This is a genomic window from Acinetobacter sp. YH12151 (genome assembly GCF_013418355.1).
Classification (GTDB): Bacteria; Pseudomonadota; Gammaproteobacteria; order Pseudomonadales; family Moraxellaceae; genus Acinetobacter; species Acinetobacter pseudolwoffii.
The window spans coordinates 1-57,671 of sequence record NZ_VPCG01000003.1; the positions used below are offsets into that span (position 1 = coordinate 1).

57 protein-coding genes and 2 pseudogenes are annotated in these 57,671 nt (G+C 43.2%); 31 read left to right on the plus strand and 28 right to left on the minus strand.

Translation table 11 applies throughout. The features are described 5' to 3' along the window. Both FTU82_RS01815 and FTU82_RS01820 read right to left on the minus strand, forming a co-directional pair. Nucleotides 1-86: pseudogene (locus FTU82_RS01815) on the minus strand (IS5/IS1182 family transposase); the annotation flags it as partial. A 38-nt stretch (nt 87-124) separates the two neighbouring features. Further along, complete coding sequence (locus FTU82_RS01820; protein WP_180085434.1) at nt 125-622, minus strand: DJ-1/PfpI family protein; 498 nt, start codon at nt 620-622, stop codon at nt 125-127. Between the two features lie 488 nt (nt 623-1,110). Between FTU82_RS01820 and pheA the strand changes: the two genes are divergently transcribed. From pheA to FTU82_RS16365, 5 genes are all read left to right on the plus strand, one after another. After that, a complete protein-coding gene (gene pheA, locus FTU82_RS01825) occupies nt 1,111-2,220 on the plus strand; it encodes a prephenate dehydratase (protein ID WP_005097461.1) in 1,110 nt (369 codons plus the stop codon). Nucleotides 2,221-2,286: 66 nt separating this feature from the next. Further along, nucleotides 2,287-3,378, plus strand: coding sequence for a histidinol-phosphate transaminase (gene hisC, locus FTU82_RS01830; RefSeq protein WP_180085436.1), 1,092 nt, complete (start codon nt 2,287-2,289; stop codon nt 3,376-3,378). A 3-nt stretch (nt 3,379-3,381) separates the two neighbouring features. After that, nucleotides 3,382-5,628 carry a bifunctional prephenate dehydrogenase/3-phosphoshikimate 1-carboxyvinyltransferase gene (locus FTU82_RS01835; protein WP_180085438.1) on the plus strand — a complete coding sequence of 749 codons (2,247 nt, stop codon included), beginning with the start codon at nt 3,382-3,384 and terminating at the stop codon, nt 5,626-5,628. Between the two features lie 99 nt (nt 5,629-5,727). Next, on the plus strand, nt 5,728-6,090 hold the full coding sequence (locus FTU82_RS01840; RefSeq protein WP_159516052.1) for a hypothetical protein: 363 nt from the start codon (nt 5,728-5,730) through the stop codon (nt 6,088-6,090). Nucleotides 6,091-6,387: 297 nt separating this feature from the next. Beyond that, nucleotides 6,388-6,507 (plus strand): hypothetical protein, encoded by a 120-nt coding sequence (locus tag FTU82_RS16365; RefSeq protein ID WP_373685565.1) that lies wholly within the window; start codon nt 6,388-6,390, stop codon nt 6,505-6,507. A gap of 143 nt (nt 6,508-6,650) precedes the next feature. Here FTU82_RS16365 and FTU82_RS01845 read toward each other — a convergent pair whose 3' ends face one another. Beyond that, a complete protein-coding gene (locus tag FTU82_RS01845; RefSeq protein ID WP_005097454.1) occupies nt 6,651-7,283 on the minus strand; it encodes an alpha/beta hydrolase in 633 nt (210 codons plus the stop codon). A 123-nt stretch (nt 7,284-7,406) separates the two neighbouring features. On the opposite strand from FTU82_RS01845, the gene yaaA reads away from it, so the two are divergent. From yaaA to FTU82_RS01870, 5 genes are all read left to right on the plus strand, one after another. Further along, nucleotides 7,407-8,189 carry a peroxide stress protein YaaA gene (yaaA, locus tag FTU82_RS01850; RefSeq protein WP_005097452.1) on the plus strand — a complete coding sequence of 261 codons (783 nt, stop codon included), beginning with the start codon at nt 7,407-7,409 and terminating at the stop codon, nt 8,187-8,189. 610 nt (nt 8,190-8,799) lie between these two features. Further along, nucleotides 8,800-8,961: a hypothetical protein gene (locus FTU82_RS01855; RefSeq protein WP_005097451.1), complete on the plus strand. Its 162-nt coding sequence runs from the start codon at nt 8,800-8,802 to the stop codon at nt 8,959-8,961. 436 nt (nt 8,962-9,397) lie between these two features. Then, nucleotides 9,398-10,720: an NCS2 family permease gene (locus FTU82_RS01860; RefSeq protein ID WP_005097450.1), complete on the plus strand. Its 1,323-nt coding sequence runs from the start codon at nt 9,398-9,400 to the stop codon at nt 10,718-10,720. Nucleotides 10,721-10,796: 76 nt separating this feature from the next. Then, a complete protein-coding gene (locus FTU82_RS01865; protein WP_074383304.1) occupies nt 10,797-11,798 on the plus strand; it encodes an adenosine deaminase in 1,002 nt (333 codons plus the stop codon). A 52-nt stretch (nt 11,799-11,850) separates the two neighbouring features. Continuing rightward, nucleotides 11,851-12,195 carry a hypothetical protein gene (locus FTU82_RS01870; protein ID WP_074383303.1) on the plus strand — a complete coding sequence of 115 codons (345 nt, stop codon included), beginning with the start codon at nt 11,851-11,853 and terminating at the stop codon, nt 12,193-12,195. Nucleotides 12,196-12,252: 57 nt separating this feature from the next. Here FTU82_RS01870 and FTU82_RS01875 read toward each other — a convergent pair whose 3' ends face one another. Then, entirely contained in the window at nt 12,253-12,804 is a 552-nt protein-coding gene (locus FTU82_RS01875; protein ID WP_180085442.1) for a cytochrome b, read from the minus strand. 256 nt (nt 12,805-13,060) lie between these two features. Here FTU82_RS01875 and FTU82_RS01880 point away from each other — a divergent pair, with 256 nt between their 5' ends. The 3 genes from FTU82_RS01880 to rnhB all read left to right on the plus strand — a co-directional run bounded on the left by FTU82_RS01880 (nt 13,061) and on the right by rnhB (nt 15,122). Then, the gene (locus tag FTU82_RS01880) at nt 13,061-14,023 is read left to right on the plus strand and encodes an IS30 family transposase (RefSeq protein ID WP_005095842.1); all 963 of its coding nucleotides are present in this window, start codon (nt 13,061-13,063) and stop codon (nt 14,021-14,023) included. Between the two features lie 76 nt (nt 14,024-14,099). Then, nucleotides 14,100-14,471, plus strand: a complete 372-nt coding sequence (locus tag FTU82_RS01885; protein ID WP_100329010.1) for a hypothetical protein — start codon at nt 14,100-14,102, stop codon at nt 14,469-14,471. Between the two features lie 57 nt (nt 14,472-14,528). After that, a complete protein-coding gene (rnhB, locus tag FTU82_RS01890; protein ID WP_005170243.1) occupies nt 14,529-15,122 on the plus strand; it encodes a ribonuclease HII in 594 nt (197 codons plus the stop codon). A gap of 101 nt (nt 15,123-15,223) precedes the next feature. On the opposite strand, the gene csrA is transcribed toward rnhB, so the two are convergent. The 3 genes from csrA to alaS form a co-directional block, all read right to left on the minus strand. Continuing rightward, the gene (gene csrA / locus FTU82_RS01895) at nt 15,224-15,478 is read right to left on the minus strand and encodes a carbon storage regulator CsrA (RefSeq protein WP_005097444.1); all 255 of its coding nucleotides are present in this window, start codon (nt 15,476-15,478) and stop codon (nt 15,224-15,226) included. 249 nt (nt 15,479-15,727) lie between these two features. After that, nucleotides 15,728-17,008, minus strand: a complete 1,281-nt coding sequence (locus FTU82_RS01900) for an aspartate kinase (RefSeq protein WP_005097443.1) — start codon at nt 17,006-17,008, stop codon at nt 15,728-15,730. A gap of 64 nt (nt 17,009-17,072) precedes the next feature. Next, on the minus strand, nt 17,073-19,766 hold the full coding sequence (gene alaS, locus FTU82_RS01905; protein WP_180085444.1) for an alanine--tRNA ligase: 2,694 nt from the start codon (nt 19,764-19,766) through the stop codon (nt 17,073-17,075). 388 nt (nt 19,767-20,154) lie between these two features. Between alaS and gap the strand changes: the two genes are divergently transcribed. Continuing rightward, nucleotides 20,155-21,177, plus strand: coding sequence for a type I glyceraldehyde-3-phosphate dehydrogenase (gene gap / locus FTU82_RS01910; RefSeq protein ID WP_180085446.1), 1,023 nt, complete (start codon nt 20,155-20,157; stop codon nt 21,175-21,177). A 191-nt stretch (nt 21,178-21,368) separates the two neighbouring features. Beyond that, nucleotides 21,369-21,665, plus strand: coding sequence for a hypothetical protein (locus FTU82_RS01915; protein WP_180072276.1), 297 nt, complete (start codon nt 21,369-21,371; stop codon nt 21,663-21,665). Between the two features lie 43 nt (nt 21,666-21,708). On the opposite strand, the gene FTU82_RS01920 is transcribed toward FTU82_RS01915, so the two are convergent. Together FTU82_RS01920 and FTU82_RS01925 are read right to left on the minus strand one after the other, a co-directional pair. After that, nucleotides 21,709-22,008 carry an AzlD family protein gene (locus tag FTU82_RS01920; RefSeq protein ID WP_180085448.1) on the minus strand — a complete coding sequence of 100 codons (300 nt, stop codon included), beginning with the start codon at nt 22,006-22,008 and terminating at the stop codon, nt 21,709-21,711. Beyond that, a complete protein-coding gene (locus FTU82_RS01925; RefSeq protein WP_180085450.1) occupies nt 22,005-22,754 on the minus strand; it encodes an AzlC family ABC transporter permease in 750 nt (249 codons plus the stop codon). The genes FTU82_RS01920 and FTU82_RS01925 overlap by 4 nt, the downstream gene beginning before the upstream one ends. 146 nt (nt 22,755-22,900) lie before the next feature. Here FTU82_RS01925 and FTU82_RS01930 point away from each other — a divergent pair, with 146 nt between their 5' ends. From FTU82_RS01930 to FTU82_RS01950, 5 genes are all read left to right on the plus strand, one after another. Further along, complete coding sequence (locus FTU82_RS01930) at nt 22,901-23,356, plus strand: Lrp/AsnC family transcriptional regulator (RefSeq protein ID WP_004645552.1); 456 nt, start codon at nt 22,901-22,903, stop codon at nt 23,354-23,356. A 208-nt stretch (nt 23,357-23,564) separates the two neighbouring features. Beyond that, nucleotides 23,565-24,731, plus strand: coding sequence for an ATP phosphoribosyltransferase regulatory subunit (locus FTU82_RS01935; RefSeq protein WP_180001311.1), 1,167 nt, complete (start codon nt 23,565-23,567; stop codon nt 24,729-24,731). A gap of 70 nt (nt 24,732-24,801) precedes the next feature. Continuing rightward, entirely contained in the window at nt 24,802-26,121 is a 1,320-nt protein-coding gene (locus FTU82_RS01940) for an adenylosuccinate synthase (protein WP_004278963.1), read from the plus strand. Between the two features lie 160 nt (nt 26,122-26,281). Beyond that, the gene (locus FTU82_RS01945; RefSeq protein WP_100355850.1) at nt 26,282-26,590 is read left to right on the plus strand and encodes a hypothetical protein; all 309 of its coding nucleotides are present in this window, start codon (nt 26,282-26,284) and stop codon (nt 26,588-26,590) included. A 112-nt stretch (nt 26,591-26,702) separates the two neighbouring features. Next, on the plus strand, nt 26,703-27,476 hold the full coding sequence (locus tag FTU82_RS01950; protein ID WP_180001310.1) for a M48 family metallopeptidase: 774 nt from the start codon (nt 26,703-26,705) through the stop codon (nt 27,474-27,476). A 154-nt stretch (nt 27,477-27,630) separates the two neighbouring features. On the opposite strand, the gene slyD is transcribed toward FTU82_RS01950, so the two are convergent. The 3 genes from slyD to FTU82_RS01965 form a co-directional block, all read right to left on the minus strand. Next, a complete protein-coding gene (gene slyD, locus FTU82_RS01955; protein ID WP_005097432.1) occupies nt 27,631-28,113 on the minus strand; it encodes a peptidylprolyl isomerase in 483 nt (160 codons plus the stop codon). A 136-nt stretch (nt 28,114-28,249) separates the two neighbouring features. Further along, nucleotides 28,250-29,536 (minus strand): NAD(P)/FAD-dependent oxidoreductase, encoded by a 1,287-nt coding sequence (locus FTU82_RS01960; RefSeq protein WP_180001309.1) that lies wholly within the window; start codon nt 29,534-29,536, stop codon nt 28,250-28,252. A gap of 243 nt (nt 29,537-29,779) precedes the next feature. Continuing rightward, nucleotides 29,780-31,093, minus strand: coding sequence for a D-alanyl-D-alanine carboxypeptidase PBP6B (locus FTU82_RS01965; RefSeq protein ID WP_005170266.1), 1,314 nt, complete (start codon nt 31,091-31,093; stop codon nt 29,780-29,782). A 175-nt stretch (nt 31,094-31,268) separates the two neighbouring features. On the opposite strand from FTU82_RS01965, the gene FTU82_RS01970 reads away from it, so the two are divergent. Further along, nucleotides 31,269-32,972: a M61 family metallopeptidase gene (locus tag FTU82_RS01970; protein WP_180100983.1), complete on the plus strand. Its 1,704-nt coding sequence runs from the start codon at nt 31,269-31,271 to the stop codon at nt 32,970-32,972. Between the two features lie 65 nt (nt 32,973-33,037). On the opposite strand, the gene paaI is transcribed toward FTU82_RS01970, so the two are convergent. From paaI to FTU82_RS01985, 3 genes are all read right to left on the minus strand, one after another. Then, the gene (gene paaI / locus FTU82_RS01975; RefSeq protein ID WP_074383292.1) at nt 33,038-33,430 is read right to left on the minus strand and encodes a hydroxyphenylacetyl-CoA thioesterase PaaI; all 393 of its coding nucleotides are present in this window, start codon (nt 33,428-33,430) and stop codon (nt 33,038-33,040) included. 129 nt (nt 33,431-33,559) lie between these two features. Then, nucleotides 33,560-33,958, minus strand: a complete 399-nt coding sequence (gene uraH / locus FTU82_RS01980) for a hydroxyisourate hydrolase (protein ID WP_180001307.1) — start codon at nt 33,956-33,958, stop codon at nt 33,560-33,562. Between the two features lie 69 nt (nt 33,959-34,027). Continuing rightward, nucleotides 34,028-34,525 carry a heme-binding protein gene (locus tag FTU82_RS01985; protein ID WP_100355845.1) on the minus strand — a complete coding sequence of 166 codons (498 nt, stop codon included), beginning with the start codon at nt 34,523-34,525 and terminating at the stop codon, nt 34,028-34,030. 120 nt (nt 34,526-34,645) lie between these two features. Between FTU82_RS01985 and FTU82_RS01990 the strand changes: the two genes are divergently transcribed. Both FTU82_RS01990 and FTU82_RS01995 read left to right on the plus strand, forming a co-directional pair. Next, a complete protein-coding gene (locus FTU82_RS01990; RefSeq protein ID WP_005097421.1) occupies nt 34,646-35,317 on the plus strand; it encodes a heavy metal response regulator transcription factor in 672 nt (223 codons plus the stop codon). Then, entirely contained in the window at nt 35,314-36,699 is a 1,386-nt protein-coding gene (locus FTU82_RS01995) for a heavy metal sensor histidine kinase (RefSeq protein ID WP_180001306.1), read from the plus strand. The genes FTU82_RS01990 and FTU82_RS01995 overlap by 4 nt, the downstream gene beginning before the upstream one ends. Here FTU82_RS01995 and FTU82_RS02000 read toward each other — a convergent pair. Beyond that, the gene (locus tag FTU82_RS02000; RefSeq protein ID WP_005170277.1) at nt 36,696-37,484 is read right to left on the minus strand and encodes an rRNA large subunit pseudouridine synthase E; all 789 of its coding nucleotides are present in this window, start codon (nt 37,482-37,484) and stop codon (nt 36,696-36,698) included. The two genes, FTU82_RS01995 and FTU82_RS02000, sit on opposite strands and share 4 nt — an antisense overlap. 195 nt (nt 37,485-37,679) lie before the next feature. On the opposite strand from FTU82_RS02000, the pseudogene FTU82_RS16095 reads away from it, so the two are divergent. The 3 genes and pseudogenes from FTU82_RS16095 to FTU82_RS02005 all read left to right on the plus strand — a co-directional run. After that, nucleotides 37,680-37,843: pseudogene (locus tag FTU82_RS16095) on the plus strand (NADP-dependent isocitrate dehydrogenase); the annotation flags it as partial. A gap of 603 nt (nt 37,844-38,446) precedes the next feature. Continuing rightward, nucleotides 38,447-38,575, plus strand: a complete 129-nt coding sequence (locus FTU82_RS16100) for a hypothetical protein (RefSeq protein WP_005170281.1) — start codon at nt 38,447-38,449, stop codon at nt 38,573-38,575. A 145-nt stretch (nt 38,576-38,720) separates the two neighbouring features. Then, entirely contained in the window at nt 38,721-39,281 is a 561-nt protein-coding gene (locus FTU82_RS02005; protein ID WP_180085455.1) for a M23 family metallopeptidase, read from the plus strand. On the opposite strand, the gene FTU82_RS02010 is transcribed toward FTU82_RS02005, so the two are convergent. Further along, entirely contained in the window at nt 39,260-40,471 is a 1,212-nt protein-coding gene (locus tag FTU82_RS02010) for a YbfB/YjiJ family MFS transporter (RefSeq protein WP_180085457.1), read from the minus strand. The two genes, FTU82_RS02005 and FTU82_RS02010, sit on opposite strands and share 22 nt — an antisense overlap. 213 nt (nt 40,472-40,684) lie before the next feature. Beyond that, nucleotides 40,685-42,115 carry a pyridoxal phosphate-dependent aminotransferase gene (locus FTU82_RS02015; protein ID WP_180085459.1) on the minus strand — a complete coding sequence of 477 codons (1,431 nt, stop codon included), beginning with the start codon at nt 42,113-42,115 and terminating at the stop codon, nt 40,685-40,687. A 228-nt stretch (nt 42,116-42,343) separates the two neighbouring features. Between FTU82_RS02015 and msrB the strand changes: the two genes are divergently transcribed. Next, nucleotides 42,344-42,763 (plus strand): peptide-methionine (R)-S-oxide reductase MsrB, encoded by a 420-nt coding sequence (msrB, locus tag FTU82_RS02020; RefSeq protein ID WP_004645533.1) that lies wholly within the window; start codon nt 42,344-42,346, stop codon nt 42,761-42,763. Further along, nucleotides 42,760-43,236: a glutathione peroxidase gene (locus FTU82_RS02025; RefSeq protein WP_100328997.1), complete on the plus strand. Its 477-nt coding sequence runs from the start codon at nt 42,760-42,762 to the stop codon at nt 43,234-43,236. Before msrB ends, FTU82_RS02025 begins: the two co-directional genes overlap by 4 nt. Nucleotides 43,237-43,338: 102 nt before the next feature. Here the strand turns inward: FTU82_RS02025 and dapC are convergent, their stop codons facing one another. From dapC to FTU82_RS02050, 5 genes are all read right to left on the minus strand, one after another. Next, the gene (dapC, locus tag FTU82_RS02030) at nt 43,339-44,508 is read right to left on the minus strand and encodes a succinyldiaminopimelate transaminase (protein ID WP_180085461.1); all 1,170 of its coding nucleotides are present in this window, start codon (nt 44,506-44,508) and stop codon (nt 43,339-43,341) included. A gap of 23 nt (nt 44,509-44,531) precedes the next feature. Continuing rightward, nucleotides 44,532-47,198 (minus strand): [protein-PII] uridylyltransferase, encoded by a 2,667-nt coding sequence (gene glnD / locus FTU82_RS02035; RefSeq protein WP_005097404.1) that lies wholly within the window; start codon nt 47,196-47,198, stop codon nt 44,532-44,534. Between the two features lie 26 nt (nt 47,199-47,224). Further along, nucleotides 47,225-48,439 carry a formate-dependent phosphoribosylglycinamide formyltransferase gene (gene purT / locus FTU82_RS02040; protein ID WP_180001300.1) on the minus strand — a complete coding sequence of 405 codons (1,215 nt, stop codon included), beginning with the start codon at nt 48,437-48,439 and terminating at the stop codon, nt 47,225-47,227. A 356-nt stretch (nt 48,440-48,795) separates the two neighbouring features. After that, nucleotides 48,796-49,143, minus strand: coding sequence for an L-valine transporter subunit YgaH (gene ygaH, locus FTU82_RS02045; RefSeq protein ID WP_005097402.1), 348 nt, complete (start codon nt 49,141-49,143; stop codon nt 48,796-48,798). Continuing rightward, nucleotides 49,140-49,892 (minus strand): AzlC family ABC transporter permease, encoded by a 753-nt coding sequence (locus FTU82_RS02050; RefSeq protein ID WP_159138591.1) that lies wholly within the window; start codon nt 49,890-49,892, stop codon nt 49,140-49,142. The genes ygaH and FTU82_RS02050 overlap by 4 nt, the downstream gene beginning before the upstream one ends. A gap of 103 nt (nt 49,893-49,995) precedes the next feature. Here FTU82_RS02050 and FTU82_RS02055 point away from each other — a divergent pair, with 103 nt between their 5' ends. Continuing rightward, a complete protein-coding gene (locus FTU82_RS02055; RefSeq protein WP_180001299.1) occupies nt 49,996-50,493 on the plus strand; it encodes a hypothetical protein in 498 nt (165 codons plus the stop codon). 204 nt (nt 50,494-50,697) lie between these two features. Here the strand turns inward: FTU82_RS02055 and FTU82_RS02060 are convergent, their stop codons facing one another. Next, nucleotides 50,698-51,315 carry a superoxide dismutase gene (locus FTU82_RS02060; RefSeq protein WP_005097397.1) on the minus strand — a complete coding sequence of 206 codons (618 nt, stop codon included), beginning with the start codon at nt 51,313-51,315 and terminating at the stop codon, nt 50,698-50,700. A 206-nt stretch (nt 51,316-51,521) separates the two neighbouring features. After that, complete coding sequence (ychF, locus tag FTU82_RS02065) at nt 51,522-52,613, minus strand: redox-regulated ATPase YchF (RefSeq protein WP_005097395.1); 1,092 nt, start codon at nt 52,611-52,613, stop codon at nt 51,522-51,524. A 293-nt stretch (nt 52,614-52,906) separates the two neighbouring features. Here ychF and FTU82_RS02070 point away from each other — a divergent pair, with 293 nt between their 5' ends. After that, nucleotides 52,907-53,671 (plus strand): glutathione S-transferase family protein, encoded by a 765-nt coding sequence (locus tag FTU82_RS02070; protein ID WP_074383279.1) that lies wholly within the window; start codon nt 52,907-52,909, stop codon nt 53,669-53,671. Nucleotides 53,672-53,732: 61 nt separating this feature from the next. On the opposite strand, the gene FTU82_RS02075 is transcribed toward FTU82_RS02070, so the two are convergent. Beyond that, the gene (locus FTU82_RS02075) at nt 53,733-54,881 is read right to left on the minus strand and encodes a hypothetical protein (RefSeq protein WP_180085463.1); all 1,149 of its coding nucleotides are present in this window, start codon (nt 54,879-54,881) and stop codon (nt 53,733-53,735) included. A gap of 380 nt (nt 54,882-55,261) precedes the next feature. Here FTU82_RS02075 and FTU82_RS02080 point away from each other — a divergent pair, with 380 nt between their 5' ends. Further along, nucleotides 55,262-55,732, plus strand: a complete 471-nt coding sequence (locus FTU82_RS02080) for an Lrp/AsnC family transcriptional regulator (RefSeq protein ID WP_100329904.1) — start codon at nt 55,262-55,264, stop codon at nt 55,730-55,732. A gap of 68 nt (nt 55,733-55,800) precedes the next feature. On the opposite strand, the gene FTU82_RS02085 is transcribed toward FTU82_RS02080, so the two are convergent. Next, on the minus strand, nt 55,801-56,550 hold the full coding sequence (locus tag FTU82_RS02085) for a YebC/PmpR family DNA-binding transcriptional regulator (protein WP_005097391.1): 750 nt from the start codon (nt 56,548-56,550) through the stop codon (nt 55,801-55,803). 245 nt (nt 56,551-56,795) lie between these two features. Then, nucleotides 56,796-57,350 carry a 1-acyl-sn-glycerol-3-phosphate acyltransferase gene (locus tag FTU82_RS02090; RefSeq protein WP_005097390.1) on the minus strand — a complete coding sequence of 185 codons (555 nt, stop codon included), beginning with the start codon at nt 57,348-57,350 and terminating at the stop codon, nt 56,796-56,798. Between the last annotated feature and the right edge of the window lie 321 nt (nt 57,351-57,671).

Genomic DNA, 57,671 nt, shown 5'->3' on the forward strand with positions numbered 1-57,671 from the left:
ACCATTTTTAAGAATAATGGACGAGGAACGCCAACAAGTCGTTTAAATTCCCCATCATTAAATCTAGTTAAATTTTCATATTTCATGGGACTAGTATAAACAATTTTTTACTTTCGCAAGAGGTCTATTCATGAATAAAAATGGGCAGATCATTGGGCAGGCGCGATGAGATCAACTGGTTATTATCATTCACCAGTTCTACATCATAATAGGTTCCACCCGCATGCTGTACGCGACTCGCATGCGCCCGGATACTGGTAATAATCCGATTTTTCAGCACATCTGCTTCACACAGTAATAAGGATGCATCACATAAACTGAAAATAGCTTTTTTGGCCTGATTGAAGGCATGGATGAACTGTAGCACCCGAACATCGGTAGAGAGAGAAACCGCAGATTCGCCCCCTGGAATCAGCAAGGCATCAAAGTCATCAATACTGATTTGTTCGATGCCACGGTCGATGGTCACGGAAGAACAGCCATGCAGCCCATAGACCACTTTGCCTGCGTTAAGTTCGATATTGCAGACGCTATGATGGGCAGCCAGCAAGGCAGCCACTGGCTCTAGGTATTCTTGGTCTTCAAAATTATTTGTTATAAGTACTGCTATTCTTTTTGGCATGATTGATCCCCCCAACTCATGATTTAAATTAGACTAGCTGTTAAAGGTTGAAAAAACGTCTCTACTTTGTAACAGAGTAGTAATTTCATGTAAAAAATTTAGGAAAATCAATATTAAATAAGAGAGATGAGCGTGAGGAGCGTGCATTTTATTGTGAAAGATATCTCAGATTTTAATAGGTCAAAAAAGACAAGTACAAAGCTATTATTTTAATTTTCTTATGCTTAAAACCGCTATATAGATTAAGAAATAGTGATATTTCATATTCATTAAAATCAGTTAAGATGGACAGGCTAAGTTTACAATTTGATAATGTAAATCAAGCCAAAATGCTGAACTAAATGTTACCAGATATGACTAAAAGCGATGAGTGGTTAAAACCAACTGTCTGTTTTTAAGACTTAATCTAGCAATGTCATATTGCGTAACATTTTAAAGCTCACTATTGTTATACTGAACAGATAAGGTTTATGAAGGGCGACATAACAATGATCAACGACGATCAAAACACCACGACTTCTCTTGATTTGGCAAAAATTCGTGAGGATATCGATTCTGTTGATCAGCAAATCCAGCAATTGATTAACCGCCGGGCACGTTTGGCTGAAGCAGTTGCAAAAGCAAAGTTTGCTTCAGAAGAAAGTCCGCTGTTTTACCGCCCAGAACGTGAAGCACAGGTGTTGCGCAATGTCATGGAGCGTAATGAAGGGCCATTGTCCGACACCACCATGGCACGTCTGTTCCGTGAAATCATGTCCGCTTGTCTTGCGCTTGAAGCTCCGCAAAGTATTGCGTTTCTAGGGCCAGTCGGAACCTATACCCATTCTGCGGTACTCAAGCACTTTGGTCATGATGCGGTGGTTCGACCTTTACCGACAATTGATGAAGTCTTCCGTGAAGTCGAGGCGGGCAGTGCCCATTATGGTTTGGTGCCGGTGGAAAATTCCTCTGAAGGTGTAGTCAATCATACCCTGGACTGTTTTAAAACCTCGAACCTGAATGTGATTGGCGAAGTTGAATTACCGATTCATCATCAATTTCTGATTTCTGAAAATACCCGTAAAGACAGTATTAAACAGATTTATGCACATCAGCAGACCTTGGCGCAATGTCGTAAATGGTTAGACGCGCATTATCCGGGTGTAGAACGTGTGGCTTTAAGTTCTAATGCTGAGGCTGCGCGCCGTATTCAAAATGAATGGCATTCTGCTGCGATTGCTTCTGAAATTGCATCGAGTATTTATAATCTTGAAATTATGCATGGCAATATTGAGGACAATCCGGAAAATACCACACGTTTCTTGGTGATTGGCCGTGAAAAAGTGCCTCAAAGTGGCAATGATAAAACCTCATTACTGATTTCTGCACATGACCGTGCTGGTGCATTGCTGGAAATTCTGGCGCCATTTGCCAAGCACAATATCAGCTTGACCAGTATTGAAACGCGTCCAGCACTTCCGGAAAAATGGGCTTATGTGTTCTTCATTGATCTTGAAGGTCATATTGAGCAGGAACATGTCAAAGCCGCAATTGCAGAAATTCGTCCTTTGGTGAAAGAAGTTCGCGTGCTTGGTTCATATCCTGCCGCTGTACTTTAAGTCAGCTATGCGTGGTCAGGGCGAGGGTGCTGACCACTGTTTTATACCTAAAATTGGAAGTCTAAAATGTCGTTTGTTCCAGCCAATTCAGGCATCTCAAAATTAAAGCCATATCAGCCAGGTAAACCGATCAGTGAACTTGAGCGTGAGTTGGGTCTTACCGATATCGTCAAACTGGCATCCAATGAAAACCCGCTGGGTTGTTCAGATAAAGTCAAAGAAGCAGTCGCTGCGGAAATTGCTGAAATTGGCCGTTATCCAGATGGAGGTGGCTTTATCCTGAAAGATCAGATTAAAATCCAGTTTGGTTTTAATCATGATCAGATTACGCTGGGCAATGGTTCAAATGACTTGCTGGAAATGTTTGCCCGTGCCTTCGTTTCTTCAAGCGATTCTGTGGTATATAGCCAGCACGCATTTGCGGTTTATGCACTGGTCACTCAAGCCATTAATGCACAAGCGATTGAAGTACCTGCCAAAGGTTTTTCACATGACCTTGAAGCGATGGCAGCAGCAATTCAGGACAATACCAAACTCGTCTTCATTGCCAATCCGAACAACCCGACCGGAACCTGGTTCGAAGAAGCTGAATTTGAAGCTTTCATGCAAAAAGTCCCTGCAAATGTAATTGTGGTGCTAGACGAAGCGTATGTGGAATATTTCCCGGAAAATTTCAATAGCCTGAAATTCCTGCAACAATATCCAAATCTGATTGTCAGCCGTACTTTATCGAAGTGCTATGGTCTGGCTGCACTGCGTGTCGGTTTTGCCTTGGCATCGGTTGAAGTGACCGATTATTTAAACCGTATTCGTCAGCCATTTAACGTCAATCATTTGGCCATGGTCGCTGCGGTGGCTGCACTGAAAGATGAAGACTTTATCGCGCGTTCTCGCGAAGTAAATAAAGCCGGTATGGCTCAACTTGAAGCAGGTTTTAAGGCTTTGGGTCTGAACTATGTGCCTTCTCGTGCTAACTTTATTCTGGTTGATGTACAGGCAGACCCAGCAGCAACCTTCAACGGTTTGCTGAAACAAGGGGTGATTGTACGTCCGGTCGGTATTTCCAGCCACATTCGTGTATCGATTGGTACTGAAGCAGAAAACGCGAAATTCTTAAGCGCGCTTGCTACAGTATTGGGTTTAGAGGCAAAAGCTTAATTCATGTCGCAGCCATTGTTTGAAAAAGTTGCATTTATCGGGCTTGGACTGATTGGTTCAAGCCTGGCGCGTGTCATTCAAGCCGAGCACTTGGCCAATGACATTGTGGCATCGACACGTTCGTCCAAGACTTTGGAAGATGCCAAGGCACTTGGTCTGATTTCTGCAGGCTATGCCGATCCTGTAGATGCAGTCAAAGGTGCAGATCTGATTGTTCTGGCTTTGCCGGTACGTGCCACACAAAAAGTACTTGAGCTGATTCAGCCGTATTTGACGGAAAATGTCATTATTACTGATGTGGGAAGTACCAAAGGTAATGTGGTCGATGCGGCTAAAGCGGTCTTTGGTGACCAGCTTCCAGCAGGTTTTGTGCCGGGTCATCCGATTGCAGGTGCAGAGCATACCGGTGTACATGCAGGAAAAGTCGATCTATTTGCCAATCACAAGGTAATTTTGACGCCACTGCCAAGCAGTAGCGATTGGGCCGTGGAGAAGCTGATTCAACTGTGGCAAGCGGCCAAAGCCGAAGTGATTTGCATGGATGTGGACAAGCACGATGAAGTGCTGGCACATACCAGTCATCTTCCGCATTTAATGGCATTTAATCTGGTCGAACAACTGGCCAAACGTGAAGACAACTTAGACATATTTCGTTATGCTGCCGGTGGCTTCCGTGATTTCTCGCGGATTGCCGCCAGTGATCCACAAATGTGGCATGACATCTTTTTTGCCAACAAAAAAGCAGTTCTGAATGCCGTAGATGGCTTTGAACAGCAGCTCGCGATGATTCGCAAATTGATCGAAGATGAAGATTCCCAAGCATTGATGGGCTTATTGGGTCATGCGCAGGCAGCTCGCCAGCATTTCAACCATATGCTCGCCAAGAAACCTTTCATGGAGAAAAATAAAGTGACACAACAATTTACCATTCAGCCGGGTGCCAAGACATTTCAAGGTAAATTTACCGTGCCAGGTGACAAATCTGTGTCACATCGCTCGATCATGTTTGGTGCCATCGCTGAAGGTACAACACATGTGACTGGTTTCCTTGAAGGTGAAGATGCACTGGCAACTTTGCAGGCTTTTCGTGATATGGGCGTCAGCATCGAAGGCCCTAAAAATGGTGAAGTCACCATTCATGGCGTCGGTATGCATGGTCTTAAAGCGCCACAGTCTGCCATTTATATGGGCAACTCAGGTACTTCAATGCGTTTGCTGTCCGGTATGCTGGCAGCGCAGAAATTTGATTCAGTGATGACCGGTGATGCATCCCTATCTAAACGCCCAATGGAACGTATTGCCAAGCCTTTACGTGAAATGGGTGCACTGATTCAGACCACGGGTGAACGTGGAACTCCGCCTGTCTCGATTACAGGCAACCAGCAACTACAAGGCATTCAGTACGATTTGCCAATGGCATCAGCGCAGGTAAAATCAGGTATTTTGCTGGCGGGCCTATGGGCAAATGGCGAAACCGCAGTGACTGAACCTGAACCAACCCGTGACCATACTGAGCGTATGTTGCGTGCATTTGGTTATGAGGTGAAAACCGAAGGCAATCGTATTTCATTACAAGGTGGTGGAAAGCTGGTCGGAACCAATATTCAGGTGCCATCTGATATTTCTTCTGCGGCCTTCTTTATGGTCGGCGCTGCGATTACTGAAAATTCGGATGTGACCTTAGAGGCTGTGGGTATCAACCCGACCCGTACTGGCGTGATCGAAATCCTGAAACAGATGGGTGCGGACATTACCGTTGAAAATGAACGCATTGCTGGCGGTGAACCGATTGCAGATATCCGTATTCGTGGTACGCGTACGCTTAAAGGCATTCATATGCCTGAAGATCAGGTGCCATTGGCGATTGATGAATTCCCGGCGCTGTTTATTGCTGCTGCCTGTGCCGAAGGTCAGACGATTTTGACCGGTGCTGCCGAGCTTCGCGTAAAAGAATCGGACCGTATTCAGGTGATGGCAGATGGCCTGCAAACCATGGGCATTGACTGTACCCCAACTGAAGATGGCATTATTATCGAAGGGAAGGGCAAATCAGGTGACTGGTCGCCAATCTTCACCGGTGGTGAAATTGAATCACATCATGATCATCGCATTGCAATGAGTTTTTCGATTGCCGGTTTACGTAATTCGGAGCAGATCAAGATTATCGGTACGGAAACGGTAGCCACCAGTTTCCCGACCTTTACAGAACTGACCTCAATTGCAGGTTTGCCTATTCAAGTTTCAGAATAATTTTTAAAATTATGTGAAACAGCCAAGCTTTTGCTTGGCTGTTTTGTTTATATTGCTTATGCTAAACCCATACAAGAAAAAAGCCATTAGGATGTAGCGATGCGAAAATTAAAATTCATGGCCAATACACAAAGCCAGCAACCCCGGGATGGTCAGGAAACCCAGGAATATGTAGCGCATTTTCTTGCCGAAACATTAGGTAAACATGGCTTTCAGACCTTAAGTCAAAGTGGTGCTCAGGTTGCCGTGAGCGTGGATGAACATGCTTTGCCCTTATCTGTGAGTTGTGAAACCAGAGATGAGCAGGGGCATCTGGTCTGTGAAATTGCCTCATATCCTGAAGAAGAACAAGATTGGCTCGATCGTATTACCGAACGAAGTCTGCTCAATCAGCTTGCACAAGCAGTAGAAAGCTCGCTAAAAGAGCAGGAAAGCTTTAGCGAGTTTGAATGGAAGAACTAATTCATAACTCCACTATAATTTGATCTCAACGCCAAAGTGAGTGTCTGATACTCAGCTAGTTTCGTGCATCAGATGCATGAGAAGCTTATGCCGCGATTATCCCAAGTTTGACGCGTTTTATGACATGGGGTCTGCCAGAATCTGAACAAGCATTTGCAACAATATGGCAAAAATGGCTAGAGAATATGGCAGCTCATGAAGAATATGTGTTTTTGACAGCCATGCGGAAAGTCTAAATTTATGGGGCTTTGTGGTTTAGATCGTTTAAAGGATGAAGTGCCATAGCTTGGAATTTGGATCAAGGAAAGCCCACATGGTCATAAATATGGTTGTGAAACGGTTGATGCTCTGGTTGGTTATGCCCTTGATGACTTAAATCGTCAGCGATTAATTTATCCTGTAGCCGAAGAAAATTGAGCGAGCCGAAAAGTCGTTGAACGTTTGGGTGGAAAGATTGTTGATATAGTACAACAAGCTAAATGTCGGGCAGTGATTTATCACTTAGCTGAAAAACTGCTGTGAAAAGCATAAAAAACCCATCATCTGATGGGTTGTATTATCTAGCCAAGCGCTAAGTAGCGAGTCATTGCAATCCGCAATTGCTTTAAATAGCCGGTAAAGAAATGATTGGCACCAGGCAATACGGTCACTAAATGACGCTGTGGTTTTGCCCATTCAATCATATCCGACAGCAGGGTTACTTCATCACCCTCACCATGAATGAACAGAATATCACCTTTAATTGCTGGCGTAACATAATGGCGAATACCGGCAACGGTTGCAGTTGGCAGGCCACATAAAATAGTTTGTTTGGGTTGCAGTTCTACAGGTAAGGCTGCATAGCTCTTTGCCATGACATGCGCACCAAAACTAAAACCGCCCGCATAAAAAGACAGCCCAATATGCTGACTGCGAGCAAACCGAATGATTTCTAATACATCATCCGTCTCACCGAAGCCCTCGTCGTGTATACCTTCACTTTGACCAGAACCGCGAAAACTCGGACGATACACAACACAGCCACGTTCCATATACATTTGTGCCAATAGAACGGGAACCTTGTGCTGGGGCGTACCACCTTGCAAGGGATGGGGGTGACAAACTACCGCGAATCCTTTCACTTCACCCTGAGGATAATCCACAAAAACTTCAATCTGACCCGCAGGTCCTTGAAGGAAAATTTGCTCGGACATATAAATACCGATGATTAACAGGAGAATCGCGCATTTTAACGATTATGGTGAATAAAAACATGAATTGGAATTAAAATAAGCAGACTGATATAGTTTGATTAATCATTTTTTGACCAGGTTGCCATGCTCGCTTTAATTTCTCCAGCCAAAACGCTCGATTACGATACCCCATTACCGACTGACCAATTTACTCAAGCCAGATTATTAGAACATTCGCAGGATTTGATCAAAGCTTGTCGCACACTTTCTGCAACAGAAATTTCCAGTTTGATGAGTGTCAGTGAAAAAATTGCCAATTTAAATACAGCACGTTTCCAGGACTGGCAACCAGATTTTAATTTAGCCAATGCACGTCAGGCTATTTTTGCCTTTAAAGGAGATGTCTATACCGGTCTGGATGCTTATAGCTTAAAGCAGGAAGATCTGCACTTTGCACAACAGCATTTGCGTATGTTGTCTGGCTTATATGGGCTTTTGCGTCCCTTGGATCTGATGATGCCCTATCGTCTGGAAATGGGAACCAAATTGGCCAATTCTCGCGGGCATAACTTATACGACTTCTGGGCACATCACATCACTGATCTGATCAATCAAGATTTAGCCGCAGCCCAGTCTGAGATCTTGGTGAATATTGCTTCTGATGAATATTATAAATCGGTGAACGAGCGCAAAATTCAGGCAGAGATTATCAAGCCAGTATTTCTGGATCAGAAAAATGGCAAATATAAAGTGATTAGTTTCTATGCTAAAAAAGCACGTGGTTTGATGGCACGTTTTATTGTTGAAAATAGAATTGAACGTGCCGAAGAACTCAAAGCATTCAATACCGATGGCTATTATTTTGATGCCGATAGTTCACTTAAAGGTGAATTGGTATTTAAACGTGATGAACAAATCAGTGCATAAATAACGTTATTCCGCTACCGCATAGAATAATTGGTTTCTAGGCGGTATTGGGAGCTATGAGTATTGAAATGTTATTTATCCAGCTTTAATCGTTTTTTAAATATTGAGTGTCACGGGGAGTTGATTGGCTGCACTTCGGTACAAATGTGGTTTTTAGCGTCTTTCGCAAATTTTAAGTTAGATAAAAAATTAGAATTATCGCTGAACTCATTGAAATAATGCGTAAAATCTCATTTATCGAGTTGTTTTTTACAGAAAATTGAAACTGATATTTCTGGGAAAAGCTGAATAAAATAGCTCAAGTTAATATATTTTAAATCAGGGGATTTTCATTAATTTATATATTTTTCTTTCCAATAGAAATTTTTATTTAAACAAATAAGTATTTAATATTCAAATATTTAATTTATTAACTTTGGGGAGTATTTAGCGCAAGAGATTTTTGAGAAAGAATGAAAAATTAATTAAGTAATAATAAATAAAGCGATAGAAAAATATCGCTAAACGGTTCAAGAAGTGCATTCTATCGGGTTAAATGTAAAGTAAGTCACAAGTTTATTAGGTTTTTTGTTAGCATAATTGCACAGTGTTACAAAGCAGAATAATAAAAATGAAAATACATGCTATTCCTGTTTTTGTGTTAATGGTCAGCGTATTAGGATTCTGCGTGCATAAACAGGCAGAAATCAGAAAATACGAAAAAATCCGTCATGTCTTGAATGAAGCGCGTGACTCCAGCAAATTGTTAGACTCTAATCGGCATCGACATTAACACATGCATCAATTTTCTTTTTTTCAATTTAGCGTAATTAATAAAATTAACTCAATAATAAATATAATAAAATATTAAAAATATTCGAATTAAATAGATTGATTTTAAATAAAGTATAAAATCAAAGAAGCAATCAGAAATCAATGTGTTATAATTTGCCACCTATAAAGATGAAGCAAACTTCATCTTTCTAAGCATTTGATTTATATCATTAAATAGAGCTGCATAAAAGTTATGCAGCTTTTTTGTTTAGATTTTTTGGGGTTTTTATAGCATAGCCCTGGGGCTGTAAGCTGTTCAAACATTTGAACCCGTCAAATGGCTATACTGGCATATTCGTTGCTAACACATCCTCAAAATAAATGAATTTTTTGTGAAATTTCATTTATTTGACGGCGTGCTTGAAGCATAAAGTTTACTCAATAGGGGCTAGGTCATGACGACTCCTAATCCATCTTCAGAAAATATGCTTGAACGTCTGTTTAAACTGAGTGAAAACAAAACCAGTTTCCGTACAGAAGTTCTGGCTGGTGTAACTACATTCTTAACCATGTGTTACATCATTATTGTCAATCCAATGATCTTGTCCGAAACTGGGATGGATCATGGGGCTGTCTTTGTAGCAACCTGTCTTGCAGCTGCGATTGGCTGTTTAGTCATGGGCCTGATTGCGAATTATCCAATTGCGCTGGCGCCAGGCATGGGCTTAAATGCCTTCTTTACCTATTCTGTATGTCTGGGAATGGGGGTGCCTTGGCAAACCGCCTTGGGTGCAGTTTTTGTTTCAGGTCTGGTCTTTATTGCCATTAGCCTGTTTAAAATACGTGAAGCCATTGTCAATGCAATTCCAATGTCGCTCAAGCTCGCGATTGGTGGTGGTATTGGCTTGTTCCTGGCATTGGTGGCACTGAAAAATGCCGGAATTATTGTGGATAATCCAGCCACACTGGTGGGCTTGGGTGATCTGAAACAACCTTCTGTATTATTAGCACTTTTTGGCTTTTTGTTGGTTGTGGTAATGCACCAGTTTAAAGTCCGTGGTGCGATTATCATCAGTATTCTGGTGGTGACTGCCATTGCAACGGCACTAGGTTATAACGAATTCCAAGGTGTAGTGGGTCATATTCCATCGCTGGCTCCAACATTCATGCAAATGGATTTTGAAGGCCTCTTTACTGCCAGTTTAATTGGGGTGATTTTTGTTTTCTTCCTGGTCGATCTGTTTGACTCTACCGGGACGTTGGTCGGTGTTTCGCATCGTGCAGGTCTGTTAAAAGACGGGAAATTACCACGTTTGAAGAAAGCCTTATTTGCTGACTCATCAGCGATTGTTGCTGGTGCGGCACTGGGTACTTCTTCAACTACGCCTTATATTGAATCTTCTGCGGGTGTGGCAGCAGGTGGTCGTACCGGTCTAACCGCCGTGGTGGTTGGATTACTATTTATTGCCTGTTTATTCCTGGCACCGCTTGCACAATCAGTTCCGAGTTTTGCCACTGCGCCAGCATTGTTATTTGTTGGTGTGTTGATGATTCAGGGTATCGTCCATATTGACTGGGAAGATATTACTGAGGCAGTACCGGCATTTTTAACCATCGTATTTATGCCATTTACCTATTCGATTGCGGATGGTATTGCGATGGGCTTTATCAGCTATGCACTGATCAAGTTGTTGACTGGTAAGGCTGCGACTGTACCGTATATGGTCTGGATTATTGCTGTTCTATGGACGCTTAAATTCGCACTGTTTGGTGGCTAATTTTTCTACATTCAGAAAGGGTGTAAACTGAGTTTGCGCCCTTTTTTATTATTTAAAGGTTTCACGAGGAGAAGTGATGAACCGTCTTGAGTTGATTCGCGCTTTGCCAAAAGCCGAGCTTCATGTTCATATTGAAGGCACTTTTGAGCCTGAGCTAATGTTTGCAATCGCTCAGCGTAATCAGATTGCCATCCCGTATAAATCTGTCGAGGAAGTTAAGCAGGCTTATAATTTCCATAATCTTCAGTCCTTCCTGGATATTTATTATGCCGGGGCCAATGTACTGATCCATGAACAGGACTTTTATGACCTGGCTTGGGCCTATTTTGAAAAATGTGCCGAAGACAATGTGGTGCATACAGAAATGTTCTTCGATCCGCAAACGCATACCGACCGTGGAATTGCTTTTGCGACCGTCATCAATGGCCTGCAAAAAGCCTGCGATGATGCCAAGGCCAAGCTTGGAATCAGCTCACATTTGATCATGTGTTTCCTGCGTCATTTAAGTGAAGAGGCGGCCTTTGAAACGCTGGAGCAGGCATTGCCCTATAAAGACCAGATTATTGCGATTGGTCTGGATTCAAGTGAAGTCGGGCATCCACCTTCTAAATTTGAACGTGTCTTTGCCAAAGCGCGTGAAGTAGGGTTTTTGGTCGTAGCACATGCGGGCGAAGAAGGCCCGGCAGAATATGTCTGGGAAGCTCTGGATTTACTGAAAGTTAATCGTATTGATCATGGGGTGCGTTCAGAAGAAGATTCTGAGTTAATGCAACGGTTGATTCGCGAAAAAATGCCCTTAACGGTGTGCCCGCTGTCAAATCTGAAGCTTTGTGTGGTCGAGGATATGCAGCAGCATAATATCCGTCGTCTCTTGCAGCAGGGTGTCCATGTTACAGTCAACTCAGATGATCCATCCTATTTTGGTGGCTATATGAATGACAACTTTATTGCCATTGCTGAAGCGCTAGACTTGAGTAACGAGGAATTAAAGCAGTTGGCAACGCACTCCTTTGAAGCGTCGTTTATTCCAGAGGCTGAAAAAGAGAAATGGATCAACCAGATCCGTGCCTTGATTTAAGTTTTTACAAAAGGCAGAGTTCGCTCTGCCTTTATCATTTTTATAGGCCAATATGAAATTGAAAAGTTTAATTCTGCTCCTCAGCATATTGTTGATTTCTGCCTGTTCTAGTGCGGATATGACATTGACACAACGTACTTTAAAACCTTTGATTGAATATCAATGCAGTAAAGAGCTGCAAAATTCCAAAGTTTGGAAAGTTTCGACCTACTTAATGCAGGACACCAGTAAAGTTGAACTTGAGAAAAATGTGTGTTCATGTGTAGGTGAGCATGCGTTAAAAGATGTGCCTGCCAAAACTTTGTTAAAAGCCACAGTTGATGAAGCAGCCAAAAAAGAACTGACGCAAAAAGCGATTGCAAACAGTCTCAGAAGTTGTCTCAAGGAATTTATTTAATGAAACAGCCTGCAAGCACAGACTGGGAACATTATTTAGCCCATATTAATGGTCTAACTATTTATCCTGTTGGGTCATACTTTTTAATACATGATCTTTATCGATAAAATGATGTTTAAAGGCTGCGGCAATATGGCCAACCAGTAGAATGCCGACTGCCCAGGAAAGCCAGATATGCAAGGGCTTAACAATAGCGGTCACAGCCGAGTTTTCGGCAATGAGGGGTGGCAGGTTAAATAAATACAGCACCGGTGCTGGATAACCCAAACTCCAACTATACAAACAACCTGTAAGGGGTAGGGCAATCAGCATGAAATACAGCGCCAGATGACCAGCATGTGCCAACGTTTTCATCCGCGGTGACATACTCTCAGGCAGTGACGGCGCCGGATGGGTATAGCGCCAGAAAATTCGAACAACGAGCAGGAAAATAATGGTGGTTGCAATATTTTTATGCAGTGAAATCACATCACCCTTAAAGCTGCCATCAACCTCATAACTTAAAAAATTACCACTATAAAAACCGATGAGCCAGGCCGCACTAAAAATAACCGCCATGATCCAATGCAGCCATTGCGCTGTTCGTGTGTAATACAGTGATTTATTCATCTAGATATTCCGTTGCTCTTCAATAAGGCCGAACCTTAGCAAAGGGTGAATCAATTCAGCAATTCCAAATCTGCAACGCTATGGTGGCTTTCATGCAACATCTATTAAATTGGTTGGCTGTAGATTAAACATGCTTAGTGATTTTTAGATTTCGCAGATTCAAATCTCAAGTGCGACACATTTGTAGTTAGTTGAAAAAGTTAGGTGTATTCGTAGAATCATTGGACTTTTTCAACTCGCAATTGGAAAGCACACAATGAAGAAATACACCCAACTTTCTCAAGATGAAAGATACGAAATTTATGCTACTTTGAAAAGTAAAAGTTCAATCGCTAGCCTTGCTCGGGAGTTAGGGCGTTCACGATCAACCATCTACCGTGAATTAAAAAGAAATACTGGGCAACGTGGATATAGAGCTCAACAGGCAGCGAAATTTGCAAGTCAAAGACGGTACCGTCCTTCATCACCCATGACAGCATTTGCCTTCGCTTATATTGATTACTTGATTGGCTTGGACTGGTCACCAGAACAAATTTTAGGCGCTTTAACACAACGCGGTTGGCTGGATGTACCTTCACATGAGTGGATTTACCAGTACATTTATGAAGATAAATCAAAAGGCGGTAAACTCCACCTACATTTAAGGCATCAGAAGAAATATCGAAAACGAGGTTACAAAAACACGGATCGTAGGGGGCAAATCATTGATAAAACAAGTATTCATTGCCGAGACCAGGTCATTGATCAACGACAACGTTTAGGAGATTTCGAAGGTGACACTGTAATTGGTAAACATCATAAAGGTGCTTTATTAACTCTCGTTGATCGAAAGAGCCTGTACGTACATATTGTTCATTTAGGGCCAACGAGAGCATCCTCTCAAACGATTACTTGTGCATTAGATCGTTTACGGATGAGCCATGCTTATAGTGTTACTTTTGATAATGGTAAGGAATTTGCCGAACACAAAAGAATCACTGATGCTGGCATAGATACGTATTTTGCTGATCCTTACAAGTCTATTCAACGAGCAAGGAATGAAAATACGAATGGTTTAATCCGGCAATATCTGCCAAAATCATCATCGTTTGATGACGTGTCAAACGAACAAATAGAGCAGATAGAATTTGCACTCAACCATCGTCCTAGAAAAACACTAGGTTGGTATACGCCTAGTGAAGTTATGGCTGGTTTTTATACTGTTGCACTTGCCGCTTGAATCCGCCTTTCTTATTCAGGTGAATTTCGGCACAATAGCGACAGTCTTCATCTATGAATGAATAAGGAATATATCTGTGAAAAAATTATTGGCTGTACTTGCACCACTGACTCTGGTTTTATCAGCGTGTACAGCGACAGGCACTTCTGAGGCGCCAAGTACCACTCAACAACTGGGCGGCACTGCGCTTAAAATCGCGATCAATGCAAAATGCACCACTGAACTGAATAATATTCTAGCGTGGCAAACGGCAACACGTTTAATGACCACAACACAAAAGCAAAATATCCAGTCTGAAATTTGTGGCTGTGTCAGCGAAAAAGCACCGCAAAATGTGACAGCGGTTGATTTGGCGACTGCTGCGATTGATCCGGTGGCACGTACCACAATCGTGGGCAATGTGGTTGCAAAAACCATTAACGCTTGTGTGGCTGAAGCTGTAAACTAAGCCAAGATTAAATTGAAATAGGCTGACAGGTTCAGCCTATTTTTTATGGGAAATGACATGAAAATTGCTGGTGTAGATGAAGCAGGGCGTGGACCGCTGGTCGGTTCAGTGGTGGCGGCCGCGGTAATTTTAGATCCAAATAACCCGATTGAAGGTTTAAATGACTCTAAAAAACTGACTGAAAAGAAACGTGAAAAACTTTTTATCGAAATTCAGGAAAAAGCGCTGGCTTGGGCAATTGCTGAGGCGTCAGCAGCAGAAATTGATGAGCATAATATTCTGCAGGCATCCTTACTGGCAATGCGCCGTGCTGTAGAAGCTTTAGCGATTCAACCTGAGCATGTGCTGGTCGATGGCAATAAAGTCCCTCAGGGGCTAACGATGAGCTGTGACGCGATCATTGGTGGCGATGCTTTGCATGCAGAAATTTCTGCTGCTAGTATTCTGGCCAAAGTTACCCGTGATCATCAAATGATTGAGATGGATCTAAAGCATCCACAATTTGGTTTTGCCAAGCACAAGGGCTATCCAACCAAAGCACATTTTGAAGCGATTGCCTTGCATGGGGTGATTGATGAGCACCGTCGTAGTTTTGGGCCGGTAAAAAAGGTAGTTGCAGCATTGCTGGAACAGCAGGGCGCAGAACTTTAATTCTTATTTAATTTAAAGGTTCTGAATATTGAAATGTGTATTCATTAAAGTATAGATCAATTAAAAGCGGCTTCAAAGCCGCTTTATGATTTACACAAAAATTAACGGTTAAAGTTATTTTGTGTTTGGTTTTCATCTTCATACGAAGGTTGGAAATCCTGATCGATATGCTGAAGATGTTCATGCATTGCACGTTCATGCTGGATACGCTGGTAAATCTCTTCACGGTGCACAGAGACTTCTTTCGGAGCATTGACCCCAATACGAACCTGATTACCTTTTACACCAAGCACAGTCACGCTGACTTGGTCTCCAATCATTAAAGTTTCCCCGACACGTCGAGTCAAAATCAGCATGTTTCTCTCCTTGCAAAATGCAAAACCTGCAATCTATTGAATATAAAACAAAAACACAACCAAAAATTAAAAAATAAAATCTGGATAGAAATTCTGTCATCTGGGTGAAAGATTTTAATCTATCTCAGTTTTTTAAAAATCCTCAGGCTTAATATAACAGAGCCACTATAAAAAAAACTATAGTGGCTCTGAATTTTTGTAGAGATTTATAGAATACTGTCAAACAATGACAATATTTTGTCATTCCTCTTAAGCGCGTACGCTTGATTCACCTTGTTCGCGGTCTAGACCGAAGGCGGTATGCAGTGAACGAACTGCAAGTTCCAGATAGTTTTCTTCAATAATCACTGAAATTTTGATTTCAGAAGTAGAGATCATCAGGATGTTAATACCTTCAGCTGCCAGTGCGGTAAACATTTTGCTTGCAACACCTGCATGTGAACGCATGCCTACACCGACGATAGAAACTTTGACGATATCTGAACGGGTAGCGACTTCACGTGCACCAATTTCCTGAGCGGTTGCTTCGAGAATGGCTTTGGCCTTGTTCAATTCGCTGCGGTTGACTGTAAAAGTAAAATCAGTCGTACCATCTTCTTCAACGTTCTGGATAATCATATCCACTTCAACATTGGCATCACCAATCGGGCACAAAATTTTAGAGGCGATGCCCGGTTCATCAGGTACACCTAAAATCGTTAATTTTGCTTCGTCACGGTTAAATGCGATACCGGAGATAATTGGCTGTTCCATATTGTCTTCCAATTCAGTCGTAATAAGTGTACCCACGTTTTGCTTAAATTCTTCGTCGAATGCGCCATCATTGTCATTGTCGAAGCTGGATAATACGCGTAAAGGTACTTGATATTTACCGGCAAATTCAACTGCACGAATTTGCAGGACTTTTGAACCCAGTGACGCCATTTCAAGCATTTCTTCAAAGGAAATACGGTCAACTTTCTTGGCTTTGGGTGCAACACGTGGATCAGTGGTATATACGCCATCAACGTCTGTATAAATCTGGCATTCATCGGCTTTTAGTGCAGCAGCAATCGCGACACCTGAAGTATCAGAACCGCCGCGGCCTAAAGTGGTGGTATTGCCATGCTCGTCAAAACCCTGGAAACCTGCAACTACAAGTACACGGCCAGCATCCAGATTCGAGTTCAGGACTTCAGTATCAATTGATTCGATACGTGCCTTATTGAATGAGCTGTCGGTTTTCATGCCAACCTGGCGACCTGTTAGTGATTTTGCTTCAACGCCAATAGAGTTGAGCGCCATCGCTAACATAGAAATCGTAACCTGCTCACCCGTAGAGACCATCTGGTCTAGTTCACGTGGGTCAGGGGTTTCGGTAATGGCTTTCGCGAGAGCAAGCAGACGATTGGTTTCGCCACTCATCGCTGATACAACCACAACCACCTTGTGGCCATGGTCATGCCAGCGTTTCACACGACGAGCAACATTTAAAATGCGCTCGGGAGTACCCATAGAGGTACCGCCATATTTTTGAACGATTAGTGCCATAGTTGTTCCATATAAGCCATGACCCTGATAGTCCTATCAGGGTCAGTTACACAAAATTGAAGTTTTATTTTGCTGCCAGCCAGGCAGTTAAATCTGCCATCACCGGAGCAAACTTCTCGTTAAGTGGCGCGCCACCTTGTGCCAAGTCAGGTTTACCACCACCTTTACCACCCAGCTCGGTTGCCAGATGTTTGATGATGTCACCCGCTTTTATAGATGCAGTAAAGTCTTTTGCTACAGATGCGATCAAGCTCACCTTGTCACCCTCTACACCTGCAAGCACAATGACTGCATTTTCTAATTTTGATTTCACACCGTCATGCAGGTTGCGTAGTGCTTTCGCATCCATATTTTCAACGGTTGTAATCAAGGTTGCACGACCTGCAATGGTTTGAACTTGGCTTAGAAGTTCACCGGCTTGCAGGCTAGCAAGTTTCTGATTCAGTTGTTCGATCTGTTTTTGCAAGCCAGAGGCAGTATCAACTAACGCTTCAACTTTTTCTAAAGTCTGGTCTTTTTGCGCTTTGAGCAAACCGTTAATCGTATTGATGTCACGATCGGCTTTTTGTGCAACTTCAACTGCTTTGGTGCCTGTCACTGCTTCAATACGACGTATACCTGCTGCAACACCACCTTCAGAAGTGATCTTGAACAGACCGATGTCACCGGTACGTTTTACGTGAATACCACCGCAAAGCTCGATGGAGAAATTTTTCTCTTCAATCACTGACCCCATTGACAATACACGGACTTCGTCACCGTATTTTTCGCCGAACAGCATCATCGCACCTTTGGCTTTGGCAGATTCAATATCCAGCAGTTCAGTAGAAACAGCCGTATTGGCAATTACTTCAGCATTGACCAGACGTTCAATTTCTTGCAGCTGTTCAAAGCTAACCGGTTGATCATTGGCAAAGTCAAAACGTAACACATCAGATGCGACCAATGAACCCTTTTGTTGTACATGTGAGCCCAGAATTTGACGCAGCGCAGCATGTAACAAGTGAGTCGCAGAGTGGTTGCGCGCAGTTGCTGCACGGATGTCTGCTTTCACAGTCGCTTCAACAGATTGGGTTGCTTTTAAGCTACCCATGGTCACGATGCCTTGGTGTACAAATGCACCACCAGATTTTTTCGTGTCCTGAACTTCGAAAATCCCGGTATCGTTTTTGAAAATCCCTGTATCACCGATTTGACCACCGCTTTCTGCATAGAAAGGAGTCTGGTTGAGTACGATTAAAGCTTCGTCGCCTTCAACGACTTCATCTACTTGCTCGCCATCTTTATAGATTGCGATGATTTGGCCTTCGCCTGCAGTTGCATCATAACCATCAAATTGAGTTTCGCCTTCAACTTTGACAACACTGTTGTAGTCGATTGCGAATTTGCCTGCATCACGCGCACGTTGACGCTGTGCTGCCATTTCAACTTCAAAGCCAGCTTCATCAATCGTTAATTCACGTTCACGTGCGATATCCGCAGTTAAGTCCGTCGGGAAACCGTAAGTGTCGTAAAGTTTGAAAACCACTTCACCCGGAATCACAGAACCTTTTAATTGTGCCAATTCGCCTTCAAGCAATTTCAAACCTTGCTCAAGTGTTTTGGCAAATTGTTCTTCTTCTTTGAGCAGTTGAGCTTCGATACGTGCTTGTTGTGCTGCAAGTTCTGGATATGCTTCGCCCATCACTTCAATAAGCGGCTGCAACATTTTATGGAAGAATGAACCGGTCGCACCCAGTTTGTTACCGTGACGCACTGCACGGCGGATGATACGACGCAGTACATAACCACGACCTTCATTTGATGGATTTACGCCATCAGCAATCAGGAATGAACATGAACGTGCATGGTCAGCAACCACTTTAAGTGAAGCAGGGTATTGTACAGGTGTGCCTTTTTCAGCCGCTTCAGCTTCAAGTGCAGTAGTATCCAGACCAATGATCTCAGCCGCAGATTTGAGTAAGTGCTGGAACAAATCGATTTCGTAGTTTGAGTTGACATGCTGTAAAACTGCAGAAATACGCTCAAGACCCATACCAGTATCTACAGAAGGCGCTGGAAGCGGATGAAGTACGCCATCACTCGTGCGGTTAAACTGCATGAAAACGTTGTTCCAGATTTCAATGAAACGGTCGCCATCTTCTTCAGGTGTGCCCGGCAGGCCACCCCAGATGTGATCGCCATGGTCAAAGAAAATTTCAGAACATGGGCCGCAAGGACCTGTGTCGCCCATCGCCCAGAAGTTATCTGATGCGTATTGACCACCTTTGTTGTCACCAATACGGATAATGCGAGATGCATCTAGGCCGATTTCTTTGTTCCAGATGTCGAATGCTTCGTCATCGGTATGATAAACAGTGGCATAAAGCTTATCTTTAGGTAGCGCTAACCAGTCATCGCCCGTCAAAAAATCCCAGGCAAATTTGATCGCATCACGTTTGAAGTAATCACCAAATGAAAAGTTACCTAACATTTCAAAGAAGGTATGGTGACGCGCGGTATAACCGACATTATCCAAGTCGTTGTGTTTACCACCTGCACGTACGCATTTTTGTGATGATACGGCACGGACATAATCGCGTTTTTCTAGACCTAAGAAGCAATCTTTAAACTGGTTCATACCCGCATTGGTGAACAGTAAAGTTGGATCATTGGCGGGTACTAGTGAACTCGACGCGACACGTGTATGCCCTTGCGATTCAAAGTAACGCAAAAATGCTTCACGAATTTCAGCTGATGTCATAAAACGAGTACTCACAACCAAGTCACTCCATAATTTCCGATTTGGCTAAAACACCACAGTCTGACAAGCACATGAGAGCTCTGCTGCAATGCGGGGCTTAAAAATTTAAAACGCCAAATTATAACGGAAAAAGCGGTATGCACCAATCATTTTAAAACCAATTGCCAAGGAATTATTGACTCGGGTTTAGTGCTGAATTCATAAAATGAATTTTCTATTCAGAACAATTCGGTTATATCCATCTATTTACACAGCATCAGAATTTTAAAAGATCTGAATACTGGGCGATGTATCAGAAATAAAATAATCGAAAATCAATATTTTCACTGAAGTTTTTCATGTACTGCGCAAGAAATCCTTTAACATAGAGGAGTTTTAAAATAGGCATATAAAAGGTTGAGTCATGCAACGAGTGGCAATCAATGGATTTGGGCGTATTGGACGTAATGTATTGCGTGCCTGGTTTGAAAATCCGAAAGATTTTAAATTTGAAATCGTTGCCATTAACGATATTGCTGATGTTGAAACCTTAATTCATCTGTTTAAATATGACTCAACCCATGGCCGTTTTCCGGGACAGGTAGACGTCAGCTATGATGCCGAACATATTTATCTGCATCTCAGCTATCAGGATGCCAGCTTAAAAGTTCAGGTTTTATGTGAAGCCAACCCGGCGCAGCTTCCCTGGCAAAAACTTGAAATAGATGTGGTGCTGGAATGTACCGGGCTGTTCCGTTCCCGTGAAGCTGCGACCCAGCATATTGAGGCAGGGGCGAAACGGGTGATTATTGGAGCAGCACCCTTTGATACTGTCGATGCTGCGATTGTGTATGGTGTCAATCATCACGAAGTTAAAGCCACCGACCAGATCATTTCCAGTGTGTCCTGTACCACTCAGGCCCTAGTACCGCTGGTCAAAATCCTCGATGATGCTTTTGGCATCAGCAGTGCGTTAATGACCGAAATCCATGCGGTGACCGCAGATCAATCTGTGCTGGATCAGGCGCATCGCGATTTGCGTCGTGCACGGGCAGCAGGACACAATATTATTCCCACCACATCCAGTGCGCTGGGTGCATTAAAGCGGGTTATGCCAAAAATGGAAGATCGGATTGACGGTTATTCAATTCGGGTGCCGACCATTAATGTCGCAGCAATTGACCTGACCTTTGTTTCCCAGTCACCGATTACCGATCACAAACTGAATGAAGTGTTAATTAAGGCTGCGCGACAGGATTTTGCCGAAATCATGTCAGTGACGGATGAACCTTTGGTGTCGAGTGATTTTAATCATTCCCCTTATTCCTTGATCGTTGATCTGACCCAAACCCTAGTGGTGGGGCAACAGGCCAAGGTCTTTGCCTGGTATGACAATGAATGGGGTTATGCCAACCGCTTGCTGGATTTATGTGAATCTTTTCATTAAGTTTGACTTTGCTAAGCCTAAAAAGTGCCGATATACGGTGCTTTTTTTGCTTTAAACATTCTTGATATGCGTTGTTTTAATAGAATTTGCGCGTAATTGATCGAAAAGCAGCGTGAGTGCTTGAATTATTTGCATCATCTGCATGATTTTTCGTTAAGATAAAGCCAATAAAATGAAATAAGAGCAAGCATATGATGGTGGTTTGGGGATTTATTATACTGCTCACATTGGCAGTGATTTTTCTAATCTGGCTGCAGTTCAATCAGAATGATGGTTCAGGTGTCGTGGAGGGCGTGCCGGTAGAAGAGAAAGTCGCGCATCTGGAAGAAAATTTAAAAAAGACCCTGGAAATCATGCAGGACTTGGCTAAAAAAATGCATGTACAGCAGGAAGTGCTGGATCAGACTACAACCAAACTGCAGCAGGTCGAGTTGCAAAATGCAGAGCTGGTCAGCCTGCTCACCAAGGTCGTAGACCCACAGAAATAAACAGAATCCCTTTAGAAATCATATAAAGAATTCTGTTTGAGGGCTAGACGAGAAGAGTTCTTAAGACGGCTGCAGACACCATGCTGATGGCAACTGTGGGGAGCAAGCCAAAACGCGTAGCGGCGAACAGCGTTAAAGCCAAAGCGATCAGATCTGCAGGGTTGTCGCGTACAAAATACGGTGCGATGACTGAAATCAGCACGCAGCCGGGGACTACTTCCAGAATTTTACGCTGGCGCTGTGTCAGCGGTTTGTTTTTTAATAAGACATAGCCCAAGATCCGGGTTAAATAGGTGGTCGCAGCAATCAGCAGGATGGCCAGCAATGTACTCATCTCAATCATGCTTCCTCCTCACCAATCAAGAAAAAAGCAGACACAATGCCGGCTAGGGCACCCATCGGCACGTACCAGCCCGCAGGTAAATATAAATAAGCCAAAGCCGCACAGACTAAACTGACCAGCCATGGCCGGGCAGCCTCAAAACCTTTCCACATGCTTCGCATCAACACCAGAAATACAGCAGGAAAGGCCATATCAAAGCCCCAGCGGTTGATATCGCCTAAAACAGGTCCAAGCATCGCGCCCAGTGTGGTAAAACCGACCCACATCAGATAAAGACAGAAACATAAACCGGCATAGTAGGGCATGCTAAAAGCAGCCCGATAACCCTGCTGGGCCTGCTTTCTTTGCGCATCCGCCAGACTTAAGGCCCAGCTTTCATCAACCATAAAAAACAGGGCCGGCAATACTTTGCGATTCGGGAGATGTTTTAAATACGAAACTAGGCTTGCACCCATCAGCAAATGCCGGCTATTCACCAAAAAGGTAATAAACAGCAGCATGAACAAATTGGGTGGACTGGTCCAGACTTCCAAAATGGCAAATTCAGAACCGCCGGCAAAATTGAGTCCAGTCAGCAAAGGCACTTCCAGCACACTGAAATTTTTCTGAATCGCAGTCGCACCTAGCACCAAAGCAAAGGGAATAATTCCTAAAAGCATAGGAATAGAATCTTTCATGCCGCGCTGAAATTCGCTGAAATCTGTATGTGCGAGCGCGGGCGTGCTGCTTTGTCTGAGCAAAAGCATGTCAGTGACCTGAGGACTTAATATTGAGCCGTATTTTATAGCGATAATCAGGCTATTTGCTGTTGTAGTGCATGCAATTTAAATTTGATTTGGAATTAAATTGCGCTAAATTGGCTTCAAGGAGTTTTAAATACTAAAGTAACAAGATGGATCAAATTGATAAACGCATTTTGCATGAACTGCAAAAGAACGGAAAATTGCAAAATAATGAACTGGCACAATTAATTGGCTTGTCGCCGTCACCCTGTTTAAGACGGGTGAAACAGCTGGAAGATGATGGTGTGATTGAGCAGTATGTCGCGCTGCTGAATCCGCAAAAGGTCAATCTGGCAATGAGTGTATTTGCACGGGTTTGGCTTAAATCTCAAGAAGCTGCCGTGGTCGATCAATTTGTTGAAGCCATCAAGGAGATGCCGGAAGTGGTGGAATGCCAGTTAATGGCGGGGGATTGTGATTTCTTTTTAAGAATTGTAGTGGCCGATCTGGATGCCTATCGTAAATTTCAGATTCATCATTTGACTCAAATTCCCTGCATCCAAAGTGTAAAAACCGAAATTCCATTGCAAACGGTAAAAAGCACCACCGCATTGCCATTGGTCTAAAATGATTTTTTGTTTATAGCGCGTGCTGGTCATACACGATAAAACGCTGATAGTTGACGCAATTGTGGCTCATTGCATAAGAGAGTAAAAATTATAAAATTTTGCGATGCACAGCCAAAACTATCGTGTTAGACTAGGAGAAATCGGGTGTGCTCCCGATTTTTTTATGCGGATTCGTTCCGCGCTGACAAGAATTTAGGTTTACAACATGCCCATTTCAGAGACATGGTTATTACCTGATGGTGTAGCTGATGTATTACCAGAACAAGCGCAAGTCATTGAAAGTTTGCGCCGTAAATCACTGGATTTCCTTGCATCTCGAGGTTATCAGTTGGTGTACACGCCATTCATTGAATACATCGAATCTCTCTCTTCTCTCTCAGAATCGAATCAAGATTTAGACTTAGCCACTTTTAAAGTCATCGATCAGCTTTCTGGTCGTTTGCTTGGTGTGCGTGCCGATATGACACCACAAGTGGCGCGTATTGATGCACATGTACATCCAGTGGAAGGTGTGGCGCGTTACTGCTATGCAGGTACCGTTCTGCATACCAAACCACGCGGTTTTAATACCTCGCGTGCGCCTTTGCAGTTAGGCGCCGAACTGTTTGGTTCAGACAGCATCGATGCCGATGTAGAAATGGTCGATTTAATGATCAGTCTGATTCAGGAAACAGGTCTGGCAGACGGAATCCATCTGGACTTAGGTCATGTCGGCTTATTCCGCAGTCTGGTGGCTCAAGCAGGTTTGAACAAAGTTGCTGAACGTAAACTGTCTGATTTATACCAACGTAAGGCCTTGCCAGAGTTGGAAGAATTTACGGCAGAACTGAAATTTGGTCAGGACTTTTATGCACTGGGCCGCTATGCCAGCGATCTGGACGCATTACAGGCAAATTTAAGTGCTGAAGTGTTGGCGAATCCAGCCTTCAAGCAAGCTTTTGATGCCTTACAAATTACCAAAGATCAAGTTCAAGCCCGTTGGCCAAACTTGAGTATTGGTATTGATGTGGTTGAATTACGTTCATACCATTATCATACTGGCCTGATGTATGCGGTCTATGCACCGAACCGTGCAGCTGCACTGGCACAAGGCGGCCGTTATGATGGCATTGGTGAACATTTTGGTCGTGCGCGTCCGGCAACCGGTTTCTCTTGTGACTTATATGCTTTAAGCGCAGGTCAGTTTGACGCAGTACAGGTTGTGGTTGCACCTAAAGGCACTGATGCAGAACTTCTGAATGCGATTCAGAACATTCGTGCACAAGGCTTAAGTGTAATTCAGTTACTGGGTAATGATGATTTAAACTCGATTCCATATGCGACGCACCAGCTGGTGAATGCGAATGGTGAGTGGACAGTCAAAACGATTTAACTGCTTGGCTCAGTGTTCATGTCGCTGAGCGGGGCTTTCAACTTTAACAGCATGATGTAATGAGGCTATTATGGGCAAGAATGTTGTGGTACTTGGTACCCAATGGGGCGACGAAGGTAAAGGTAAAATCGTCGACCTGCTCACAGATCAAGCGGCAGCGGTAGTTCGTTATCAAGGCGGACATAACGCAGGTCACACTCTTGTGGTTGGTGGTAAGAAAACTGTCTTACACCTCATTCCATCAGGTATTTTACGTGAAAACGTATTGTGCTTAATTGGTAACGGTGTTGTTCTTTCTCCTGAAGCGCTCATCAAAGAGATGGATATTCTTGAAAAAGAAGGCGTTCCTGTTAAAGAACGTTTACGCATTTCTCCAAACTGTCCATTGATTCTTCCGAACCACATCGCACTTGATCAGGCGCGTGAGAAAAAACGTGGTAATGCGAAGATTGGTACGACAGGTCGTGGTATCGGTCCTGCATACGAAGACAAAGTAGCGCGTCGCGCAGTACGTGTTGCTGACCTGGTACGTGGTGGTGAACATCTTACTGCTCAGTTAACTGAACTTCTGGACTACCATAACTTCCAGCTGACTGAATACTACGGTGTTGAAGCAGTTAAACTGGAAGATGTGCTGGCGCTTTGCGACGAATGGCGTAAAGTTGTTGCTCCACTGGTTGTGGATGTGACCACTGAATTGCATAACTACCGTAAAAACGGTGACAACATCATGTTCGAAGGCGCGCAAGGTTCACTTCTTGACGTTGACCACGGTACATATCCGTATGTAACTTCTTCGAATACAACTGCTGGTGGCGTAAGCTCTGGTTCAGGCCTGGGTCCTTTGCATCTTGACTATGTACTGGGTATTACTAAAGCGTACACAACGCGTGTAGGTGCAGGTCCATTCCCAACTGAGTTGGTGTATGACGCTGCAAATGACACGGGTGATGCAATTGGTAAACACCTGGGTACCATTGGTAATGAGTTTGGTGCGTCTACTGGCCGTCAACGTCGTTGTGGCTGGTTCGATGCTGAAATTCTACGCCGTTCAGTTGACGTAAACTCACTTTCTGGTATTTGCCTGACTAAACTTGACGTTCTTGACGGTTTGGAAGAAGTGAAAATTTGTGTGGGTTATGAAGCTGCAGATTCTGGTTGTGTCGGTTCTTCTGATGCGCTTGCATTCGAAACTTTAAAACCGATTTACGAAACTATGCCAGGCTGGTCTGAGTCAACTTTCGGTGCGAAATCACTGGATCAGTTGCCAGAAGCTGCATTGAACTATGTAAAACGTCTTGAGCAATTGATTGAATGTCCAATCGACATCATTTCAACAGGTCCAGACCGTGAAGAAACCATTGTTCTTCGTCACCCGTTTGATGCTTAATCTTCATTTGATTAAAGCTTGAATGATAAAAACCCATCTCCGGATGGGTTTTTTTATATCCTGAATTTATGCAGCTATTTCAAGACTAAAGTTGCATCGGTAATACTACGTGATGTGCTTTAACATAGCGGTATATAAAGAAAGAAAAATGAGCAGCAGGATGCAAAAAAATATATCGGCGACTATGTTTTATTCATTGTTATTCGCGATGGGCGGGGCGCCAACAATTGCCATGATGATTATTCGCGCGCAAACCCAAAATCCTGAGGTGATTTATGCGGCGCTGATTGGTCTGAGTGTCATTATCGCCTGTATATTAGTGCCTATTATTTTATTGCAAAACGCCTATTTATTTTTTAAACGTAAAGATGAAATTCTGGAACAAAAAATAAAACCCTTAAGTCAGGTTTATCTGGGCTTGAACATTATCTGTCTGATTTATTGGCTGGCGATACAGTACTTGGCTTAAAAATTACAGAATTTATAAGAAGATGGAGTAATTAAGCGTTTAGCTCCTGTATGCTTTCACTTATAATTTTTACAATGTAAATTAAGCTTGGGCTAAGGTAGAGTTGATTATAATGAAGAATAAATTTTTATTGGGTATGGCGGCTGCCGCAGTCGTGACATTGTCGGGTTGTACCACTATTGCGGATATTGCCGGGGCTGATTCTGCGACCTTAAATGCATCTGCGACACAAAGCTATAATGCTATGGTGACTGATGCCAGAAATAAAGGTCAACTGGACACCAGTTCAGCGACCTATAAACGTATTAATACCGTATTTAACCGTTTAAAGCCGATTGCGAACCAAATGAACCAGACTGGTACAGCATTCCAGTGGCAATTGGCTGTGCTCAAGTCCGATCAGGTTAATGCCTTTGTTGCACCGGGTGGTAAAGTGGTATTTTATACCGGTATTGTGAATAAGCTGAATCTGACCGATGCTGAAATTGCAGCAATTATGGGTCATGAAATGGTACATGCCTTAGAAGAGCATTCTAAGCAGAAAATTGGTGCCCAGGCGCTCACCGACCTGGCTTTAGGCATTGGTCTTAATGCAGCTGGTGTGGGCCAGGGTGGCGCAGCAGCAGCGCAATTAGGAAGTCAGATCGGGATTGGCCTGCCATACTCGCGTAATCTGGAAAGCCGTGCTGACCAGGGTGGCTTGATGCTGATGGCACGTGCAGGTTATAACCCGAATGCAGCGATTACCTTGTGGGAAAAAATGAACAAACTCGGTGGCAGCAATGGCGCAACCTTCCTGTCTACGCATCCATCGAACAGCCAGCGTATTGGACAAATGCGTCAACAGTTACCAGCAGCCATGCAGATTTATAATCAACGCAAATAATCCAGCGATTATTCTCTAAAGGGATCTCTTGATCGGATTGAAACAGCAGGGCCATGGTCCTGCTTTTTTATTCTCCATTTTAAAATGAATATTTTGGCGGCAATAAAAAAGGCAAAGTTTTCACTTTGCCTTTTTTACACTCGATCAGAAGATCTTAGTGCTGGTGACCACCTGCACCGTGTACATGACCGTGATCTAATTCTTCTTGAGAAGCTTCACGAATCGATACAATTTCAACTTCGAAAGTCAGGTCTTGACCAGCAAGCGGGAAGTTCGCATCTACAACAACATTGTCGCCTTCAACTGCTTTAACAGTTACGATTTGCACGCCGTCATCAGTTTGAGCTTGGAACTGCATACCTGCTTGAATGTTGTCTACGCCTTGGAACATTTGCGCAGGAACTTCTTGTACGAGGTCAGGGTTATATTCGCCATAACCTTCAGCAGCAGGAACATTAACAGTGAATTTTTCACCCACAGTTTTGCCTTCTAACGCGTTTTCTAAACCTGGGATGATGTTACCTGCACCGTGCAAATAGGCAAGTGGTTCACCTTGAGATTGGTCGAGAGTTTCACCCTCTGCGTTAGTCAATGTGTAGTGGAAAGAAACCACGAGGTTATTTGCAATAGCAGTCATGTGAATTGATCCATTCAATTTTTTAAGGGTACATCATAAAGTGAAATTGCATTTTTGTAGACTAAAATTAGCAAAAAAACGCAATTTGACAATTTTATTGACGATTTTTTCATTGATTGGGCCAAATTCTGGAATTTCAATGCAATTTCAGCTTTGGAGAGATTTTTCGTGTAACTAAATCTTTTGCAGTCAAAATACCGGCATGGGCATAACCATGAATGGTCACCTGATGAATCCGGTATAAAGAGACATACATTGTTTTGGCGACAAAGCCTTGCACATTGACCTGACCCAGCAATTCCCCCACAGCTTTATTCTGACTTAAGGAAATCAGGGAGCCCTTGTCAGAAAATTTAAACATCGGCAAATAGCTATCTCCATTGACATGGGCTTTTAAAGCATTGGCCAGAAAGCTGGCTTGCTGGCTGGCCACTTGAGCACGCGGCCCTAATACCGGTTGATCTGCCGCAGGCTGGCAATGCGCACAATCACCAAATGCAAAAATACTTGGATCAGATTTGGTTTGCAGCGTGGCATAAACTTTGAGCCGATGAATATGGTCTTTTTCTATATCGTCGAGTTGTGCCAAGACTTCCGGTGCTTTGATCCCTGCAGCCCAGACTTTGATTTCAGCATCCAGACTGGAACCATCGGCAAAATAAATCTTGTCTTCATCGACCTTGACCACTCGATGACTGGTCAAGACTTCAATACCGAACTGTTCTAACTGTTTCATGGTATTTGCAGCAACTTTAGGCGAGAGTGCAGTCAGAATACGATCCGCGGCTTCAATCAAGGTGATTTTGACTTTGTTGGGATCGACCTTGTTTAAGCCATATTGAAAGAAATTCTGTTTGGCTTCTACCAGCTCCGCTGCCAGTTCTACCCCAGTCGCACCGGCACCAATAATAGCAATATTCAGCTCACGGCTTGAAGTCTCATGTTGAGCATTTAAATACAGGTGCAGCAGATCCTGCTGAAAGATATCTGCCTGCTGACGGCTGTCGAGAAAATGACAGAACTGTTTGACCCCTTCGGTATTAAAGTCATTTGAGGTTGAACCTAAAGCCAGTACCAGTGTGTCATAGCCAATACGCTGATTTTTCTTGGGCTCACTTTTTTTAGAGAAATATTCTGTTTCGACGATGATCTGTTTCGCTTCGCGATCCAGACCGGTGAATGTCCCCAAAACAAATTCATAATGATGCGCGGCAGAATGGGCAAAATAATTGGTTTCTTGCTGATGTGGATTTAAGGTACCTGCGGCGACTTCATGTAGCAGCGGTTTCCAGAGATGTGTCAGTTTTTGATCAATCAAAATAATCTGGGCTTTGCCGTTTTTACCCAGGCTATCACCCAATTGTGTCGCCAGTTCCAGACCACCAGCGCCACCACCCACAATCACGATTTTATGTACTGTCATGCGTTCTTAACCTGTTTATTTTTTTAATAAAAATAAGAGAAATAGAGAGAAAATATACTATGGCATGTGCTAAATCGCGTCTTGATTAAAATTGTTATACACATTACAAAACGTAGCAATTCTGTGAGAGCGGGTAATAATTGCTGCGTTTCGGGCAGGGTGCCTCATTTGGGATAGATCATGAATCAGCTAGAAGGCTACATCAGCGCTTCTAGCTTAAAGAATTACTTGATATTGAGAGGATTATTGATCTAGAGGATACAGTTTTACGCCGGGTGTTGAGTCTGAAAAGAAACTGAATAAACCTTGCAGCCAGCTAAAGAACTTCTGCAACGGGTTGGCTTCTTCAATTTCGACATGATCTTCAATTTGAATGGTGCGAATTAACTGATTATTTTGATAAATCTGAATCGTGGCCAAAGGCATCATGCTGGCTAAAGGCGCAATGAGTTCAGATGCCTTCATTTCAACATTGATATGGGTCTGGGTTTCCTGAAGTGGCTCGATACTTTTTAAAGCGCCATCACCTGTATTTAGCATGACGCGCTGATGGGCCTGATCAAACTGATTCAGGTCAATGCTATAGCTCTGATCATAAAGCGAGGTAGTAATAATCTGCGGCTGCTTGGTTTGCACTTTAAACATTTTTAAAGTGGATTTAATCACAGGCAACTCAGCCAACAGTTGCTGATCTTTGATCGCGACTTCATTGCGGGTATAGGTATAAGCCAGATTCATCAGTTTATGCGATATCTCAGCGCGCTTTGTGGCGCTTTTAGTGCCTAGCACTACCACAATCAGACGGCGCTTCGGCATTTCAAAGTCTGCTGTAACACGATTGGCTGTCAGCGCCAGGTTATAACCGGCCGCACGGGTAAAACCGGTTTTTAAACCATCTACGCTTGGGTCGACCTGAAGTACACGGTTGGTGGCACGATGGAAATGCTGGTTATAAGTGAAACTTGGCTGTTTGGAATAATACAGATAATCCGGGGTTTCATTCACCACCGCCATAGAGAGTCGGGCCAAATCGGCAGCAGTCGAATAATGCTCGGGCATGGTAATGCCGGCCGGATTCTGGAAATTGCTATGCTGCATGCCCAGTGCTTTGGCTTCCTGATTCATCCGCTCTACAAACTGGGGAACACTCCCCGAGATTTTCTCAGCCAGCGTCAACGCTGCATCATTGGCAGACATGATAATCAAACCCGCCAGAAGCTGATCGACTGTAATCAGATCACCTTCTTTCAGATACATCTGTGACTCATCCCACATGACATTTTTAACCACAGATGTGGCAGTTAAAACTTCATTTTTATCTAATTTTCCGGCCTCAATTTCCTTTAAGGCAATATAAGCCACCATCATTTTGGTCAGCGAAGCCGGCGCACGTTGCACATCGGCATTGTGTTCTGCAATGACTTGACCAGACTGTGAATCCAGAATAGTCCAGGCTTCAGCTTCAACGCTTTCAGGCAGAATATTGAGTAAGGCAGCATGTGAAAATGCAGAAATAAATAAGCTGAATACCGCAATCAGTGAGATGATGTATTTCAAGGATGTTCCTTAATAACCCGTCGGGCGTTGAACGATTAAATTTTCAGGCATGCTATGCCTTTTTTATACAGATAGCTAGTCGTAAATGTAGACAAATAAGACAGCTAAACCATCTTGGCTTAAAAAATGCTAAGCTAAGCTATACCTCATTTATTTTCATTTTATATCGCCCATTATGTTGCATTATCAAATCGAATTTGACGATTATCGTCAGCACCTTATTCACGTGACTGTTCGCTTTCTGGCAGACCCGACGCAGATCTTATCATTACCGACCTGGATTCCGGGAAGTTATTTGATTCGAGAGTTTTCCAAACACATTGAGGCGGTCAAAGCTTATGATGAAGATGGACGTCAACTGCAAATCCAGAAATTTGAAAAGAACAAATGGCGTTTATTCAATACCGATCATGAGCTGATTACGGTTGAATATGATGTCTATGCCTACGACCTGTCTGTTCGTGGTGCATATGTGGATCAAAACCGTCTCTATGTCAACCCGGCCTGTGCATGCTTGGGGCTAGAAGGTCAGGAAAATAAAGAGATTGAATTAGAAATCTTCCTGCCAGATGAGTTAAAGCATTTCCAACTGGCAACCGGCATGCAATCCAAAAGTCTGGTCAAGGGCCGTTTCACCCTGAAAGCCAAAAACTATGCTGAATTGATTGATGCACCGTTTGAACTGGCAGAGCAAACCCGTTTCAGTTTTGAAGCGAATGGTATTCCGCATGAGTTTGTGGTGTCCGGCAAGCATGCGATGAATGCAGCACGTATGCAGCAGGACATTGAGAAAATCTGTAGCACAGAAATCTCCATGTTCGGTTCAGCGCCATTTGCTGACTATACTTTTATGACCATGGCAACCGGAAATAGTTATGGTGGTCTGGAACATCCAAACTCGACCAGCCTGATTTCACCGCGCGATGACTTGCCGAAGGCCAATGAGCCTGAAGAACCTTCCAAAGATTATCAGCGTTTCCTCGGCCTATGTAGCCATGAATATTTCCATTCTTGGTTGGTGAAATTTATTCGCCCTGAAAATTTTGTCAATTATGATTTGAACCGTGAAGGCTATACGTCTTTGCTGTGGATCTTTGAAGGCTTCACTTCTTATTATGATGATTTGATTTTGCTACGCAGTGGCGTGATTAATCAGGAATCATATATCAGCTTGTTAAAAGCGCAGATTGATCGTTACTTGCAGAATCCAGGTCGTGCGATTCAGTCGGTGTCTGAATCCAGTTTTGATGCCTGGGTGAAATTCTACCGTCAGGATGAAAATTCGAATAATGCCGGCACCAGCTATTACAACAAAGGTTGTTTGGTTGCATTGTGCCTAGACTTAGGTTTGCGTTTACGCGGTTCAAGTCTGGATGCCTTGATGCGCCGTTTGTATGAAAATGCACAAAAGGGTGTTCAGGTACATGAGCGGACGATCTTTGAATTATGCAAAGAGCTGACCGGTGATGATTGGTCAGAGCAGATTAATCACTTGATTAATACCACAGATGAATTGCCACTGGATCAGTTATTGCCTGAGTTTGGTATCGGTTATAACCTGAAAAATGACAAGTCATTGCCTTTTGGTTTAAAACTGGTAGATAAGCCGGAAGGTGTACTGGTTCAGTCGGCGCGTCGTGATAGTACTGCTGTAGTAGCTGGCCTTTCTGCCAATGATGTGATTATTGCCGTTGATGGTTTAAAAGCAATGACGAAGTTAATGGAAAGTTATGCAAAACAGGAAGGTGTTTATACCATGCATGCTTTCCGTCGCGATGAGCTAATGAGTTTTGACGTTCAGGCAGGTGGTTCTGAACTGACCGAAGTTGAACTGAAAATTGAAGATCAGACTAAAGCTGAAAAGTGGTTGAAAGCTTAATTAAATTTCAAACTTTAAAAACCGATGCTTAGGCATCGGTTTTTTATTGCATCAAGTTTTGAAAATTATCTGATGATCAGTCGAGACGTACCGCGGAACTCTGCCACAATTTGATCATGCTGATTTATCACCTGAATATCGTAAATTCCGCTACGGCCACTGCTGGCCCTATGTTCTGCTACAGCAGTCAATGTATCGCCAAGAACTCCTGATTTTAAATAATGAATTCCACAATGCTGACCAACAGCCGGATGTTCACCTGTATTACAGGCAATGGCAAATGCCGCATCTGCAAGCGCGAAAATCACTGCGCCGTTACAGGTCTTGTGACCCTGTAAATGTTGTTCAGTGACTTTCAGCGAAATTTTTGCGTGATTGTGACTATAAGCAACAAGGTGTGCACCAAGATGCTGGATTAATCGATCCTGATTAAACATCTGGTTGACTTGCTGATCCATTGCAAAGCTCCTTGTTTGAGATACGTTTTATTTTTAAATTCATTTAATATGAGTTATGAATAGCATTCCAGCACAAGAATAACAAGTAAAAGAATAAGGCCCAATAAGATGGGCCTTAAGTGAAAGAGCTTAGTTACCGCGATAAGTCGAATAACCATAAGAGCTCAATAACAGTGGAATATGATAATGTTCTAAAGCGCCATCAATCATAAAGACCACCGGTACTTCAGGGAAGAATGTCCGCTGATTATTGGCCTTAAACCAGTCACCCGTTTTAAAGGTCACTTTATAAATACCCTTTTGCAGATTGGTATCTTTTGGATATAGCTCTTTAATACGGCCATTCTGATCTGTTTTAGCTTCATTGAGCTTGACCCATTTCTCACCTTGCTGTGCTTCCAAAGTAACTGCAATATTTGCGGAAGGTAAACCTGTTTCCTGATTCAGAACATGCACACTAAGTGGATTCTGTGCAAAGGAAAGCGTGGCTGCGGTGCTTGCAAAGGTTGCTAGCAGGATTTTTTTCATGTTGTATTCCTCAGTAGATGGATGAAGTAATATTGAATAAAAGAAACCAATAAGACTTATTTAAATAGATTAAAGCTGTTTTAAAGTGCTTTGAATGCCGCTATTGGCACATTGATGATCCTGTTCCGAACCGCCTGCACCCGCAACACCTACAGCACCTAAAATATGATTCTGGTACATAACAGGTACACCGCCGCCCAGTAACAGCAGTTCAGGCAAACTATTCAGGTTCTGTGCGTCCGGATTGTTCTGGGCATTGCGCATAAAATCCAGCGTACTGGTTTTCGTTGAATACGCGGTAAAGGCCTTGCGTTCTGCTGCGATCAGGTTGTGAATGCCGACAGATTCATGGCGTTGACTAGCCAGCAGATTACCACCCTGATCCAGAACCACGACTGCTGCGGGCTTGGCCTGTTTCTGGCAGGCCAACATGACATTGCTGGCCATAAGCTTTGCTGCTTCTAGCGACATGACTGGTGCTGTTTTTAATTCTGCATGTGCCAGTGAGCTGAGTAGTAATGAGCTGCTGAACAAGGCTAGGGTTGTTTTGGCGATTGAATTTTTCATACTTGTCATTCATGCAATTGAATACTGTTGCTATTGTAGAAAGAAATACGCCAGTGCAGCATGACAATCAGATTACCAATTTGTAATCTAGGCATAGCTAAAAACAGCTAAACTACTGACATGCATATTTTAATTGTAGAAGATGAAGTCAAGATTGCTGAATATCTGGCAAAAGGACTGAGTGAGTCAGGTTATAGCACGGCCATTGCTGAAAATGGCGTGTTGGCATTGGCCTGTTTGCAGCAACAGTCATTTGATCTGGTACTGCTGGATGTAATGCTGCCAGATCTGGACGGCTGGCAGGTGCTGAAAACCTTGCGAACTTTTAGCCAGATTCCGGTATTGATGCTCACTGCACGCGATCATGTGCTGGATCGGGTGAAAGGCCTGGAGCTTGGCGCCGATGATTATCTGACCAAACCTTTTTCCTATATTGAGTTACTGGCCCGGATCAAAAGTCTGTTGCGCCGTGTGCCGCGACTGGAGCAGGAGGCCTATCAGGTTGCAGGTCTGGTATTGAACCGCCTAAAGCATGAAGTATATCGTAATGAACAAAAGATCGAATTAAGCCAGAAAGAATTTGCGCTGTTGCAACTGTTGATGGAGCATCAGGGGCAGGTGATGACCCGGAGCCAGATTGCCTCCATGGTCTGGAATATCAATTTTAATACCGATACCAATGTGGTGGATGTGGCCATTCGCAGGCTGCGGAGCAAAATTGATGATCATTACACGCCAAAACTGATTCATACCGTACGCGGTATGGGTTATAAACTTGATGAATACCCATGAACAATCCTATCTTATTACCGCTGGCAACACGCTTGAGTATTGCGTTTGCATTGGTGTCCTGCGTGGTTTTTTTGAGTGTGGCGTTACTGTCTTATCAAAATATGCAACAGATGATTCAGGCTCAGCAGGATCAGGCACTGGCTGCACGTATTTCCCGAATTGAAATATTTCTTGAAGATGCCCAGAGTTTCGAGCTTTTGGTTCAGCATCCCAAATTATATGAAAACATGCTGGGGCAAGAAGATAATCTACTGCTGCTGCAACATCAGAATAATCGCTTGATTGAAATCAATCCTTTGCAGATTCATATTCCGGCATTGCACTATACCTCTGCCTTACAGTTTCAGAATAATCAGGCTGAACAGCCTTCGACACGACTGGCTTTTAAACAGGTGCAGTTTGATGGTCGCAGTTATCAACTGGTGGCTGGTAAGCAGCTGGCAGAGGGACAAAGGATATTGGCAAACTATTTATCAAAACTGGTGCTCTATAGTCTGCTTGGCATACTGCTCTCGACCTTGATGGCCTGGCTGGCAGGACGCTATATTCTCAAGTCCATGCGCCAGTTGATGCTGGCTACAGCACAGGTCAATATTCAGCAGCCCAATCAGCACATCGATGTTCAGAGTAATACGCTTGAGGTTCAAGAGCTGCGTCAGGCCATGAACGATATGCTCGCTAATATTCAGGCTGCGTATCAGCAGCTGGCACGTTTTTCTGAGGATATTTCACACGAACTTCGCACCCCATTAAACAATTTAATCGGGCAGACACAGATTCTGTTATCGCGGTCGCGCGAACCTGCTGAACTGGAAAATCTGCTCTATTCCAACTTGGAAGAATACGAACGCCTGAGCCAGATGATTGAAAGTATGCTGTTTATCGCCCGGGTAGAACATGGCGGATATGCGATTGAAAAACAGCATTTCAATCTAAATGACATGCTGCAAGAATTGCTTGAGTACTTCAGCTTTCTGGCCGAAGAGAAGCAGATGCATTTAAAAGTGGATGTTCCGCCAGATTTAAGTCTGACAGCCAGCACCGTATTGTTACAGCGCGCAGTCGCCAATCTGATCAGCAATGCCATTACTTATGGTCAGCCTGGGAGTGAGATTATTGTGTCTGCACAGCGACTCAACCACAGGATTAAAATATCAGTGTTGACGCCAGAAGTCTGGATTGCAGAGCAGCACCATCCGCATTTATTTGAGCGTTTTTATCAGATCGATGACAGCCGGCACGAAAAAGCCCAGACGGGTGGTCTGGGCCTTGCCATTGTACAGTCGATCATGCAGCTCCATCAGGGGCAGACAACTGTAGAAAATACACCGTCTGGCGTGATCTTTAGCCTGTCCCTACCTGATGAGCAGACTGGGTTTTAACCACGACCGCGTCCGCGACCACGAGGTGCTTTGGTATTTGGACGAGTTGTACCATTGGTACGACGTTTCGGCTTTTCGCTTTCGTCCATTTGCCAGATACGTTTGGTACCTGATTTTTTCACTGAACCATCTTTGTTCTTGCGAACCATTGGCTTACCACCCGTACCACCCGGTTTTTTCACATAAGAACGTGAACGGTATGGCTCTTCAGCAGGAACATTCTGGAAATCTGGATAAAGTAAAGGTTCAATTTCTTTGGTTTCACCCGGTTTAATATCCATACGTACAAGGTCAATATCACCAATTTTAGTACGGATTAAACGCAGTGTAGGGAAGCCCACCGCAGAGGTCATACGACGAACCTGACGGTTACGGCCTTCACAAATTGAAATCTCAACCCAAGACGTTGGGACAGATGCACGGAAACGTACAGGAGGATTACGCTCCCACAACCATTCCGGTTCAGATACTTTTTCAGCTTTGGCTGGAAGGGTCATGCCATCTTTAAGTTCCACACCTTTACGAAGCTGCTCAAGTGCTTCTTCGGTGACATCACCATCAACCTGCACCATATAGGTTTTAAACTTTTTATTGGCAGGATTGGTGATGTACTGGTTCAGACCACCGTGATCTGTTAAAAAAACCAGACCTTCTGAGTCCATGTCCAGACGACCAGCAAGACGTAAATCTTTGTCGTCGATGAAATCAGCCATGGTTTGGTGTTTTTCATCTGGGCGGAATTGGGAGAGGACGTCATAGGGTTTGTTTAAAATGACGATTTTCATAGGAAATAACTTCTATAATTACATAAACTTAAAAAATGTAGAGGCTTATTTTAAAGGGAAATTTGGTTATTTCCCGTATAAATCTCAAAAACAACGAATCTGGATTAGAATATTATGCGTTAAGAACAGTTGAAAGTATTGCCTAATTGGCAATTATTTTTAGGTTTGTCAGTAGCATTCGGAAAAATATGAAGAATAGAATATCAAAAGATCGTAGTACCTGCGGATGGTGCCAAATTACCGTTAATGCAAACCTGTCCCTCAACCTAGCAAATAATCCAATTGTCCCATGTATCAAAGGGAATGAAATTGGTGCTGATATTACACCAACGATGCAGGCTGTGGTAGATGTTGCAGTTTAAAAGCATAGAGTAGTAAGCCCTCAAATGCTTGGATCAGATAGATATCGAATCTGTCAGAAGTAAAAAAGGTTATCAAGTTAATCAAAGAGAAAAAATGGACATGACTAGAATCACCTTGAACTAAATTGTGCGTTAAACATGAACTACTAGAAAGAAGTCCTGACCTGATCATAAAGAAGATTTTAGCTATAAAAATAGCCAAAGAGCGAACATTCACGCAGTCTTGCGCTGGAGGTCAAGCGCAAGACTGCGAGCTTTTTTTGAATTTGATCATCCTACTATTGCAGATATACTTAACTCATTAAAGCCTGATTCTCCTAATTAAAACCTATATTAATCGCAGGTTTCTCAGGGGGGATTAAATTTTCTTAAATTCTGATTGATAAACGCCCAAAAGTTAAAATGAGTATCAAGCTGCAACTTTGCGTAAAGATTGTAGTGAGCCAGAACAGGATTTGTTCTGAGTTGAATCACTTAGCCAACCTATTATTACATTGACGTATTTGGATACAGCTCGATGATTGGCATATTTTCCAAAAACGTTAGAGTGATCAATGGAACTTCCAGTGATAGAGACGTTTCTCCGAAGGAGTACATAATATGGCCAAATCTAAAGCGAAACATAAGCAGGTCCAACAAAAGGACAAGCAGGACAGCGCTCAGAATGAAGAGCAACAACAGCAACAGCAACAACCAGCCAAACCCTCCCGTGCAAAAAAACGTAAGTAATTCCTAGCTACCTTCCATAACAACGCCCTTACATAAGGGCGTTGTTATATCATTGATTTTATAAAAATATCATTCAAAAAATTACAAGATTACGACTTTAAATTGTGCTGTTCTGCTTAAGATAAAAACCATCTTTCTAAAATAAATGCGAATAATATTGGTGAAATTTTTTCGGATTTTAAGCTTAATTTTATCTGTATGCTTTGTCTTGACCGCCTGTCAGCCACCACCTTCAGGTGAAGCAGCAGGATGGAAAAGTCCTTATCTTTATTGGCAACTGAAAAAGACTCAATTAGAAGCACCGTTACAGATTCCGGTCGAAGGTATTACAGTCCGTCAAATTAATGATACGTGGGGAGCCGCGCGCAGTGCAGGCCGTAAACATGAAGGGACAGATATTTTTGCTCAGCGTGGCACACCTGTCTTAAGTGCCACCCAAGGGATTGTACGTAAAATTGGCACCAATAATCTGGGCGGGAAAGTTATCTGGGTGACAGGGCCTGATATGAGTCAGCATTACTATGCGCATCTGGATGATTATGCTGAGCATATTCAGGAAGGCGACTGGGTGGAAGCGGGCGAAGTGATTGCCTATGTCGGCAATACTGGAAATGCCAAAAATACTCCGCCACATCTACATTACGGGATTTATCTGAGCGGGCAAGGGGCGACCAATCCATATCCTTATTTCGTGCCTTCTCCTTGAGCAGAAACTGGATGGGGTTGTGTTTCAGGAGTGAATCTGGCAGGACGGGTACACCAGAATAATTGCAATGTTCCTAATAAAAGAACAAATGCAGCTAATATGAACTGTTGATGATAGCTCAAGCCAAAATATTGCAGCGCACTAAAACTGAGTCCGCCAATCAGCTGAACAGAGGCGAAACACAAGGTGGCAATGCTCCAGAGTTTTTTATACGCCAGCCCATACAGTTGCAAAATGGTATAAGAGGTCAGGAAGACCACAGCAGGGTTTAGCATGCCGGTCAAAAAGGAAGAGCTCAACGTGAGCAATGCTTGGCCCTCTAGAGTCGCAATAAAAATAGCCACAATATAAAGACTATAAAGAATTTTCAGGGCAGCAAAGTTACCGAATTTTCTGGCCAGTGCATAAGCACTGAAGGCACCTAAAGCACTACCAAATCCATAAAGAATCCAGTTGAAGTTAATCCAGAACAAGCTCAATTCCAACTGCTGGCTTAAATAATCAATCCAGAATAATGAATGCGGTATATAGGCGAAAGCACTACAAGCATAAACTGTCAGTAAACTATAAAAGACGCTATTCAAAGATAGAGTAGAGATAACTGCAGGAGCTTGTACAGACAAATACGGCTTAAATTTCTGAATCAGTAAACTTAAAATGATACAGATGAGCAGGGCAAAACCACATAAGATCAGCCAGGCTGTCTGTATGGAAATTTGATCCAGATAAGGCAGAAACAGGGTCGCAATTAAAACGCCTAATCCAATCCCGCTAAAACCAATAAAGTTGATTTTAAGACGATCCTGAAGTTCACAGCACTGCGCGACCACACTCGGCGATAAGATCATCATCAGTCCACCGCTGATTCCGGAAATGATTCGCCAAGCGATATACCACGCTTCAGAGAAACCAGAAAATGCACAGCACATCAGGCTGAACATGCCGGCGAAGGCTGAAATTTGAATATAGGTACTCATGCTGCGGTCTTGAGGCAAGCGCATGGCAGTAAATGCCCCGATCAAATAACCCAGTAAATTTGCACTGCCTAAGAGGCTGGCAAAATCTGTACTCCAGCCAAAGGCTTCGCGTGTACCCGGTAACAACGCGGTGTAAGAGAAACGAAGAATGCCAATGCCCAAGCACATACTAAGGCAGAGAAACAGGCTGAGCTTCATTGTGTTTGAGGACATCCATGTACTCATAGAATTTTATATTTGATCAAAAAATAACATGAATCTTCATGATTGAGGGGAAATTGCCTGAGAAGAAACCATTGAGTGCAGAAATTTGCTCAAGTAAGCTTGTATGGTTTTTAAAATTTGATAAGTCATAACAACTAAAAAAGTTTAGAGAAATAAAAAACCGCGTATCAACGCGGTTTTTTATATTGGCTATTTCAAGAATTAACGCATCTTGGCCAGGAAACGGCCAACACGAGTGATGGCTTCACGCAGTTCATTTTCAGCCGGCAGGAACACCACACGAAAATGATCCGGTGTTGGCCAGTTAAAGCCTGTACCTTGAACCAGAAGTACTTTCTCTACACGTAACAAATCCAGCATTAGTTTTTCATCGTCCTGAATTGGATACACATTCGGATCCAGTTTCGGGAAGCAGTACATCGCACCTTCAGGTTTGACACAAGATACCCCTGGAATCTCGTTCAGCATTTCCCAGGCAATATTACGCTGTTCATATAAACGGCCACCGGGACGAATCAGGTCATTAATAGACTGGTAACCACCCAGCGCAGTCTGAATCGCATATTGTGCCTGATGGTTGGCGCACAGTCGCATCGACGCCAGCATATCAAGACCTTCAATATAGTCTGCTGCACGTGCTTTATTGCCGGTAATGGCCATCCAGCCGGAACGAAAACCAGCAATACGATAGGCTTTAGATAAACCGTTAAACGAAACACAGAGCTGATCGCCAGCCAGAGCTGCTACAGCAACATGCTCGATTCCATCGTAGATAATTTTGTCGTAGATTTCATCAGCAAATAAAATCAGGTCATATTTCTTGGCCAAGTCGACAATTTGTTGTAACACATGACGTGGATAAACTGAACCGGTCGGGTTATTCGGGTTGATAATCACAATACCACGGGTATTTGGCGTGATTTTACTTTCCATATCGACAATGTCGGGATACCAGTGATTTTCTTCATCACATTTATAGTGAATCGCAGTACCGCCAGACAGGTTCACTGCTGCTGTCCAGAGTGGATAATCTGGCATTGGAATCAGCATTTCATCGCCATCATCCAGCAGACCTTGCATGGCCATAACAATCAGTTCAGACACACCATTACCGATATAAACGTCGTTGACGTGCATATCCAGAATGCCTTTTTGTTGATAATACTGACAGATTGCCTTACGCGCCGGGAAAATCCCTTTGGAATCGGTATAGCCAATCGCATTCGGCAGGTTTAAAGCCACATCATTGATAATTTCTTGTGGTGCTTCAAACCCAAATGGGGCAGGGTTGCCAATATTTAATTTGATAATTTTGTGACCGGCTTCTTCCATCTCGATGGCCGCTCGTAACACAGGTCCGCGAATGTCGTAGCACACATGCTCGAGCTTAGATGATTTCTTGATCTCGCGAGGGGTTTGGAAAGTGTTCGGCATTTTGATGTTCTCGGAAGGAGTGGAGGTCACTTTTGCATAACGATATAAATAACTTTTAAATGTCTCAGTTGTGACTAGATCGAGATCATGTTCATCTCGAAGTAGTGCAACAATTTTTTCATGCGTAAATCCAAGCTGCTGATATTGTTTGATCACAGGCAGCAGATTTTTAAAAATTACGCTCTTTTTTTGCGACATTTTTTAATCCTGAGCAAATTTAGAGCTAAGAATACCATTAAATTTGCTCACTAAAAAACATTTAATGTAAGAATTGCTTACTTTTATTTTTATATTTGCTTTCTTTTTGCTTTTTTAGGCATTATATGTCTTTTGTAAAATGTTGAATAAAGACTAGAATTTTTAAAATGAATCACGTAAATATAGGATTATCCTATTTTAAATAGCAAGATAAAAAGGTATGTGATCATGGGAAAACTCAATAAATCAGACCGGGAATGGCAAAGAGAGTTATCACCTGAGGAGTTTCGCATTACGCGCGAGAAGGGAACCGAGCCGGCATTTACTGGAAAATACTGGAATACCAAGCAAGATGGCACCTATGTATGCCGTTGCTGCGGCACGCCACTGTTCTCGTCTGAGACCAAGTATGACAGCGGCTGTGGCTGGCCAAGTTTCTACCGTCCCGTCAGCAGTTCGGTGGTAGAAGAATTACCTGATACTTCACACGGAATGGTCAGAACTGAGATTGTTTGTCATCATTGTGACGCACATTTAGGGCATGTTTTCCCGGATGGTCCAGAGCCGACGGGCTTACGTTATTGTGTCAACTCGGCTTCTTTGGACTTAGAAACACAAGAAAAAAATGATGAGGAAACCTATCCATGACCAGCATTTATCAGTTTGAAGCTGAATTGTTAGATGGCAAAAGCAAGCCACTTGCAGATTACGAAGGCAAGGTACTTTTGATCGTCAATACAGCGAGTAAGTGTGGTTTTACCCCACAGTTTTCAGGATTAGAAAAACTTTACGAAAAATATAAAGATCAAGGTCTGGAAATTTTGGGATTTCCATGCAATCAGTTTGGTGGTCAAGATCCGGGTTCCAATGAACAGATTGGTGAATTTTGCCAGAAGAATTACGGGGTATCTTTCCCGATGTTTTCCAAGGTGGATGTCAAAGGCCCTGAAGCGCACGCCATTTTTCGCTATTTAACCAATAATTCCAAAGGTATTTTAGGCAATGGAATTAAATGGAATTTTACCAAATTCCTGATCGGCCGTGATGGCAAGGTATTGAACCGTTTTGCTCCGACCACCAAGCCTGAAGAGCTTGAAGATGAAATTGCAAAAGTGTTGTAAGACTCTGTGTTATTTTCTCAGTATGAGATAAAAATAGAACTCATCTGATTTCAAGTAAAAAACCCACTTTAAACCAGTGGGTTTTTTAGTTTTGATTAAAACTTAGAGGATGGCTTTCAGGCGTTGAATGACTTCTTCACATTGCGCCAGATCGGCCACAAGTGCTAGACGTACATGATTTTCACCCGGATTACCTTGTTCAGTATTACGAGACAGATAACGGCCCGGCAGAACTTTAATATGGGTTTTTTCCATCAGCATTTTGGCAAAGGCTTCATCATTGTCGACTTTGAGCCAGTAGTAGAAACCGGCATCCGGTTTTTTCAGTGGCAGCAGGTGACCGAGTTCTTGCTGGAACAAATCAAATTTGGCGCGGTATTGCACCCGGTTGTCTTCCACATGGGCTTCATCGTTCCAGGCAGCAATAGAAGCCAGTTGGTGCTGTACCGGCATCGCTGCACCGTGATAAGTACGATACTGCAAATACGGTTTTAGTAAAGTTGCGTCACCGGCGACAAAACCTGAACGCATGCCCGGCAGATTAGAACGTTTAGACAGCGAGTGAAATACCACACAGTTTTTATAGTCATCCCGGCCGATTTCAGCACAGACTTCCAGTAAACCCGCGGGTGCCTGATCAAACCACAACTCCGAATAGCATTCATCTGAAGCAATGACAAAGTTGTATTGATCTGACAGCGCAATCAGCTTTTTAAACTGTTCTTTAGACAGCACCGCACCCGTTGGATTGCCCGGAGTACAGACAAATAACAGTGCCGTTTTTTCCCAGACTTCTGCCGGAACGGCATCAAAGTCACCGAGGTAATTATTTTCCTCAGTACAGTTGATGAAATAAGGTTTGGCACCTGCGAGCAGCGTCGCACCTTCATAAATCTGGTAGAACGGGTTCGGCATCACCACATAAGGTGCCTCTTCTCGGTTCACCAAGGCTTGTACAAAAGAGAAAATTGCTTCACGTGTACCGGAAACGGGCAGGATATTGCTGTCTGCACTGATGCTATTCAGCTTAAAACGGCGCGTCAGCCATTGAGCAATACTTTCGCGTAGCTCAGGCAGGCCTTTACTGTTTGGATACGTCGATAAATGTTTAAAGTTATCGATAATCGCTTGTTTCACAAACTCCGGTGCAGGATGCTTTGGTTCGCCAATCGACAGGGGAATTAATGGCATATTTGCAGGCTGGATATCCGCAAAAAGCCGATTTAACTTTTCAAAGGGATAAGGGTGCAATAAAGACAAGCTAGAGTTCATGAAATGTGTTACCGAGCAGAGTGTTAGTGTTGACCGCTGACCTGATGTGAAGCCTCATCCAGGGCAGCTTTGAGTGCAGCTGCAAATTCTTGAGACTCAGTCGGGCTCATCGGGATGCCATTTTTTTTGGTGACAAAGAAAATATCTTCAGCACGTTCGCCAAGTGTGGCAATTTTGGCAGAGTGGATATCCAGCCCTTGCATCATAAATAAACCGCCAATTTTGGCAAGTAAACCAGGATGATCCAGAGTCGCAATTTCGACCATATTCTGATCCAGAGCCGCATTCATCGTAATATCGACTGTATTTTCAATATCGAAATGACGGAGTTGACGCGGAATGCGGCGTTGCATCAGACCCGGATATTCATCTGAATGGCTCAAAGCGTCTTTCAGGGCTTCAATGACGGTGGCTTCCCGTTCAGGGTCGGTGAGTAAGGTACCAAAGCGATCCAGCACCACATAGGTATCCAGACTAAAAGCTTTGGTCGCGGTAATAATCCGCGCATCTTGAACATCCAGATTCATACGATCCAGAATGGCAACTGTGGTCGCAAACAGGTTCGGTTTATCCTGAGTATAAATAAAGATCTGTACCGCATCCTGAGCATATTTTCGATGCGCCCGCATCAGCACCAAAGGTGCAGGATTATCGCCATGTTGTAAAATGGCGCGGGTATGCCAGGCAATTTCATCCGCGGTTTCTTTCAGGAAATAATCATCACCCAGTTCCTGCCAGACTTTTTCAACATCATAGAGCGAGAAATGCTCGACCAGACGTTCACTGGCTTCAAACTTGGTGTCTTCAATCAGCATCTGATAATCGACCGGACGGCCGAGACCAGAACGGATCACATCACGCGCCTGCGTATAGAGCTGACGCATCAAGGATGCGCGCCAGGTATTCCAGAGCTTGGGATTGGTGGCATTGATATCCGCAACTGTCAGGGTATACAGATAATCCAGATGCTCCATATCGCCCATTTTTTCTGCGAATTCTTTGACCACATCCGGGTCGGAAATATCTTTTTTCTGCGCAGTCACAGACATCACCAGATGATTCTGGATCAGCCAGGCCACCAGATTACTTTCGCGTTCGGTAAAGCCATGGCTACGGCAGAATTTAATGGCATCGGCTGCTCCAAGCTCACTATGATCACCGCCACGACCTTTGGCAATATCATGAAAAAGAGCTGCCAGATATACAATGTCACGACGGGTCAGGCGCTGGAACACTGAACTGACCACAGGAAATTCCTTGGCAAATTCAGGTGCTTTAAAGCGATTTAAATTGCGTAGCAACAATAAGGTATGTGCATCGACCGTATAGATATGGAACAGGTCATATTGCATCAGGCCCAGAATTTGCCCAAAGGCCGGGATGTAATTACCCAGTACGCCATAACGCTTCATCGTCACCAGGGTGTCGTAGAGTCGATGCGGTGAGCGGATAATCGCCATAAACAGCGCCTGATGCACCGGATTATCACGAAAATCCTGATCAATGCGTTTTCCTGCCAAGGTCAGCAGGCGTAAGGTACGCGCACGAATGCCCTGAATTTCAGGACGATTGGCCAACAGGTAGAAAATTTCCAGAATCGCGCTTGGATTTTCCGAGAAAATCTTGTGATGCTGAACTGCTAACTTGCCATCGACCAGTTTGAAATTTTCATTAATTTCCTCAATCTGGCGTTCATATTGCGGTAAACGTGGGGTAATCACAGATTCATTGAAGTAGGCCAACAGCATTTCATTGAGTGTAGAGACTTGCTGTGCGCTGCGATAATAGCGCTTCATGAACTGTTCGATCGGATAGTTCGGATGATGCGCCTCATCACGCACATAGCCGAATTTAGCCGCAATATCACGCTGATAATCGAACAATAAGCGGTTTTCGTCACGCTTGGTCAGGCGGTGCAGGTGATGGCGAATCTCCCAGAGAAAACTTTCAGCTTCTTCGAGCACACCCAGTTCAAATTCTGAAATAAAACCCAGATGTACCAGATCATAAATCCGGTTGACGCGGAAATGTCGTTTGGCAATCCAGCCGATCTGGTTGATGTCGCGGATACCGCCCGGTGCATTTTTAATATCCGGTTCCAGATTGCTTTCGGTATTGTTGTGCTGAGCATAGCGTTTATGCTGCTCATCCATTTTGGCATCAAAGAAGGTTTTATCGGTCCAGGTGCGTGACACGATGCGCCGTGGCCATTTGCACAGGTTCTCATTGCCAATAATCAGGCGTGCTTCGATTAGCGTAGTGGCAACGGTGAGATCACTACTGGCCTGACTGACACAATCATTGATGGTACGCACGCTGATCCCCGGTTTGAAATTACCGACATCCCAGAGTAATGAAATGAAGGTAGAAATCAGCTGTTCCTGCTCTGGACTAATCTCGTCTTCTGACAGGATCATGAGGTCGACATCAGAATAAGGCAGCATTTCACGGCGACCATAACCTCCGACAGCAAACAGGGCCAAATCGGTTTGATCCAGTTCGGCATATTTCCAGAGAAATTGCAGTGCTTCATCAATCAGATTGGAACGTGCCAGAATAATATCCCGAATCGACTGTCCATTTTCAAAACTCTCCTGTAGCTGATTTTCGACATCACTACGCCATTGATTGATGGCTTTAATGTCATGGTTACTTTTAATGTAATTCAGCAGAGGTAAGGTATTGATCATGAACAGTGGTCCGTTGGTATTTCAGCTTAGTTTTGATTAATGCTAACTTGATTTGCGACCTGAAGTGCCAGTTCGCGTGCCTGTTCAATGCTTTCAGCACGTGCAGTCGCAACGCCCATGCGACGCCGTTCGAAGCCTTCAGGTTTGCCAAACAGGCGCAAATCAGTATTGCCGTCTGCTAAAGCAAGATTCAGGCCAGAAAATGAAAGATTACGATCATCTACCCCGGCATAAATCACCGCGCTGGCAGCCACACTATGCCGTGTGGTATTGACCGGCAGGCCTAAAATCGCACGTGCATGCAATTCAAATTCGCTTTGGAATTGAGAGGCAAGTGTTACCAGTCCGGTATCGTGTGGACGAGGAGAAACCTCACTAAACCATACTTGGTCGCCTTTGACAAAGAGTTCTACACCAAAGATTCCGCAACCACCCAGTGCTGTGGTGACTTTGTGGGCAATGCGCTTAGATTCCTCTAGCGCTGCTGGAGTCATCGGCTGAGGTTGCCAGCTTTCGACATAATCGCCCGAGTCCTGACGATGTCCGATCGGATCGCAATAAGAGGTTTCGATCTCGCCGGTTGCCGGATTTTTTGCACGAACAGTCAATAAGGTAATTTCAAAATCAAAGTCAATTTGCGATTCGACAATCACCGTACCCTGATTGACGCGTCCACCAGTTTGCGCATATTCCCAAGCCGCGTCTACCTCTGCAAAGCTTTTTACCCGAGACTGGCCTTTGCCAGAAGAGGACATGACCGGCTTGACAAAGTTTGGATAGCCGACATCATCACAGGCAGCACGGAAGGACTCTAAACTGTCAGCAAATCGGTACGCTGAAGTTGGCAGCCCCAGTTCTTCTGCGGCCAGACGGCGAATGCCTTCGCGGTTCATGGTCAGATTGACCGCTTTAGCCGAAGGAATGACGGTCGCAATATTTTGTTCTTCAACATCAACCAGTACTTGTGTGGCAATGGCTTCAATTTCAGGAACGATTAAATGTGGCTGGATTTGATGGATCAATTGTTTTAATTCTTCAGCATCGGCCATATTCAAGGTATAGGAATAATGCGCGACTTGCATGGCAGGTGCATGCTCATAACGGTCAGCAGCATGAACTTCGACCCCAAGACGTTGTAGTGAAATCACCACTTCCTTGCCCAGTTCACCAGAACCCAATAATAGAACTTTATAGGCAGAAGCTTGCAGGGGAGTACCAATAGTCACGCTCATGTGTGTCATCCATGCTTGATTTTATGGACTTTTAGCATAGCAGAACTGAGCCGGCAGTTAAGCCAAGATTCATACAAAATTGTGATATTGTCCAACAGTTTTATTTATAAAGTTTTTCTGGATGTAAGTAAGGCGTAATTGTCATGTCACTGATCTGAAGACGGTATATCCTGTTTTGGCAATAGCTTTTTTCTATCTACAACTGGTCGAGTATTAAAAAAGTATAAAAGAATACGGAAATGATTTTATTTGAGCTTTTTCTTTCAGGAAAAATGATAGGGATCAGCTAATTATTTTTATATAATAAAGACCTATACTATTCCATAAGCATAAGTCTTTATCTTGATTGATCAGTCAGTTCAAGCTTAAAACGTCATCGGCACATAGGTATAAACCAGACCATAGGTCAGTGCTGCGGTCAGGGTCGCCATCACGATGCGTTTGAATTTAAAGTAAAGCGCAGTGAGTACGATAAATCCGACCAGCATCGCAATACTTTTATTCGGTGTTTCTAATAATGGCGGTAAGGTAGCAACTACCAGCATGGAGCTGATTGCCGCAATGCCGATTGAACCCAAGGCAATTTTTAGCCACAATGCTCCGCGTTTTTGTGAGCCTTGCTGAAATTTCTGAATCACAAAAAAAGGCCCGAAGCGTGAGACGAAATTGGCGATCCCGACGACAATGCCGACCAGAATAATCTCTAGATTCATGCTTGATCTCCTGCATGTTCAGGATCTGGCTGTTTTAAGATATAGTGCTTGAACAGGCCGGCAAAAATACCAGAACTGATGCCAATGAAAATCGCGGCAGACAGATCAATAAAGTAACAGGCCACAGCAGAAACCAGAATGGTGACAGCCACAACAAAAGTATGTTTCTTCTCAAAAGCAGCCAATAGGAAACTCAGGAACAGCGCAGGTAACAGGAAGTCTAGAGCCGCTTGCAAGAATTGCGGCAGATTGCTGACCTGATCGGCAAATAAACCACCGAGAAAAGATCCCAATGCCCAGGACATCCAGCTAAACAGGCTTAAACCCAGCATCCAGGATTCAGACCATTCCTGACGCCGTTGCGAGAGCTTGATCATGCCGGAAGCAAAAACCTCATCGGTCAGACCCCAAGACCAGATCGCGGTTTTCTTTAAATTCAGCCGGTCTTGAATCAGGTTTTGCAGCGCAGGGCCATAGAGCAAATGCCGAATGTCTAGGGCAATCACCGTTAATGCCGTCATCCAGATAGATGTGCCACTGCCTAAAAGTGCGACCACAAGGAACTGGCTGGCACCTGCATACATCGAGCAGGAAAGAAACAGCGCTTCCCAAGCCGTAAAGCCAAACTGAGTGGCTGAAACGCCAAAAGCAAACGACACTGGTAAATAAGTGAAGATGATCGCTTGGCTATCTTTTGCACCTTGCCAGAAGCCAGCAGGTTGCGTAGCGAGTTGATTCTGTTCAGACACGACACACCTTGAAGGAGAGTTGAACGATGGGTCAAATGAAGATTGTGTATTCTACGTGAATTTAATAGCATAGTGCCGAAATGTTTAAATTGGCGAGCCTGATATGTGGATGTTCAAGACACGTACGATGCTGACAGCTGCTTTAATGAGCACTGCATTGTTGTTACAAGCGTGTGGGAATGACAGTCAATCGACTGATAAGCCAGAAATTAAACCGGCACCTAAACTGACGAATGATGCGACCACCTATGCCAATGAGGCATGGCAACTGATCAATAAAGTCGATCCACTGGTTTATAATAAAGAAGTGGATCAGCTGGAAACCCAGGTGCGTCAACCGGCACGTAAGCTGAGCACAGACTGGCGTATTAATGTCAAAATGACCGATTCGGTGACTGAAGGTAAATATGCTCTGTGTCGTAAAGCCTTAACCAGTCTGGAAATCTGGGCGCGTACCGTGATCGATAATGGCAGCAGTCTGGAACAAAAGCAGGCGGATTATGAGCGGGATAAACTGCAATGTCAGAATGCGATTGATAATCCTGAATTGGGAAATACTGATCCCAAACAAAAAGGCACCGCGATTGCTAATATGCAATAAACCTTTAGCCATTTAGTTATAAGCATAAAAGCCAGTCATTCAGACTGGCTTTTTTAGGATGAGACAACAGCAAGACTCTAAAAAGAGGGTATCCACACATGTTCTAATAAAATCACAAATACACCACAGATCAGGAGTGTGCTGCCAATTATGCGTTTAATCAGAATAGGTGTAGACATGATCGATCTCCTTAAATATTTAAAGCTAAAGCGTGTTCAATGCTTCCAGATAACGACGATTCACTTCTTGCCAGTTCACGACATTGAAAAAAGCCGAGATATATTCCGGACGACGGTTTTGATAGTGCAAATAATAGGCATGTTCCCAGACATCCAGACCTAAAATGGGAATATTGCCATGCATCAGTGGAGAGTCCTGATTGGCGCTGCTTTCTACAATAAGTGTTTGATCTGGCGCAACACTCAGCCAGGCCCAACCGCTACCAAAACGGCTCAGTGCTGCCTGGGTAAAGGTGTCTTTAAATGCCTCGAATCCGCCTAATTCATGTTCAATGGCCTTTGCAATTTCAGCTTCTGGATGGCCGCCACCGTCTGGACTCATGACTGTCCAGAACAGCGAGTGATTGGCATGTCCACCGGCATTATTGATCACGTTCTGTTTTAATTGCTGCGGTACTTCATTGAATTTGCTAATTAAGGCTTCGACCGATAAATCTTCCCATTCGGTTCCTGCGATCCCTGCATTGATATTATTAATATAGGTTTGATGATGCTTGCTATGATGAATTTCCATGGTCTTGCTATCGATATGAGGCTCTAGGGCATCATAGGGATATGGCAGTACAGGCAGGGTATAGCTCATGGTCAGGATTCCTTTGCTAGAATGAAATCATGTTATTTTTCATTAGATTTAACATACGCCTGAATTTAATATTTTTATATGAGAATAATTATCATTATTGTTAATATGTGTGAATTATGCGTTGCCTGTAAGTTTTCTACGCTCGGTCATCTTATTTCCTAGGTAATAAAAAAGCCCCAGAAGGGGCTTTTTCACACAGCAAATACTTAGACGTTAAAACGGAAATGTAAAACGTCGCCATCCTGAACGATATAGGTTTTACCTTCTAGACGCCATTTACCGGCTTCTTTTGCACCCGCTTCGCCGTTGTACTGCACGAAATCATCATAAGCAATACATTCTGCGCGGATAAAGCCTTTTTCAAAGTCGGTATGAATTACACCAGCGGCTTGCGGTGCAGTTGCACCAACTTTCACAGTCCAGGCACGAACTTCCTGTACACCTGCGGTGAAGTAAGTTTGTAAGCCAAGTAGTGAATAACCTGCACGAATCACCACGTTTAAACCAGGTTCTTCCATGCCCATCGCTTCCAGGAATTCAGCACGGTCTTCATCTTCAAGCAATGAAATTTCCGCTTCAATCTGGTTGCAAAGAGGTACGACAATTGCATTTTCTTCAGCAGCCAATTTTCTCACTGCATCCAAATGCGGGTTATTTTCAAAACCGTCTTCAGCAACGTTGGCAATATACATGGTTGGTTTAAGCGTCATTAAGCCAAAGCCACGTACCAGTTTACGTTCGTCATCATCCAGATCCGCTGCGCGAGCCGGTTTGCCTTCATCGAGTAAAGGCTGGATTTTTTCTAATACTGCTTTAGTAGCAATTGCTTCTTTGTCACCACCTTTGGCAGATTTAGTCAAACGGGTAATCGCTTTCGCCACCGCGTCGAGATCTGCAAGCGCGAGTTCTGTATTAATCGTGGCGATATCATCCAGTGGATCAATACGACCATTCACATGAATGACGTTTTCATCTTCAAAACAACGTACCACGTGAGCGATTGCATCAGTTTCGCGGATGTTGGCCAGAAACTGGTTACCTAAGCCTTCACCTTTAGAAGCACCAGCGACCAGACCTGCGATGTCCACAAATTCCATAGACGTTGGAATCACGCGCTGCGGTTTAACAATTGCTGTCAATTTGTCTAAACGTGGGTCAGGAACAGGCACGATGCCGGTATTTGGTTCAATGGTACAGAACGGGAAGTTTTCTGCAGCAATAGCAGCTTTGGTTAAAGCATTGAAAAGTGTAGATTTGCCAACGTTCGGCAAGCCGACAATACCGCAATTAAAACCCATGAAATAACTCACAAAAGCGTTATATAAAAATTGCCCCCGATTTTACATGAAAGCACGGCTAAAGTCAGGTCATGCACTTGTGGTTTATTGCAATCAAATGCTTCTTATAACTTAAAAGCTCCGCTGAGCTTTCCCGGATTTGTTGTGAGTCCGCCGAATATAGAGGAATAATCAGCCAGTATTGTACTTTTGGATAAAAATCACATTGTTTTTCTAAAAGTGAGTGACTAAAGTATCTGAATAAAACAGCGGCCTATACGCCCTGATCCAATAACGATAAACATGGAGCATGCATGCGAACTTTATACCAGTTTCCTTTATCTCACTTTTGCGAAAAAGCACGTTGGATGCTGGACCATAAAGAGCTGTACTATGTTGCTCACAACCTGATTCCCGGCGTACATCGGGCTTTTGCCCGACTGAAAACAGGACAGAATCGTCTGCCTATTTTGCGCGATCAGGACAAATGGATTGCAGATTCAACCCAGATTGCGCTTTATCTGGATGATACTTATCCAGAACATCGTTTATTGTATGCTGAAGGACATTTTCGAAATAAAGCCTTAGAAATTAATGAAATTACTCTGGAGCTGGGTCGTCATGTCCGCCGCTGGATGTTATCTCAAGCGCTGACTTACGATCATGAATCTCTCGATATTTTAATTGGTGAGCAGGGCTATTTGCGCCAGTTTGAAAAATTTTCTAAACCTTTATTAAAAGCGATGGTCGCCAAAGGTTATGCATTGAATGAGGAAACTGTGGCGGAATCCAAACAGCATATTGATGTCACTGTACAGCAACTCAATCAGATGCTGGTTAGTCAAGGTGGATATTATTTTGTCGGAAATCGTTTAGGTCTGGCGGATATTGCTGTCTGCTCTATGCTTGCTCCATTATTGGCGATTCCGGGGACGCCGTGGGAAAAAGAAAATTTTGAAACCTTGTCCGAAGAATATCGTGATTATCAGCAACATTTAAATGCGTTGCCTTTGGGTGAATATATTTGTCGTATTTACCGAACCGAGCGTAATGCACGGGTAGACTGGCGTGGTGTATAAGCTTCAAGGCAAATCCTAAAATTAAAAACGCGCATTAAGCGCGTTTTTAATGAGATGATGACTAACCCCAAGGATTAGTCTGGTCGATATCAATATTTTTAGTAAAATTATTGAGAAGTGAACCAAAATCAAAGCTGGATGAACCACCACCACTGCCAATATTCTGAATCGTATCTTGAGTGTCAGGCAGAATAGCAGACAAGTCAATATTGGAATCTGTGGCACCCACATCTTGGACCAGATCACCTAGATCAGGTAATTCAATCGAAGAGCTATTATCAATCAATTGCCCAATGCCTCCGGCACTGCTACCTAGATCAAACCCGTTTGAAGCAGAGGAAATTCCTTCGATCAGAGTACCCAGATCCAGATCACTATCTAGATTGAGATTACCCAATAATCCTCCTAAATCTATGCCATTTGAGCCATTCGCGATCAGGCCGCTGAGTAAATCGGTAAAGCCATCGAGATCAAAATCCCCCGCTGCATTCTCACCGACAAAACCGCTAATTAAATCTGTGATAGCACCGATATCAAAATCATTGCCTGTATTGCCGCCGATTAAACCGCCGATCAGATCTGCAATTGCAGCAATGTCGATGTTGCTTGAACCACCGATGAGACCACTCACCAGTTGGGCAATTTGTGCAATATCAATCTCGCCATTACCGCCGATGAGGTTACTGACCAGATCTGCAATCGCAGCAATGTCAATATTACCTAAACCACCAGAACCGCCGATCAGGCCGCTGACCAGCTGAGCGATTTGTGCAATATCAATCTCGCCATTACCGCCGATGAGACCGCCGACGAGTTTGGAAAGAGCACCAATATCCAGATTGCTGCTATTGTTCGCCATTAGGCCATTCAACAAGTTGGTGATCTGGCCAATATTAAAACTGCCTCCATTGGATTGGGTTAAGCTGCTGATCAGACTCTGAATATCTAACTTCGAAGCATTTGAACCAGACAACTGAATTAATAAATTGCTCATATTTGCGCTGTTCAGACTATGTCCAGAGAGAAGGCTGTTTAATAATGAGCTCACGGAAGGTTGTGAATTAGAGCCGTTTAGACTGCCAATGAGATTGCTAAGCGTACCTGAGGCTGTTCCAGCGAATAAGCCACCTAACAGGCTTTTAGTTTGTATTTCAGCCGTTAAGACAGGACTCACCTTGGTTTTAATCAAACTTAAAATTTTAGAAGCCATGAGCATTCCTTATTTAATATTTTTGAAAAATGCTATTTTTATTTTTAGTGCGGCTTTGTTTTAATCTGTTTCTATACACTTGTAAAAGATAAGTGGCTGAACTGTGCGGGTACTTGAAGATCTGGCTTATATTTTACTGGACTAATTAAACTTAAACTATTAAAAAATAAATAATTAATAGAAATTAACATTGGTCATTTTTTAGAATTATATGATTAACGGTTATCTGGTTCAGGATTGAAAGTTACTTTATAAAATGGCAGAAGATTTGGAAAATATTTTCAGAATATGAAAACTTTGTGAAAAATAAATAAATATTGTATAACAGGGAGAGTGCAATATTTTGCTATTTTTATTGATTATTAAGAAAGAGTATAAAAATGGAACTGGATCGTTTCGATAAACATATTCTAGAAATATTGACCCATGAGGATGTCAATCTGAATGAACTGTCAGAGCGGGTAAATTTATCTGTGAGTTCAGTCCATCGCCGGATCAAACACTTGATCGATCAAAATATTATCAGTGGCTTAAAGCGTGAAATTAATTATCAGAAATTAGGTTTCACGCTGCATGTACTGTTACAGGTGTCGCTAAGTAAACATGATAGTGATACTTTTGCTAAATTTCTGGAAGAACTGGAAAGTATTCCCGAAGTGATTAATGCCTTTTTGGTCACCGGCCAGTCTGCGGATTTTATTGTCGAAGTAGTGGCGCGAGATATGGAAAATTATAGTGAAATTTTACTCAAGCGTATCGGGAAAATTGAGCATGTGGTTGCACTGCATTCGAGCTTTGTCATTAAAGAATATAATGTCTTTAACTGTAGCGGATTACTCAATAAAGTTTGATCCTAGGCGAGAGTAGTAGACAACTATAAAAAACGCACCCAAGGGTGCGTTTTTAGTTTTGATCAAGCTTAAGCGTCTAATTGCGCCATCACTTCATCGGTAAACTCTACGTTGGTATATACGTTTTGAACATCATCTAAATCTTCAAACATATCGATCATTTTCAGAATCATTTTGGCTTGATCAACATCTGTAATTTCAGCTTTGGTTGAAGGGCTCATCACCACTTCAGCATTGTCAGACTTAAGACCTGCTGCAGTGAGCGCATCCTGTACATCACCAAAGCTTTCAGGCGTGGTAATTACCAGAATTTCATCTTCAGCAATTTCAATATCTTCCGCGCCTGCTTCCAAAGCTACTTCCATGATTTGATCTTCTAAAGAAACATCTTCAAAAGTGATCTCGCCACGTTTGGTAAACAGATAAGCCACTGAACCGGCAGTACCTAAGTTACCATTGGTTTTTGAGAAGCAATGGCGAACATCAGGAACAGTACGATTCAGGTTGTCTGTCATGGTCTCTACCAGAACAGCAACACCCCCTACACCATAACCTTCATAGGTCACTTCTTTCAGGTCGTCGTTATCTTCGCCACCCGCACCACGTTGAATGGCACGGTTGATCACATCACGTGTCATATTTACAGATAATGCTTTTTCAACCACCGCACGCAGACGAGGGTTGCTACCTGCATCTGGACCACCGAGTTTTGCCGCAGTGGTTAATTCACGAATATATTTGGTAAAAAGCTTACCACGACTCGCATCTTGTTTTGCTTTACGATGCTTAATATTGGCCCACTTGGAATGACCCGCCATGCGAACTTTGCTCCTTGTAGATTGGCTGTATGCCTATCAGAATGCCGAAATTCTACCATAAGCTTTTTTTTAAAAAAAAGTGTCTGGATTTGAGATTTCAGGATAAAACAAAAAAATTGTATTAAATTGATAGAAAAGGGGAATGCTATAGTGCAGTTTTTGATTTTATTTTTCAAATTTATACAAATGCTTTAGGAGGACATGAACAGCAAAGGATCTGTTCATGTCGAGCACTGTTACTGAGCTTATTCCGGAATGACAATATCCAGATCCACTTTATCTTTATAGAGCTGTTTGATTAAGGCCAGATCTTGAGCCAGATCTGTTGGATAGATTTTGCCTAAAATGCCACCTTGTTTGGTTCTGGAATTGGCATATAGCAACACAATCGGCACATTGGCAGCTTTGGCAATATGCCAGAAGCCGGTACGGATCGGTTTACGTGCTTCACCTTGCTTGGCACGTGTCGCTTCTGGTGCAATCACCAGATTAAACTTTTCATTATTCTGAAAATGCTCCACCATCTGGGTCACGATATCTTTATTGGCCTTGCGGTCAACCGGAATACCGCCGACAGCTTTTAATAGCGGTTTGAAAGGTCCTTTAAATAGTTCTTTTTTGATCAAGGTATGAACTTTAAGATCATAAATCTGGAAGAGGGCAATCGACAGCACCGCATCCATCATTGAAGTATGTTCAAAGCCAATAATGACCTGTTTGTCTTCGAGTACATCTGGTTCGACATGATATTGCCAACCCGCAAGTTTAAATGCAGATTCGCCAATGAATTTATTTAGCATAAGCACAGATTAAGTAAAAGCCATATGTGGAGAATTGCATAATTTCTTCTTGTTCGGCCATTCAGTCAATAGGCTGGCAAATAAAACGTGTAAATAATGTAGAAATCTATAATTTCTTGATCTTTTTAAACTGAAATATTAAGAGCTAAAATGTATAAATAAAAAATTTTGATATTAAAAAAGTATTATTAGATATAAAAAAAGTCTTAAAATGGTGAAAAAATGACTATCCAGAGCAAGATTTAGTTATTAGACTTTTGTCGAAGAAGAGAAGGGGTATTAATCCTTTCTATTTTGTTGTTCTTTCTACTCTGAGATTGA

Bases quoted from the DNA above. Each gene is read 5' to 3' on its own strand.
- FTU82_RS01845 (WP_005097454.1), bottom strand. From the start codon at position 7,283: ATGTCCGAGCAAATTTTCCTTCAAGGACCTGCGGGTCAGATTGAAGTT.
- FTU82_RS01855 (WP_005097451.1), top strand. From the start codon at position 8,800: ATGAAAATACATGCTATTCCTGTTTTTGTGTTAATGGTCAGCGTATTA.
- msrB (WP_004645533.1), top strand. From the start codon at position 42,344: ATGGGAAAACTCAATAAATCAGACCGGGAATGGCAAAGAGAGTTATCA.
- FTU82_RS01945 (WP_100355850.1), top strand. From the start codon at position 26,282: ATGCAAAAAAATATATCGGCGACTATGTTTTATTCATTGTTATTCGCG.
- FTU82_RS01915 (WP_180072276.1), top strand. From the start codon at position 21,369: ATGATGGTGGTTTGGGGATTTATTATACTGCTCACATTGGCAGTGATT.
- FTU82_RS01925 (WP_180085450.1), bottom strand. From the start codon at position 22,754: ATGCTTTTGCTCAGACAAAGCAGCACGCCCGCGCTCGCACATACAGAT.
- FTU82_RS02055 (WP_180001299.1), top strand. From the start codon at position 49,996: ATGTGGATGTTCAAGACACGTACGATGCTGACAGCTGCTTTAATGAGC.
- FTU82_RS02070 (WP_074383279.1), top strand. From the start codon at position 52,907: ATGCGAACTTTATACCAGTTTCCTTTATCTCACTTTTGCGAAAAAGCA.
- purT (WP_180001300.1), bottom strand. From the start codon at position 48,439: ATGACACACATGAGCGTGACTATTGGTACTCCCCTGCAAGCTTCTGCC.
- FTU82_RS02085 (WP_005097391.1), bottom strand. From the start codon at position 56,550: ATGGCGGGTCATTCCAAGTGGGCCAATATTAAGCATCGTAAAGCAAAA.
- slyD (WP_005097432.1), bottom strand. From the start codon at position 28,113: ATGACTGCTATTGCAAATAACCTCGTGGTTTCTTTCCACTACACATTG.
- FTU82_RS01820 (WP_180085434.1), bottom strand. From the start codon at position 622: ATGCCAAAAAGAATAGCAGTACTTATAACAAATAATTTTGAAGACCAA.
- FTU82_RS02025 (WP_100328997.1), top strand. From the start codon at position 42,760: ATGACCAGCATTTATCAGTTTGAAGCTGAATTGTTAGATGGCAAAAGC.
- pheA (WP_005097461.1), top strand. From the start codon at position 1,111: ATGATCAACGACGATCAAAACACCACGACTTCTCTTGATTTGGCAAAA.
- uraH (WP_180001307.1), bottom strand. From the start codon at position 33,958: ATGAAAAAAATCCTGCTAGCAACCTTTGCAAGCACCGCAGCCACGCTT.
- FTU82_RS01870 (WP_074383303.1), top strand. From the start codon at position 11,851: ATGAAATTGAAAAGTTTAATTCTGCTCCTCAGCATATTGTTGATTTCT.
- FTU82_RS02015 (WP_180085459.1), bottom strand. From the start codon at position 42,115: ATGTCGCAAAAAAAGAGCGTAATTTTTAAAAATCTGCTGCCTGTGATC.
- ychF (WP_005097395.1), bottom strand. From the start codon at position 52,613: ATGGGTTTTAATTGCGGTATTGTCGGCTTGCCGAACGTTGGCAAATCT.
- FTU82_RS01935 (WP_180001311.1), top strand. From the start codon at position 23,565: ATGCCCATTTCAGAGACATGGTTATTACCTGATGGTGTAGCTGATGTA.
- paaI (WP_074383292.1), bottom strand. From the start codon at position 33,430: ATGGATCAGCAAGTCAACCAGATGTTTAATCAGGATCGATTAATCCAG.
- csrA (WP_005097444.1), bottom strand. From the start codon at position 15,478: ATGCTGATTTTGACTCGACGTGTCGGGGAAACTTTAATGATTGGAGAC.
- FTU82_RS02075 (WP_180085463.1), bottom strand. From the start codon at position 54,881: ATGGCTTCTAAAATTTTAAGTTTGATTAAAACCAAGGTGAGTCCTGTC.
- hisC (WP_180085436.1), top strand. From the start codon at position 2,287: ATGTCGTTTGTTCCAGCCAATTCAGGCATCTCAAAATTAAAGCCATAT.
- FTU82_RS01880 (WP_005095842.1), top strand. From the start codon at position 13,061: ATGAAGAAATACACCCAACTTTCTCAAGATGAAAGATACGAAATTTAT.
- FTU82_RS01930 (WP_004645552.1), top strand. From the start codon at position 22,901: ATGGATCAAATTGATAAACGCATTTTGCATGAACTGCAAAAGAACGGA.
- FTU82_RS02080 (WP_100329904.1), top strand. From the start codon at position 55,262: ATGGAACTGGATCGTTTCGATAAACATATTCTAGAAATATTGACCCAT.
- FTU82_RS02090 (WP_005097390.1), bottom strand. From the start codon at position 57,350: ATGCTAAATAAATTCATTGGCGAATCTGCATTTAAACTTGCGGGTTGG.
- FTU82_RS01950 (WP_180001310.1), top strand. From the start codon at position 26,703: ATGAAGAATAAATTTTTATTGGGTATGGCGGCTGCCGCAGTCGTGACA.
- FTU82_RS02000 (WP_005170277.1), bottom strand. From the start codon at position 37,484: ATGAAAATCGTCATTTTAAACAAACCCTATGACGTCCTCTCCCAATTC.
- FTU82_RS02010 (WP_180085457.1), bottom strand. From the start codon at position 40,471: ATGTCCTCAAACACAATGAAGCTCAGCCTGTTTCTCTGCCTTAGTATG.
- FTU82_RS16100 (WP_005170281.1), top strand. From the start codon at position 38,447: ATGGCCAAATCTAAAGCGAAACATAAGCAGGTCCAACAAAAGGACAAG.
- rnhB (WP_005170243.1), top strand. From the start codon at position 14,529: ATGAAAATTGCTGGTGTAGATGAAGCAGGGCGTGGACCGCTGGTCGGT.
- dapC (WP_180085461.1), bottom strand. From the start codon at position 44,508: ATGAACTCTAGCTTGTCTTTATTGCACCCTTATCCCTTTGAAAAGTTA.
- FTU82_RS01970 (WP_180100983.1), top strand. From the start codon at position 31,269: ATGTTGCATTATCAAATCGAATTTGACGATTATCGTCAGCACCTTATT.
- FTU82_RS02060 (WP_005097397.1), bottom strand. From the start codon at position 51,315: ATGAGCTATACCCTGCCTGTACTGCCATATCCCTATGATGCCCTAGAG.
- FTU82_RS01920 (WP_180085448.1), bottom strand. From the start codon at position 22,008: ATGATTGAGATGAGTACATTGCTGGCCATCCTGCTGATTGCTGCGACC.
- FTU82_RS01940 (WP_004278963.1), top strand. From the start codon at position 24,802: ATGGGCAAGAATGTTGTGGTACTTGGTACCCAATGGGGCGACGAAGGT.
- FTU82_RS01875 (WP_180085442.1), bottom strand. From the start codon at position 12,804: ATGAATAAATCACTGTATTACACACGAACAGCGCAATGGCTGCATTGG.
- yaaA (WP_005097452.1), top strand. From the start codon at position 7,407: ATGCTCGCTTTAATTTCTCCAGCCAAAACGCTCGATTACGATACCCCA.
- ygaH (WP_005097402.1), bottom strand. From the start codon at position 49,143: ATGAATCTAGAGATTATTCTGGTCGGCATTGTCGTCGGGATCGCCAAT.
- FTU82_RS01860 (WP_005097450.1), top strand. From the start codon at position 9,398: ATGACGACTCCTAATCCATCTTCAGAAAATATGCTTGAACGTCTGTTT.
- FTU82_RS01990 (WP_005097421.1), top strand. From the start codon at position 34,646: ATGCATATTTTAATTGTAGAAGATGAAGTCAAGATTGCTGAATATCTG.
- gap (WP_180085446.1), top strand. From the start codon at position 20,155: ATGCAACGAGTGGCAATCAATGGATTTGGGCGTATTGGACGTAATGTA.
- FTU82_RS01900 (WP_005097443.1), bottom strand. From the start codon at position 17,008: ATGGCACTAATCGTTCAAAAATATGGCGGTACCTCTATGGGTACTCCC.
- FTU82_RS01865 (WP_074383304.1), top strand. From the start codon at position 10,797: ATGAACCGTCTTGAGTTGATTCGCGCTTTGCCAAAAGCCGAGCTTCAT.
- FTU82_RS01835 (WP_180085438.1), top strand. From the start codon at position 3,382: ATGTCGCAGCCATTGTTTGAAAAAGTTGCATTTATCGGGCTTGGACTG.
- FTU82_RS01995 (WP_180001306.1), top strand. From the start codon at position 35,314: ATGAACAATCCTATCTTATTACCGCTGGCAACACGCTTGAGTATTGCG.
- FTU82_RS01960 (WP_180001309.1), bottom strand. From the start codon at position 29,536: ATGACAGTACATAAAATCGTGATTGTGGGTGGTGGCGCTGGTGGTCTG.
- glnD (WP_005097404.1), bottom strand. From the start codon at position 47,198: ATGATCAATACCTTACCTCTGCTGAATTACATTAAAAGTAACCATGAC.
- FTU82_RS02005 (WP_180085455.1), top strand. From the start codon at position 38,721: ATGCGAATAATATTGGTGAAATTTTTTCGGATTTTAAGCTTAATTTTA.
- FTU82_RS01840 (WP_159516052.1), top strand. From the start codon at position 5,728: ATGCGAAAATTAAAATTCATGGCCAATACACAAAGCCAGCAACCCCGG.
- FTU82_RS01985 (WP_100355845.1), bottom strand. From the start codon at position 34,525: ATGAAAAATTCAATCGCCAAAACAACCCTAGCCTTGTTCAGCAGCTCA.